The sequence below is a fragment of the Pseudomonas sp. MN1F genome, from assembly GCF_009391885.1.
Lineage (GTDB): Bacteria > Pseudomonadota > Gammaproteobacteria > Pseudomonadales > Pseudomonadaceae > Aquipseudomonas.
Genome location: NZ_VZII01000016.1, coordinates 110385 through 159137, shown reverse-complemented (window position 1 = coordinate 159137; position 48753 = coordinate 110385). Strand labels below are relative to the sequence as shown.

At 60.8% G+C, this 48753-nt stretch carries 57 protein-coding genes, 1 tRNA gene and 1 pseudogene (1 of these 59 cut by a window edge); 49 read left to right on the top strand and 10 right to left on the bottom strand.

Features of this window, described 5'->3' with window-relative positions:
• The 31 genes and pseudogenes from F6X59_RS11190 to bfr all read left to right on the top strand — a co-directional run.
• Positions 1 to 131: pseudogene (locus F6X59_RS11190) on the top strand (elongation factor Tu); the annotation flags it as partial.
• A 142-nt stretch (positions 132 to 273) separates the two neighbouring features.
• A complete protein-coding gene (gene rpsJ, locus F6X59_RS11185; RefSeq protein WP_003186070.1) occupies positions 274 to 585 on the top strand; it encodes a 30S ribosomal protein S10 in 312 nt (103 codons plus the stop codon).
• An 80-nt stretch (positions 586 to 665) separates the two neighbouring features.
• Entirely contained in the window at positions 666 to 1301 is a 636-nt protein-coding gene (gene rplC / locus F6X59_RS11180) for a 50S ribosomal protein L3 (protein ID WP_027917847.1), read from the top strand.
• A 12-nt stretch (positions 1302 to 1313) separates the two neighbouring features.
• Positions 1314 to 1916, top strand: a complete 603-nt coding sequence (rplD, locus tag F6X59_RS11175) for a 50S ribosomal protein L4 (RefSeq protein WP_027917846.1) — start codon at positions 1314 to 1316, stop codon at positions 1914 to 1916.
• Positions 1913 to 2212, top strand: a complete 300-nt coding sequence (gene rplW / locus F6X59_RS11170) for a 50S ribosomal protein L23 (protein WP_003255484.1) — start codon at positions 1913 to 1915, stop codon at positions 2210 to 2212. The genes rplD and rplW overlap by 4 nt, the downstream gene beginning before the upstream one ends.
• A 14-nt stretch (positions 2213 to 2226) precedes the next feature.
• Entirely contained in the window at positions 2227 to 3051 is an 825-nt protein-coding gene (gene rplB, locus F6X59_RS11165; protein ID WP_003255483.1) for a 50S ribosomal protein L2, read from the top strand.
• A gap of 16 nt (positions 3052 to 3067) precedes the next feature.
• On the top strand, positions 3068 to 3343 hold the full coding sequence (gene rpsS / locus F6X59_RS11160) for a 30S ribosomal protein S19 (RefSeq protein ID WP_003255482.1): 276 nt from the start codon (positions 3068 to 3070) through the stop codon (positions 3341 to 3343).
• Between the two features lie 11 nt (positions 3344 to 3354).
• A complete protein-coding gene (gene rplV, locus F6X59_RS11155; protein WP_003103908.1) occupies positions 3355 to 3687 on the top strand; it encodes a 50S ribosomal protein L22 in 333 nt (110 codons plus the stop codon).
• A gap of 13 nt (positions 3688 to 3700) precedes the next feature.
• Entirely contained in the window at positions 3701 to 4387 is a 687-nt protein-coding gene (gene rpsC / locus F6X59_RS11150; RefSeq protein WP_003255481.1) for a 30S ribosomal protein S3, read from the top strand.
• 12 nt (positions 4388 to 4399) lie between these two features.
• Positions 4400 to 4813, top strand: coding sequence for a 50S ribosomal protein L16 (gene rplP, locus F6X59_RS11145; protein WP_003255479.1), 414 nt, complete (start codon positions 4400 to 4402; stop codon positions 4811 to 4813).
• Positions 4813 to 5004, top strand: coding sequence for a 50S ribosomal protein L29 (gene rpmC, locus F6X59_RS11140; protein ID WP_002555481.1), 192 nt, complete (start codon positions 4813 to 4815; stop codon positions 5002 to 5004). The genes rplP and rpmC overlap by 1 nt, the downstream gene beginning before the upstream one ends.
• A 2-nt stretch (positions 5005 to 5006) precedes the next feature.
• Complete coding sequence (gene rpsQ / locus F6X59_RS11135; RefSeq protein ID WP_008089812.1) at positions 5007 to 5273, top strand: 30S ribosomal protein S17; 267 nt, start codon at positions 5007 to 5009, stop codon at positions 5271 to 5273.
• Positions 5274 to 5296: 23 nt separating this feature from the next.
• Positions 5297 to 5665 carry a 50S ribosomal protein L14 gene (gene rplN, locus F6X59_RS11130; RefSeq protein WP_008089810.1) on the top strand — a complete coding sequence of 123 codons (369 nt, stop codon included), beginning with the start codon at positions 5297 to 5299 and terminating at the stop codon, positions 5663 to 5665.
• An 11-nt stretch (positions 5666 to 5676) separates the two neighbouring features.
• Positions 5677 to 5991: a 50S ribosomal protein L24 gene (gene rplX / locus F6X59_RS11125; protein WP_003255476.1), complete on the top strand. Its 315-nt coding sequence runs from the start codon at positions 5677 to 5679 to the stop codon at positions 5989 to 5991.
• A 20-nt stretch (positions 5992 to 6011) separates the two neighbouring features.
• On the top strand, positions 6012 to 6551 hold the full coding sequence (gene rplE, locus F6X59_RS11120) for a 50S ribosomal protein L5 (RefSeq protein ID WP_003255474.1): 540 nt from the start codon (positions 6012 to 6014) through the stop codon (positions 6549 to 6551).
• Positions 6552 to 6564: 13 nt separating this feature from the next.
• A complete protein-coding gene (gene rpsN, locus F6X59_RS11115; RefSeq protein ID WP_012316516.1) occupies positions 6565 to 6870 on the top strand; it encodes a 30S ribosomal protein S14 in 306 nt (101 codons plus the stop codon).
• A 209-nt stretch (positions 6871 to 7079) separates the two neighbouring features.
• Entirely contained in the window at positions 7080 to 7472 is a 393-nt protein-coding gene (rpsH, locus tag F6X59_RS11110; RefSeq protein WP_019097628.1) for a 30S ribosomal protein S8, read from the top strand.
• Between the two features lie 12 nt (positions 7473 to 7484).
• Positions 7485 to 8018, top strand: a complete 534-nt coding sequence (gene rplF / locus F6X59_RS11105) for a 50S ribosomal protein L6 (RefSeq protein WP_054887033.1) — start codon at positions 7485 to 7487, stop codon at positions 8016 to 8018.
• A gap of 10 nt (positions 8019 to 8028) precedes the next feature.
• Complete coding sequence (rplR, locus tag F6X59_RS11100; protein WP_003255467.1) at positions 8029 to 8379, top strand: 50S ribosomal protein L18; 351 nt, start codon at positions 8029 to 8031, stop codon at positions 8377 to 8379.
• Between the two features lie 3 nt (positions 8380 to 8382).
• The gene (gene rpsE, locus F6X59_RS11095) at positions 8383 to 8883 is read left to right on the top strand and encodes a 30S ribosomal protein S5 (protein WP_003255465.1); all 501 of its coding nucleotides are present in this window, start codon (positions 8383 to 8385) and stop codon (positions 8881 to 8883) included.
• A gap of 2 nt (positions 8884 to 8885) precedes the next feature.
• A complete protein-coding gene (gene rpmD, locus F6X59_RS11090) occupies positions 8886 to 9062 on the top strand; it encodes a 50S ribosomal protein L30 (RefSeq protein WP_003255463.1) in 177 nt (58 codons plus the stop codon).
• A 3-nt stretch (positions 9063 to 9065) separates the two neighbouring features.
• Positions 9066 to 9500: a 50S ribosomal protein L15 gene (rplO, locus tag F6X59_RS11085; RefSeq protein WP_003255461.1), complete on the top strand. Its 435-nt coding sequence runs from the start codon at positions 9066 to 9068 to the stop codon at positions 9498 to 9500.
• Positions 9501 to 10832 (top strand): preprotein translocase subunit SecY, encoded by a 1332-nt coding sequence (gene secY, locus F6X59_RS11080; protein WP_016393394.1) that lies wholly within the window; start codon positions 9501 to 9503, stop codon positions 10830 to 10832. It begins immediately after the preceding gene.
• A 28-nt stretch (positions 10833 to 10860) separates the two neighbouring features.
• Positions 10861 to 10977, top strand: coding sequence for a 50S ribosomal protein L36 (gene rpmJ / locus F6X59_RS11075; RefSeq protein ID WP_002555468.1), 117 nt, complete (start codon positions 10861 to 10863; stop codon positions 10975 to 10977).
• A 131-nt stretch (positions 10978 to 11108) separates the two neighbouring features.
• Positions 11109 to 11465: a 30S ribosomal protein S13 gene (rpsM, locus tag F6X59_RS11070; protein WP_003255457.1), complete on the top strand. Its 357-nt coding sequence runs from the start codon at positions 11109 to 11111 to the stop codon at positions 11463 to 11465.
• 18 nt (positions 11466 to 11483) lie between these two features.
• The gene (gene rpsK / locus F6X59_RS11065; protein WP_003255454.1) at positions 11484 to 11873 is read left to right on the top strand and encodes a 30S ribosomal protein S11; all 390 of its coding nucleotides are present in this window, start codon (positions 11484 to 11486) and stop codon (positions 11871 to 11873) included.
• Positions 11874 to 11888: 15 nt separating this feature from the next.
• Complete coding sequence (rpsD, locus tag F6X59_RS11060; RefSeq protein WP_027917844.1) at positions 11889 to 12509, top strand: 30S ribosomal protein S4; 621 nt, start codon at positions 11889 to 11891, stop codon at positions 12507 to 12509.
• 22 nt (positions 12510 to 12531) lie between these two features.
• Positions 12532 to 13533, top strand: a complete 1002-nt coding sequence (gene rpoA / locus F6X59_RS11055; protein WP_003255452.1) for a DNA-directed RNA polymerase subunit alpha — start codon at positions 12532 to 12534, stop codon at positions 13531 to 13533.
• Positions 13534 to 13575: 42 nt separating this feature from the next.
• Positions 13576 to 13962 (top strand): 50S ribosomal protein L17, encoded by a 387-nt coding sequence (gene rplQ, locus F6X59_RS11050; RefSeq protein WP_003255451.1) that lies wholly within the window; start codon positions 13576 to 13578, stop codon positions 13960 to 13962.
• Between the two features lie 172 nt (positions 13963 to 14134).
• Positions 14135 to 15574 (top strand): catalase, encoded by a 1440-nt coding sequence (locus tag F6X59_RS11045; protein WP_152956291.1) that lies wholly within the window; start codon positions 14135 to 14137, stop codon positions 15572 to 15574.
• 163 nt (positions 15575 to 15737) lie between these two features.
• Positions 15738 to 16202, top strand: coding sequence for a bacterioferritin (bfr, locus tag F6X59_RS11040; protein ID WP_003257116.1), 465 nt, complete (start codon positions 15738 to 15740; stop codon positions 16200 to 16202).
• A gap of 72 nt (positions 16203 to 16274) precedes the next feature.
• Here bfr and uvrA read toward each other — a convergent pair whose 3' ends face one another.
• Positions 16275 to 19109 (bottom strand): excinuclease ABC subunit UvrA, encoded by a 2835-nt coding sequence (gene uvrA / locus F6X59_RS11035; protein WP_372240354.1) that lies wholly within the window; start codon positions 19107 to 19109, stop codon positions 16275 to 16277.
• Positions 19110 to 19238: 129 nt separating this feature from the next.
• Here uvrA and F6X59_RS11030 point away from each other — a divergent pair, with 129 nt between their 5' ends.
• Both F6X59_RS11030 and F6X59_RS11025 read left to right on the top strand, forming a co-directional pair.
• Complete coding sequence (locus F6X59_RS11030; RefSeq protein WP_152956289.1) at positions 19239 to 20633, top strand: MFS transporter; 1395 nt, start codon at positions 19239 to 19241, stop codon at positions 20631 to 20633.
• Positions 20634 to 20642: 9 nt separating this feature from the next.
• Complete coding sequence (locus F6X59_RS11025) at positions 20643 to 21191, top strand: single-stranded DNA-binding protein (RefSeq protein WP_103448767.1); 549 nt, start codon at positions 20643 to 20645, stop codon at positions 21189 to 21191.
• Between the two features lie 92 nt (positions 21192 to 21283).
• On the opposite strand, the gene F6X59_RS11020 is transcribed toward F6X59_RS11025, so the two are convergent.
• Complete coding sequence (locus tag F6X59_RS11020) at positions 21284 to 22684, bottom strand: PLP-dependent aminotransferase family protein (RefSeq protein WP_152956288.1); 1401 nt, start codon at positions 22682 to 22684, stop codon at positions 21284 to 21286.
• Between the two features lie 425 nt (positions 22685 to 23109).
• On the opposite strand from F6X59_RS11020, the gene F6X59_RS11015 reads away from it, so the two are divergent.
• The 12 genes from F6X59_RS11015 (at position 23110) to F6X59_RS10960 (ending at position 37338) form a co-directional block, all read left to right on the top strand.
• A complete protein-coding gene (locus F6X59_RS11015; protein WP_152956287.1) occupies positions 23110 to 24135 on the top strand; it encodes a TauD/TfdA family dioxygenase in 1026 nt (341 codons plus the stop codon).
• A gap of 29 nt (positions 24136 to 24164) precedes the next feature.
• Positions 24165 to 24950, top strand: coding sequence for a TSUP family transporter (locus F6X59_RS11010; protein WP_152956286.1), 786 nt, complete (start codon positions 24165 to 24167; stop codon positions 24948 to 24950).
• A 21-nt stretch (positions 24951 to 24971) separates the two neighbouring features.
• The gene (locus tag F6X59_RS11005) at positions 24972 to 25733 is read left to right on the top strand and encodes an SDR family NAD(P)-dependent oxidoreductase (RefSeq protein WP_152956285.1); all 762 of its coding nucleotides are present in this window, start codon (positions 24972 to 24974) and stop codon (positions 25731 to 25733) included.
• 577 nt (positions 25734 to 26310) lie between these two features.
• Positions 26311 to 27180, top strand: a complete 870-nt coding sequence (locus tag F6X59_RS11000; protein WP_372240353.1) for a DMT family transporter — start codon at positions 26311 to 26313, stop codon at positions 27178 to 27180.
• A 230-nt stretch (positions 27181 to 27410) separates the two neighbouring features.
• Positions 27411 to 27881 (top strand): hypothetical protein, encoded by a 471-nt coding sequence (locus tag F6X59_RS10995; RefSeq protein WP_152956284.1) that lies wholly within the window; start codon positions 27411 to 27413, stop codon positions 27879 to 27881.
• 250 nt (positions 27882 to 28131) lie between these two features.
• Positions 28132 to 31200, top strand: coding sequence for a formate dehydrogenase-N subunit alpha (fdnG, locus tag F6X59_RS10990; protein WP_152956283.1), 3069 nt, complete (start codon positions 28132 to 28134; stop codon positions 31198 to 31200).
• A complete protein-coding gene (gene fdxH, locus F6X59_RS10985; protein WP_152956282.1) occupies positions 31200 to 32150 on the top strand; it encodes a formate dehydrogenase subunit beta in 951 nt (316 codons plus the stop codon). The genes fdnG and fdxH overlap by 1 nt, the downstream gene beginning before the upstream one ends.
• Positions 32147 to 32803 carry a formate dehydrogenase subunit gamma gene (locus F6X59_RS10980; protein WP_152956281.1) on the top strand — a complete coding sequence of 219 codons (657 nt, stop codon included), beginning with the start codon at positions 32147 to 32149 and terminating at the stop codon, positions 32801 to 32803. The genes fdxH and F6X59_RS10980 overlap by 4 nt, the downstream gene beginning before the upstream one ends.
• A 4-nt stretch (positions 32804 to 32807) precedes the next feature.
• Positions 32808 to 33734, top strand: a complete 927-nt coding sequence (gene fdhE / locus F6X59_RS10975) for a formate dehydrogenase accessory protein FdhE (protein ID WP_152956280.1) — start codon at positions 32808 to 32810, stop codon at positions 33732 to 33734.
• A 155-nt stretch (positions 33735 to 33889) separates the two neighbouring features.
• Positions 33890 to 35317, top strand: a complete 1428-nt coding sequence (gene selA / locus F6X59_RS10970; protein ID WP_152956279.1) for an L-seryl-tRNA(Sec) selenium transferase — start codon at positions 33890 to 33892, stop codon at positions 35315 to 35317.
• Positions 35314 to 37236, top strand: a complete 1923-nt coding sequence (gene selB / locus F6X59_RS10965) for a selenocysteine-specific translation elongation factor (RefSeq protein WP_152956278.1) — start codon at positions 35314 to 35316, stop codon at positions 37234 to 37236. Before selA ends, selB begins: the two co-directional genes overlap by 4 nt.
• Positions 37237 to 37242: 6 nt before the next feature.
• A tRNA-Sec gene (locus F6X59_RS10960) sits at positions 37243 to 37338 on the top strand.
• A gap of 11 nt (positions 37339 to 37349) precedes the next feature.
• Here the strand turns inward: F6X59_RS10960 and F6X59_RS10955 are convergent.
• Entirely contained in the window at positions 37350 to 38336 is a 987-nt protein-coding gene (locus F6X59_RS10955; RefSeq protein ID WP_152956277.1) for an asparaginase, read from the bottom strand.
• A gap of 71 nt (positions 38337 to 38407) precedes the next feature.
• The gene (locus F6X59_RS10950) at positions 38408 to 39850 is read right to left on the bottom strand and encodes a sodium:alanine symporter family protein (RefSeq protein WP_152956276.1); all 1443 of its coding nucleotides are present in this window, start codon (positions 39848 to 39850) and stop codon (positions 38408 to 38410) included.
• 178 nt (positions 39851 to 40028) lie between these two features.
• Between F6X59_RS10950 and F6X59_RS10945 the strand changes: the two genes are divergently transcribed.
• Positions 40029 to 40838 carry a helix-turn-helix transcriptional regulator gene (locus F6X59_RS10945; RefSeq protein WP_152956275.1) on the top strand — a complete coding sequence of 270 codons (810 nt, stop codon included), beginning with the start codon at positions 40029 to 40031 and terminating at the stop codon, positions 40836 to 40838.
• An 8-nt stretch (positions 40839 to 40846) separates the two neighbouring features.
• On the opposite strand, the gene F6X59_RS10940 is transcribed toward F6X59_RS10945, so the two are convergent.
• The gene (locus tag F6X59_RS10940) at positions 40847 to 41641 is read right to left on the bottom strand and encodes a TSUP family transporter (protein WP_152956274.1); all 795 of its coding nucleotides are present in this window, start codon (positions 41639 to 41641) and stop codon (positions 40847 to 40849) included.
• A gap of 17 nt (positions 41642 to 41658) precedes the next feature.
• Positions 41659 to 42699 carry a hypothetical protein gene (locus tag F6X59_RS10935; protein ID WP_152956301.1) on the bottom strand — a complete coding sequence of 347 codons (1041 nt, stop codon included), beginning with the start codon at positions 42697 to 42699 and terminating at the stop codon, positions 41659 to 41661.
• Positions 42700 to 42977: 278 nt separating this feature from the next.
• Between F6X59_RS10935 and F6X59_RS10930 the strand changes: the two genes are divergently transcribed.
• On the top strand, positions 42978 to 43862 hold the full coding sequence (locus tag F6X59_RS10930; protein ID WP_152956273.1) for a sugar nucleotide-binding protein: 885 nt from the start codon (positions 42978 to 42980) through the stop codon (positions 43860 to 43862).
• Entirely contained in the window at positions 43855 to 44787 is a 933-nt protein-coding gene (locus F6X59_RS10925) for an NAD-dependent epimerase/dehydratase family protein (protein ID WP_152956272.1), read from the top strand. The genes F6X59_RS10930 and F6X59_RS10925 overlap by 8 nt, the downstream gene beginning before the upstream one ends.
• Before the next feature lie 131 nt (positions 44788 to 44918).
• Here the strand turns inward: F6X59_RS10925 and F6X59_RS10920 are convergent, their stop codons facing one another.
• Positions 44919 to 45362, bottom strand: coding sequence for a helix-turn-helix domain-containing protein (locus F6X59_RS10920; protein ID WP_152956271.1), 444 nt, complete (start codon positions 45360 to 45362; stop codon positions 44919 to 44921).
• Between the two features lie 103 nt (positions 45363 to 45465).
• On the opposite strand from F6X59_RS10920, the gene F6X59_RS10915 reads away from it, so the two are divergent.
• On the top strand, positions 45466 to 46659 hold the full coding sequence (locus F6X59_RS10915; protein ID WP_152956270.1) for an MFS transporter: 1194 nt from the start codon (positions 45466 to 45468) through the stop codon (positions 46657 to 46659).
• Here F6X59_RS10915 and F6X59_RS10910 read toward each other — a convergent pair.
• From F6X59_RS10910 to F6X59_RS10900, 3 genes are all read right to left on the bottom strand, one after another.
• Positions 46647 to 47330 carry an OmpW family protein gene (locus F6X59_RS10910; protein ID WP_060509644.1) on the bottom strand — a complete coding sequence of 228 codons (684 nt, stop codon included), beginning with the start codon at positions 47328 to 47330 and terminating at the stop codon, positions 46647 to 46649. The genes F6X59_RS10915 and F6X59_RS10910 overlap by 13 nt on opposite strands.
• A gap of 109 nt (positions 47331 to 47439) precedes the next feature.
• A complete protein-coding gene (locus tag F6X59_RS10905; RefSeq protein WP_152956269.1) occupies positions 47440 to 47955 on the bottom strand; it encodes a DUF3299 domain-containing protein in 516 nt (171 codons plus the stop codon).
• A gap of 8 nt (positions 47956 to 47963) precedes the next feature.
• Positions 47964 to 48753 carry the 3' portion of an ABC transporter permease gene (locus tag F6X59_RS10900; RefSeq protein WP_152956268.1) on the bottom strand. It continues 476 nt past the right edge of the window, so the window shows 790 of its 1266 coding nt (coding positions 477–1266); its start codon lies beyond the right edge, outside the window — the gene reads right to left on this strand; it ends in the stop codon at positions 47964 to 47966.

The window sequence follows — 48753 nt, the reverse complement described above, 5'->3', positions numbered from 1 at the left end:
TGCCAGGTGACAACATTCAGATGACTGTTACCCTGATCAAGACCATCGCAATGGAAGACGGTCTGCGCTTCGCTATCCGTGAAGGCGGTCGTACCGTCGGCGCCGGCGTCGTAGCCAAAATCATCGAGTAATCACTCGACCGATTGAAAAAAACCCCCGCTCAGCGGGGGTTTTTTTTATTGGGTTGACACTAAATTGGGGCGTCTATAGAATCACGCCTCCTTTTAGCGGGCGTAGTGCGTCCGTTGGGAACAGCCTGGAGTCTGAAATCCAATGCAAAATCAGCAAATCCGAATCAGGTTGAAGGCTTTCGACCATCGCCTGATCGACCAATCCACCCAGGAAATCGTGGAAACCGCGAAACGTACTGGTGCACAAGTGCGTGGTCCAATTCCACTGCCTACCCGCAAAGAGCGTTTCACCGTTCTGGTCTCCCCGCACGTCAACAAAGACGCGCGTGACCAGTACGAGATTCGCACTCATAAGCGCGTTCTGGACATCGTCCAGCCAACGGATAAAACCGTTGATGCGCTGATGAAGCTTGATCTGGCGGCAGGTGTGGAAGTACAGATCAGCCTCGGCTAAGACTTCGGTCTAGTCGTGTAACGCTCTGAAATGGGCGGCCATAGCGGGTGAAAGCCCCGTACACTCATGAGGTTTACAACATGACTATTGGTGTAATCGGTCGCAAGTGCGGTATGACCCGCATTTTCACCGAAGAAGGTGTCTCCATTCCGGTCACGGTCATTGAGATCGAGCCGAATCGTGTCACCCAGTTCAAAACTGAAGAAACCGATGGCTACCGTGCAGTGCAAGTCACTGTCGGCGAGCGTCGTGCTTCGCGTGTGACTGCCGCTCAGGCAGGCCACTTCGCCAAGGCCAACGTTGCCGCTGGTCGCGGTGTCTGGGAGTTCCGTCTTGAAGAAGGCGAGTTCCAGGCTGGCGACTCGATCAAAGCTGAACTCTTCACTGCAGGCCAGCTGGTTGACGTTACTGGTCAGTCCAAAGGTAAAGGCTTTGCCGGTACCATCAAGCGCTGGAACTTCCGTGGCCAGGACAACACCCACGGTAACTCCGTGTCGCACCGTGTCCCAGGTTCCATCGGCCAGTGCCAGACTCCTGGTCGTGTGTTCAAGGGCAAGAAAATGTCCGGTCACATGGGCGCCGAGCGCGTGACTGTTCAGTCCCTGGAAGTAGTTCGCGTAGACGCTGAGCGCAACCTGCTGCTCGTCAAGGGTGCCGTTCCTGGCGCTACTGGCGGCGACGTGGTTGTACGTCCAGCTGTCAAGGCTCGCGGTTAAGGGGATACTGACATGCAACTTAATGTAAATGACGCTCAGGCGATCGAAGTTTCCGAACTGGCTTTCGGTGGCGAATTCAACGAGACGCTGGTACACCAAGCAGTCGTGGCCTACATGGCCGGCGGCCGTCAGGGCACCAAGCAGCAGAAGACCCGTTCCGACGTGGCTGGTGGCGGTAAGCGCCCATGGCGTCAGAAGGGTACTGGCCGTGCTCGTGCTGGTACCACTCGTGGTCCGATCTGGCGTGGCGGTGGTGTAACCTTCGCAGCTCGTCCTCAAGATCACTCGCAGAAGCTCAACAAGAAGATGTACCGCGCAGCCCTGCGCTCCATCCTCGCTGAGCTGGTGCGTAGCGACCGTCTGGTCGTGGTTCAGGACTTCGCTGTTGAAGCGCCGAAAACCAAAGATCTGCTGAACAAGCTGAACGGCATGGGTCTGAACGACGTACTGATCGTTTCCGACGCTGTTGATCAGAACCTGTACCTGGCTGCTCGCAACCTGCCGCACGTCGACGTACGTGACGTTCAAGGTTCCGACCCGGTCAGTCTGATCGCATACGAGAAGGTGTTGATCACCGTCTCGGCCGTGAAGAAATTCGAGGAGCTGCTGGGATGAACCAGGAACGCGTATTCAAAGTCCTCCTTGGCCCGCACGTTTCCGAGAAGGCTACCGTTCTGGCTGAGAAAAAAGGCCAGTTCGTATTCAAGGTTGCTACCGATGCAACCAAGCTGGAAATCAAGAAAGCTGTCGAAGGCCTGTTCAACGTAAAAGTTGAAAACGTGTCGACTGTTAACGTTCTGGGTAAAACCAAGCGTACCGCACGTGGTCTGGGCAAGCGTAATGACTGGAAGAAGGCGATCGTCTCCCTTCAGCCAGGCCAAGATCTCGATTTCAGCAGCAGTGCTGAGTAAGGAAGGGGTGCATCATGGCAATCGTTAAATGCAAACCGACTTCCCCTGGCCGCCGTTTCGTGGTCAAGGTGGTCAACAAGGAGCTGCACAAAGGCGCTCCTCACGCACCGCTGATCGAGAAAAAATCGAAGTCTGGTGGTCGTAACAACAATGGCCGCATTACCACTCGTCACGTTGGTGGTGGTCACAAGCAGCATTACCGTCTGGTCGACTTCCGTCGCAACGACAAAGATGGCATCCCAGCCACTGTCGAGCGTATCGAATACGATCCAAACCGTACTGCTCACATCGCCCTGCTGTGCTACGCAGACGGTGAGCGTCGCTACATCATCGCCCCTAAAGGCGTAAGTGCTGGCGACCAGCTGATCGCAGGTGCCCTGGCCCCAATCAAGGCCGGTAACTCCCTGCAACTGCGCAACATTCCAGTGGGTAGCACCATTCACGGCATCGAACTGAAGCCGGGTAAAGGTGCTCAGATCGCACGTTCCGCTGGTGCTTCGGCTCAGCTGATCGCTCGCGAAGGTGTCTACGTGACCCTGCGTCTGCGCTCTGGTGAAATGCGTAAAGTCCTGGCTGAGTGCCGTGCGACCCTGGGCGAAGTCTCGAACTCCGAGCACAGCCTGCGTTCGCTGGGTAAAGCTGGTGCCAAACGCTGGCGCGGCGTTCGCCCAACCGTTCGTGGTGTTGCCATGAACCCGGTTGACCACCCACATGGTGGTGGTGAAGGTCGTACCTCCGGTGGTCGTCATCCGGTATCGCCATGGGGCTTCCCAACCAAGGGTGCGAAGACCCGCGGTAATAAGCGTACCGACAACATGATCGTCCGTCGTCGCAAGTAACTAGAGGGATACGACAGTGCCACGTTCTCTGAAAAAAGGTCCTTTTATCGATCTTCACCTGTTGAAGAAGGTCGAAGTGGCGGTGGAGAAGAACGATCGCAAGCCAGTTAAAACCTGGTCGCGTCGTTCGATGATCCTGCCACAAATGGTCGGTCTGACCATCGCGGTTCACAACGGTCGCCAGCATGTCCCAGTTCTCGTGAACGAAGACATGGTCGGCCACAAACTGGGCGAGTTCGCCGGTACCCGCACCTATCGCGGGCACGTGGCTGACAAGAAAGCCAAGCGTTAAGGGGTAAGGAAATGGAAGTAGCCGCTAAGTTGTCGGGCGCTCGCATCTCCGCCCAGAAAGCCCGCTTGGTCGCCGACCAGATCCGCGGGAAGAAGGTGGGCGAAGCGCTCAACCTGTTGGCCTTCAGCAGCAAAAAAGCCGCTGAAATCATGAAGAAAGTCCTCGAGTCGGCCGTAGCCAACGCCGAACACAACGAAGGCGCAGACGTTGATGACCTGAAGGTCTCCACCGTCTTCGTCAACGAAGGGCGTTCGCTGAAGCGCATCATGCCACGTGCCAAAGGCCGTGCTGATCGCATCGTCAAGCGGTCTTGCCATATCACTGTCAAGGTTGCGGACAAGTAACGGAGTCGATCAGATGGGTCAGAAAGTACATCCCACTGGCATTCGCCTGGGAATCGTCAAGGAGCACACCTCCGTCTGGTACGCAGACGGTGCTACTTACGCAGATTACCTGTTGAAGGATCTGAAAACGCGTGAGTACCTCCAAGACAAACTAAAAAGCGCGTCCGTAAGCCGTATCGATATTCATCGTCCGGCTCAAACTGCACGCATCACCATCCACACCGCTCGTCCAGGTATCGTTATCGGGAAGAAAGGTGAAGATGTCGAGAAGCTGCGTCAGGACCTGACCAAGCAGATGGGTGTGCCTGTGCACATCAACATCGAAGAGATCCGCAAGCCGGAACTCGACGCTATGCTGGTTGCGCAGAGCGTAGCTCAGCAGCTGGAACGCCGCGTAATGTTCCGTCGTGCCATGAAGCGCGCCGTACAGAACGCCATGCGTATTGGTGCCAAGGGCATCAAGATCCAGGTGAGCGGTCGTCTCGGCGGTGCTGAGATTGCTCGTACCGAGTGGTATCGCGAAGGTCGTGTGCCTCTGCACACCCTGCGTGCCGATATCGACTACAACACCTACGAAGCTCACACCACTTACGGTGTGATCGGTGTGAAGGTTTGGATCTTCAAAGGCGAAGTTATTGGTGGTCGCCAAGAAGAACTGAAACCACAAGCACCAGCGCCTCGTAAAAAAGCTGCTAAGTAAGGGGTACGCCAAATGTTGCAACCAAAGCGTACAAAATTCCGCAAGCAGATGACTGGCCACAACCGTGGTCTGGCACTGCGCGGTAGCAAAGTCAGCTTCGGCGAATTCGCCCTGAAAGCTGTTGCTCGCGGTCGCCTCACCGCTCGCCAGATCGAGTCCGCACGTCGTGCGCTGACCCGTCACGTTAAGCGTGGCGGTAAGATCTGGATCCGTGTGTTCCCGGACAAGCCGATCTCCAAGAAGCCTCTCGAGGTTCGTATGGGTAAAGGTAAGGGCTCCGTGGAATACTGGGTTGCCCAGATCCAGCCAGGCAAAGTCCTGTACGAGATCGAGGGTGTTTCTGAAGAGCTGGCGCGCGAAGCTTTCGCCCTGGCTGCTGCAAAGCTGCCTCTCGCCACCTCCTTTGTTAAGCGGACGGTGATGTGATGAAAGCGAATGAACTTCGTGAAAAATCTGCACAGCAACTGAATGAGCAACTGCTCGGCTTGCTGCGCGACCAGTTCAATCTGCGTATGCAGAAAGCAACTGGCCAGTTGGGGCAGTCGCACCTGCTCTCGCAAGTTAAGCGTGACATCGCTCGCGTGAAAACTGTGCTTAACCAGCAGGCAGGTAAGTGATCATGGCTGAAGCTGAAAAAACCGTCCGTACGCTGACTGGCCGTGTCGTCAGCGACAAAATGGACAAGACCATCACCGTTCTGATCGAGCGTCGCGTAAAGCACCCGATCTACGGTAAATACGTTAAGCGTTCGACTAAGCTGCACGCGCACGACGAATCCAACCAGTGCAAAATCGGCGACAAGGTTTCCATCCGTGAAACCCGTCCGCTGGCCAAGACCAAGTCCTGGGCACTGGTTGAAGTCCTCGAACGCGCTGTTGAAGTCTAAGGGCTAGGGGTCGGAGAAATTTTATGATTCAGACTCAATCCATGCTCGATGTGGCCGATAACAGCGGCGCTCGTCGCGTCATGTGCATCAAGGTGCTCGGCGGTTCGCACCGCCGTTACGCCGGCATCGGTGACATCATCAAAGTAACCGTCAAGGAAGCAATTCCGCGCGGTAAGGTCAAAAAAGGCCAGGTGATGACCGCTGTTGTCGTCCGTACCCGTCACGGTGTACGTCGCGCTGACGGTTCCATCATTCGTTTCGACGGCAACGCTGCTGTTCTGCTGAACACCAAGCAAGAGCCGATCGGCACTCGCATCTTCGGGCCAGTGACCCGTGAACTTCGTACTGAGAAGTTCATGAAGATCGTCTCGCTCGCCCCTGAAGTGCTGTAAGGAGATCCGACATGCAAAAGATTCGTCGTGACGACGAGATCATCGTGATCGCCGGCAAAGACAAAGGTAAGCGCGGTAAGGTGCTGAAGGTTCTGGCTGATGACCGTCTGGTTATCGGTGGCGTGAACCTGGTCAAGCGTCATACCAAGCCTAACCCGATGGCGGGCGTTCAGGGCGGTATCGTCGAAAAAGAAGCGCCTCTGCACGCTTCCAACGTTGCCATCTTCAACGGCGAAACCAACAAGGCTGACCGCGTTGGTTTCAAAGTAGAAGACGGTAAGAAAATTCGTGTCTTCAAGTCGACCCAAAAAGCGGTTGATGCTTGAACACTGCTAGGTAGAAGACCATGGCACGACTGAAAGAGATTTACCGGAACGAAATCGCTCCTAAGCTTAAGGAAGAACTTAAGCTGTCGAACGTGATGGAAGTTCCGCGCGTTACCAAGATCACCCTGAACATGGGTCTGGGCGAAGCGATCGGCGACAAGAAAGTCATCGAGCACGCTGTTGCTGACCTGGAAAAGATCACCGGTCAAAAGCCGGTCGTGACTTTCGCTCGTAAATCCATCGCGGGCTTCAAAGTCCGTGAAGGGTGGCCGATCGGCGTCAAGGTGACCCTGCGTAGCGACAAGATGTACGAATTCCTGGACCGCCTGCTGGCGATCTCCCTGCCTCGGGTTCGCGACTTCCGCGGCCTGAATGCCAAGTCCTTCGACGGTCGTGGCAACTACAGCATGGGCGTGAAAGAGCAGATCATCTTCCCGGAAATCGATTACGACAAGATCGATGCTCTGCGCGGTTTGGACATCACCCTGACCACCACTGCTCGTTCGGATGACGAAGGCCGCGCTCTGCTGCGTGCATTCAAATTCCCGTTCCGCAACTGATTGGAGTAGGAAAATGGCCAAGAAGAGCATGAAAAACCGCGAGCTGAAGCGTCAGCTCACGGTAGCCAAGTTCGCCAAAAAGCGTGCTGAGCTGAAAGCGACCATCGTCAACCTTAACGCCTCTCCAGAAGAGCGTTTCGCTGCCGTTGTCGCTCTGCAGAAGCAGCCACGTGATGCCAGCGCTGCGCGTCTGCGCAACCGTTGCCGCCTGACCGGTCGTCCTCACGGTGTATACCGTAAGTTCGGCCTGGGCCGTAACATGCTGCGTCAAGCTGCAATGCGCGGTGACGTACCAGGCCTGGTCAAAGCCTCCTGGTAATTGCTGCAGGTGTGATCCCGGTGGGAGGGGAGCAATCTTCCGACCGCCGGTGACCTCGCCAACAAACAAGCCCCCTCGTGGGGCTTGTTTCGTTTCTGCCTTATGTCTAGAATGACCGGCTCACCCGAGCCTGGGTTTTTTACCCTGCCCGTTCGGGTGGTTGTGATAGCCGCAAGGCTAATATTTCTTGTATCAGGAGCATCTAGCCCATGAGTATGCAGGACCCGTTAGCGGACATGCTAACTCGCATCCGTAATGCCCAGATGGCTGAAAAGTCCGTCGTAAGCATGCCTTCCTCCACTCTGAAGGTTGCGGTTGCCAAAGTTCTGAAGGACGAAGGTTACATCGCTGGCTACCAGGTTACTGGTGAAGCCAAGCCTTCCCTGTCGATCGAACTGAAGTACTTCGAAGGTCGTCCGGTCATCGAGGAACTGAAGCGCTCCAGCCGTCCAGGCCTGCGCCAGTACAAGTCCGTCACTGAGCTGCCGAAAGTACGTGGCGGCCTGGGCGTGTCTATTGTCTCCACCAACAAAGGTGTGATGACTGATCGCGCTGCGCGCGCTGCCGGTGTCGGCGGCGAAGTTCTCTGCACAGTGTTCTAAGGGGGGATAGACATGTCTCGCGTCGCTAAGAACCCCGTTAAGCTGCCATCTGGTGTCGAAGTCAAATTCGCTGGCCAGCAGCTTTCGGTGAAGGGTGCCAAAGGCACTCTCGAACTGAACGTTCACTCGTCTGTTGAAGTTACCGAAGAGTCTGGTGAGCTGCGTTTCGTCGCTCGCAATGGTGACCAGCAAGCTCGTGCCATGGCCGGTACTACCCGCGCTCTGGTCAACAACATGGTCCAAGGCGTAAGCCAAGGCTTCGAGCGTAAGCTCCAGCTGGTCGGTGTTGGTTACAAGGCACAGGCCAAAGGCACCGTCCTGAACCTGGCCCTGGGCTTCTCTCACCCAGTGGACTACGAACTGCCAGCCGGCATCACCGCTGAAACGCCTAGCCAGACCGACATCCTGATCAAGGGTATCGACAAGCAGCTGGTAGGTCAGGTGGCCGCTGAAATCCGCGGGTTCCGTCCGCCAGAGCCTTACAAAGGCAAGGGTGTGCGTTACGCGGACGAAGCAGTCCGTCGTAAAGAAGCCAAGAAGAAGTAGGGCCTAGCAAATGACCGACAAAAAAGTTATTCGACTGCGTCGCGCTCGCAAAGCACGTCTCAAGATGCACGAACTCGAAGTCGTGCGCCTGTGCGTGTTCCGCTCCTCGCAGCACATCTACGCCCAGGTCATTTCGGCCGACGGCAGCAAGGTTCTGGCAAGCGCCTCGACCTTGGACAAAGACCTGCGTGATGGCGCCACTGGCAACATCGACGCGGCCACTAAGGTTGGCAAGCTGGTAGCTGAGCGTGCGAAAGCCGCCGGTGTATCTCAAGTTGCCTTTGACCGTTCCGGCTTCAAGTACCATGGCCGCGTCAAAGCGCTGGCTGATGCTGCTCGTGAAGGCGGGCTGGAGTTCTAAGTTATGGCAAATAACGATCAAAAGCGCGACGAAGGCTACATCGAGAAGCTGGTTCAAGTTAACCGCGTAGCCAAAACCGTTAAAGGCGGCCGTATCTTCACCTTCACCGCGCTGACCGTGGTTGGTGATGGCAAGGGTCGCGTTGGTTTCGGCCGTGGCAAATCGCGCGAAGTACCTGCTGCGATCCAGAAAGCCATGGAAGCTGCTCGTCGCAACATGATCCAGGTTGACCTGAAGGGCACCACCCTGCAGTACGCCACCAAGGCTGCCCACGGCGCCTCGAAGGTTTACATGCAGCCTGCCTCGGAAGGTACCGGTATCATCGCCGGCGGCGCCATGCGTGCCGTCCTGGAAGTTGCTGGTGTTCAGAACGTCCTGGCCAAGTGCTACGGTTCGACCAACCCAGTGAACGTGGTTTACGCCACCTTCAAGGGTCTGAAAGCCATGCAATCTCCTGAGTCCATTGCTGCCAAGCGCGGCAAGAGCGTTGAGGAGATCTTCTAATCATGGCAACCGTAAAAGTAACGCTGATCAAGAGCGTCTCGGGCCGCCTGCCTAACCACAAACTGTGCGTTAAAGGTCTGGGTCTGCGTCGCATCGGTCACACTGTAGAAGTCCAGGATACTCCCGAGAACCGCGGGATGATCAACAAGGCTTACTACATGCTGAAGGTCGAGGGCTAATCGATGAAACTCAATGATCTGAGTCCAGCGCCGGGTTCCCGTCGCGAGAAGCATCGTCCAGGTCGTGGTATCGGTAGCGGTCTGGGTAAGACCGGCGGCCGTGGCCACAAGGGTCAGACCTCCCGTTCCGGTGGTTCGATCGCTCCTGGCTTCGAAGGCGGTCAACAGCCGCTGCACCGTCGTCTGCCGAAGTTCGGCTTCGTTTCCCTGAAAGCCATGGACCGCGCTGAAGTGCGTCTGTCCGAGCTGGCCAAAGTGGAAGGCGACGTGATCTCCGTGCAGTCCCTGAAGGATGCCAACGTGATCAACCAGCACATTCAGCGTGTGAAAATCATGCTGTCTGGCGAAGTTACTCGCGCAGTCACCATCAAGGGCATCGCAGCCACCAAGGGTGCGCGTGCGGCTATCGAAGCAGCTGGCGGCAAATTCGAGGAATAAATGGCTAAGCAAGGTGCTCTCTCTTCGCTCGGTAAGGGCGGGATGTCGGAACTCTGGGCTCGTCTGCGCTTTCTGTTCATGGCGATCATCGTCTATCGGATAGGTGCGCATATCCCGGTTCCTGGCATCAATCCAGACCGTCTGGCGGATCTGTTTCGGCAGAATGAGGGGACCATTCTTAGCTTGTTCAACATGTTTTCCGGTGGCGCGCTTGAGCGCATGAGCATCTTTGCACTGGGGATCATGCCGTACATCTCGGCATCGATCATCATGCAGCTGATGACGGCGGTCAGCCCGCAACTGGAGCAGTTGAAGAAGGAAGGTGAAGCTGGCCGTCGCAAGATCAGCCAGTACACCCGCTACGGCACCGTTATCCTGGCACTGGTTCAAGCCATTGGCATGTCCATTGGCCTGGCCAACCAGGGCGTGGCGTTTTCTGTAGGTCTCGGCTTCTATGTCGTTGCCGTCTCCACCTTCGTGGCAGGCGCGATGTTCATGATGTGGCTGGGCGAGCAGATCACCGAGCGCGGTGTGGGTAACGGTATCTCGATGTTGATCTTCGCAGGTATCGTTGCCGGTCTTCCGAGAGCAATCGGGCAGTCTTTCGAGTCTGCACGCACAGGCGATATCAACATTTTCGCCCTGGTCGCAATCGGTTTGCTTGCAGTAGCGATCATCGGTTTCGTGGTGTTCATTGAGCGTGGTCAGCGTCGTATCGCCGTTCACTACGCCAAGCGTCAGCAGGGCCGCAAGGTCTTTGCCGCGCAGACCAGCCACTTGCCGCTGAAGGTGAACATGGCGGGGGTTATCCCGGCCATTTTCGCGAGCAGCATTCTGCTGTTCCCGGCTTCGCTGGGTGCCTGGTTCGGTCAGTCCGAAGGTATGGGCTGGCTGCAGGACATCTCGCAGTCGATCGCTCCTGGTCAGCCGTTGAACATTCTGCTGTTTAGTGCAGGGATCATTTTCTTCTGCTTCTTCTACACAGCGTTGATGTTTAACCCGAAAGACGTAGCGGAAAACCTGAAGAAGTCCGGTGCCTTTATTCCGGGTATCCGTCCTGGTGAGCAGTCTGCGCGCTACATTGATGGCGTTCTGACTCGTTTGACCATGTTCGGTGCTCTTTACATGATGGCCGTCTGCCTTCTGCCCCAGTTCCTGGTGGTGGCAGCAAATGTGCCGTTCTACCTTGGCGGGACCTCGTTGCTGATTGTGGTAGTGGTTGTGATGGACTTCATGTCCCAAGTACAATCGCACCTCGTTTCGCACCAGTACGAATCCCTGATGAAGAAAGCCAACCTGAAAGGCTACGGCGGCAGCGGTCTGCTGCGCTGATACGCCCCTAAGGTTCGAGGAGTCGGTAATGAAAGTTCGTGCATCGGTGAAAAAGCTGTGCCGTAACTGCAAGATCATCCGTCGCGAAGGCGTCGTACGAGTGATCTGCAGCGCGGAACCGCGTCACAAACAGCGCCAAGGCTGAGTGTGATCTGCGCTTCAAACCCAGCAGCTAGTGTGCTGCTGGGTTGATTATTCGTTTCTACAGCGATATTATCTCGCGCCCTATTTCTTGGCTTCCGGGGCGTAGGTAGCTGTCAATTGGAGTCCCACTGAATGGCCCGTATTGCAGGCGTCAACATTCCAGATAACAAGCATACTGTTATCTCGCTGACCTACATCTATGGTGTCGGTCGCACAACTGCGCAGAAGATCTGTGCAGACGCTGGTGTCAACCCAGCCGCAAAGATCAAGGATCTGAGCGACGAGCAAATCGAAACCCTGCGTGGCGAAGTCGCGAAGTTCACCACCGAAGGTGACCTGCGTCGTGACATCAACATGAAGATCAAACGCTTGATGGACCTGGGCTGCTACCGTGGCCTGCGTCATCGTAAAGGTCTGCCGGTTCGCGGTCAGCGCACCAAGACCAACGCACGCACCCGTAAGGGCCCGCGTAAGCCGATCCGCAAGTAACCGCCCGGGAATATAGACATGGCAAAACCTGCTGCTCGTCCTCGTAAGAAAGTCAAAAAGACAGTGGTTGATGGCATCGCCCACATCCATGCGTCTTTCAACAACACCATCGTGACCATCACCGACCGTCAGGGCAATGCTCTGTCGTGGGCTACCTCCGGTGGTTCGGGTTTCCGTGGTTCGCGCAAATCCACCCCGTTCGCAGCCCAGATTGCTGCTGAGCGTGCTGGTCAAGCTGCGCTGGAATATGGTCTGAAGAACCTCGACGTCAACGTCAAGGGTCCAGGTCCAGGTCGTGAATCCGCCGTTCGTGCATTGAACAGCTGCGGCTACAAGATCGCCAGCATCACCGACGTGACGCCAATCCCGCATAACGGGTGCCGTCCGCCGAAGAAGCGTCGCGTGTAATCAGGAGACAGAAGAATGGCACGTTACATTGGTCCAAAATGCAAACTGTCTCGTCGTGAAGGCACCGACCTGTTCCTGAAGAGCGGCGTTCGCGCTCTGGAATCGAAGTGCAACATCGAAGCAGCCCCAGGTATCCACGGCCAGCGCCGTGGCCGTCAGTCCGACTACGGTACCCAGCTGCGCGAGAAACAAAAAGTCCGTCGTATCTACGGTGTTCTGGAGCGTCAGTTCCGCGGTTACTACCAAGCTGCTGCCTCGAAAAAAGGCGCAACCGGTGAGAACCTGCTGCAACTGCTCGAGTGCCGTCTGGATAACGTCGTTTACCGTATGGGCTTCGGCTCGACTCGTTCCGAGTCCCGTCAGCTGGTTTCGCACAAAGCGATCAGCGTCAACGGTAAGACTGTAAACATTCCATCCTACCAAGTTCGTCCGGGTGACGTGGTCGCGGTTCGCGAGAAGTCGCTGAACCAGCTGCGCATTGTTCAAGCCCTTGAACTGTGCGCCCAGCGTGGCCGCGTTGAGTGGGTAGACGTAGATTCCGCTAAGAAGTCGGGCGTTTTCAAGAACGTTCCAGCTCGTGGCGATCTGTCTGCCGACATCAACGAAAACCTGATTGTCGAGCTCTACTCCAAGTAAGGGCTAGAAAATAGGTGCATCCATGCAGATTTCGGTAAATGAGTTCCTGACTCCCCGCCATATTGATGTGCAGGTAGTCAGTCCGACCCGCGCCAAGATTACGCTCGAGCCTCTCGAGCGTGGTTTCGGCCATACCCTGGGCAACGCGCTGCGCCGCATCCTGTTGTCCTCCATGCCTGGCTGTGCAGTAGTCGAGGCCGAGATCGATGGCGTACTCCATGAGTACTCCGCGATCGAAGGTGTTCAGGAAGACGTAATTGAAATCCTGTTGAACCTGAAAGGCCTGGCTATCAAACTGCACGGTCGTGACGAAGTTACGCTGACCTTGTCGAAAAAGGGTTCGGGGGTGGTTACCGCTGCCGATATTCAGCTGGATCACGATGTCGAGATCGTCAACCCCGATCACGTAATCGCGAACCTGGCGTCCAACGGCGCCCTGAACATGAAGCTCACCGTAGCTCGTGGTCGCGGTTACGAGCCGGCTGACTCCCGTCAAACCGACGAAGACGAAAGCCGGAGCATTGGCCGTCTGCAGCTGGACGCTTCGTTTAGCCCGGTGCGTCGTATCGCCTATGTGGTCGAAAACGCCCGTGTTGAACAGCGTACCAACCTGGACAAGCTGGTCATTGATCTGGAAACCAACGGCACCCTGGATCCTGAAGAGGCTATCCGCCGCGCTGCGACCATCCTGCAACAGCAGCTGGCCGCGTTCGTCGACCTCAAAGGTGACAGCGAGCCTGTCGTAGTCGAGCAGGAAGACGAGATCGATCCGATCCTGCTGCGCCCGGTTGACGACCTGGAACTGACTGTACGTTCGGCCAACTGCCTCAAGGCGGAGAACATCTACTACATCGGCGACCTGATTCAGCGTACCGAAGTAGAGCTGTTGAAGACTCCTAACCTGGGCAAGAAGTCCCTGACCGAAATCAAGGACGTCCTGGCCTCTCGTGGTCTGTCTCTCGGCATGCGCCTCGACAACTGGCCGCCTGCAAGTCTTAAGAAAGACGACAAGGCGACCGCCTGATCGTCGTAATCACCGAACGTAGTGTTTGGTAAGGAATGAATCATGCGTCATCGTAAAAGTGGACGTCACCTGAGCCGTACCAGCTCTCACCGCAAGGCTATGTTCCAGAACATGGCAGTGTCGCTGATCGAGCACGAGCTGATCAAAACCACCCTGCCGAAAGCCAAGGAACTGCGCCGCGTTGCCGAGCCGCTGATCACCCTGGCCAAGGAAGACAGCGTTGCTAACCGTCGTCTGGCCTTCGACCGTACCCGTTCGAAGTCCGCTGTTGGCAAACTGTTCAACGACCTGGGCAAGCGTTACGCCACCCGTCAGGGCGGCTACCTGCGCATCCTGAAGTGCGGTTTCCGCGCTGGCGACAACGCGCCTATGGCGTACGTCGAGCTGGTTGATCGTCCGGTCGGCGGTGCTGTAGAAGCTGCTGAGTAAGACGTTCTGTCTGCTACAAAGAACCGGGCCTAGTGCCCGGTTTTTTGTGTCTGCTTGTATTGTTTATTTCTATTGATACAAGTTATGTAATGAATTTGTTCTGAAACTACCGCTCGTCGATACTCCTTCTCAAGCCGTTTAGTCGGCACTCGAAGACCGATAAGGAGAGCCCATGAGCAAGATTCTCACCACCGCCAGCGGTGCACCTGTAGCCGACAACCAGAATTCCCGTTCCGCTGGCCCGCGCGGCCCGCTGCTGCTCGACGACTTCCACCTGATCGAGAAGCTCGCCCACTTCAACCGCGAGAACATCCCCGAGCGCCGTGTACACGCCAAAGGCTCCGGAGCCTACGGCACCTTTACCGTCACCCGCGATATCACCTCGTACACCAGCGCCAAGCTGTTCGAACAGATCGGCAAGCAGACCGAGACTTTCCTGCGCTTCTCGACGGTCGGTGGCGAGCGCGGCTCGGCGGATACCGAGCGCGACCCTCGTGGCTTTGCGGTGAAGTTCTACACCGAGGAAGGCAACTGGGACATCGTTGGCAACAACACGCCGGTGTTCTTCATCCGCGACCCGCTCAAGTTCCCGGACTTTATCCACACCCAGAAGCGCCACCCGCAAACCAACCTGAAGAACGCTCAGATGATGTGGGACTTCTGGTCGCACTCGCCTGAAGCACTGCACCAGGTCACCATCCTGTTCTCCGACCGTGGTATCCCGGACGGCTACCGGCACATGCACGGCTTCGGTAGCCACACCTACAGCCTGATCAATGCCCAAGGCGGGCGCACCTGGGTCAAATGGCACTTCAAGACCCAACAAGGCATCAAGAACCTGGCCCCGGCTGACGCAGCCCGCCTGGCCGGTACCGACCCGGACTACGCCCAGCGGGACCTGTTCGAGGCCATCGAGCGTGGCGACTTCCCGCGCTGGACCGTATGCATCCAGGTAATGAGTGAGGCCGAGGCGGCCAACCGCGATGAGAACCCGTTCGATGTGACCAAAACCTGGTCGCAGAAGGACTACCCGCTGATCGAAGTCGGTGTGCTGGAGCTCAACCGCAACCCGCTCAACTACTTCGCTGAAGTGGAGCAGGCTGCGTTCGGCCCGAGCAACATGGTTCCGGGTGTCGGCCTGTCGCCTGACCGCATGTTGCAGGGGCGCGTATTCGCTTACGCCGATGCACATCGCTACCGTGTGGGCACCAACCACCAGCAGCTGCCGGTAAACGCCCCGCGCAGCCCGGTAAACAGCTACCAGCGTGACGGTTCGATGGCCATGGGCAGCTACGGCAGTGCGCCGAACTATGAGCCCAACAGCTACGCCGATGCGCCAAAGCAGTCGCCACGCCATGCTGAACCCGCATTGGCTCTCAGCGGCGCGGCGGACCGCCACGACCACCGCGATGACAACGACTACTACAGCCACGCCGGGGCGTTGTTCCGCCTGATGAGTGATGAACAGAAGACTCTGCTGATCAGCAACATTGCCGGCACCATGGCGGGCGTGAGCGACGATGTGATCCAGCGTCAGTTGCAGTACTTCTTCAAGGCCGACCCAGCCTACGGCGAAGGTATCGCCAAGGCATTGGGCGTGAATCTCGCTTAAGTCGAAGTGATAAGTAGAACCGCCCTCATTTGGGCGGTTTTTCAATGAATATCACTACTGTTTAACCGATTTTTTGCTTCTAATTGCGCGGTTTTCAGTGACCTCGTGCAAAAGCTGGTTCACACTATGTGCATTAGTCGTTTTCACAGGGAGAATCAGGGCGATGCAAGGTCACCCGGACGTAATCAACTACCTCGTCACGTTGCTGAAGGGCGAACTGGCCGCACGCGACCAGTACTTCATCCACTCGCGTATGTACGAAGACTGGGGCTTGTCCAAGCTCTACGAGCGTATCAACCACGAGATGGAAGAAGAGACCCAGCACGCTGATGCCCTGATGCGCCGTATCCTGATGCTCGAAGGCACTCCCGACATGCGCGCGGACGACCTCGAAGTGGGCAGCACCGTGCCGGAAATGATCGAGGCCGATCTCAAGCTGGAGTACAAGGTGCGTGGCGCGCTGTGCAAAGGCATTGAGCTGTGCGAGTTGCACAAGGACTACATCAGCCGCGACATCCTGCGCGCGCAGCTGGCTGACACCGAAGAAGATCACACCTACTGGCTGGAGAAGCAGCAGGGCCTGATCAAGGCCATCGGCCTGGAGAACTACCTGCAGTCGCAGATGTAAGTTATCCACAGCTTCACGAAAAAGCCCCTGGCACCAACGGTACCAGGGGTTTTTTCATGTCACCGGCAACTGTCAGGCCCGGTCACGCTCCAGCAGTGGCTTGAGGTAATGCCCGGTATACGACTGCTTCATCTTGGTCAGTTCTTCCGGCGTACCACAGGCGATGATCTGCCCACCCTTGGATCCGCCTTCCGGCCCCAGGTCCACCAGCCAGTCGGCGGTCTTGATTACATCCAGGTTGTGCTCGATCACCACCACGGTGTTGCCGTGGTCACGCAGGCGATGCAGCACGTCCAGCAGTTGCTGGATGTCGGCGAAGTGCAGGCCGGTGGTCGGCTCGTCGAGGATGTACAAGGTCTTGCCGGTGTCGCGTTTGGACAGCTCACGGGACAGCTTCACCCGTTGCGCCTCACCACCAGATAGCGTGGTCGCCGACTGCCCCAGCTTGATGTACGAAAGCCCCACGTCCATCAGCGTCTGCAGCTTGCGCGCCAGCGCCGGTACCGCATCGAAGAACTCGCGGGCATCCTCGATGGTCATTTCCAGCACCTCGTGGATGTTCTTGCCCTTGTACTTGATCTCCAGGGTTTCGCGGTTGTAGCGCTTGCTCTTGCACACGTCGCACGGCACGTAGATGTCCGGCAGGAAGTGCATCTCGACCTTGATCAGGCCGTCGCCCTGGCAAGCCTCGCACCGGCCGCCCTTGACGTTGAACGAGAAGCGCCCCGGGCCGTAGCCGCGCGAGCGCGATTCCGGCACGCCGGAGAACAGCTCGCGAATCGGCGTGAAGATGCCGGTGTAGGTCGCCGGGTTCGAGCGCGGCGTGCGGCCGATCGGGCTCTGGTCGATGTCCACCACCTTGTCCAGATGCTGCAGGCCGTCCATGCTGCTGTGCGGCGCGGCCTCCAGGCTGCTCGCGCCGTTGAGGGCAGTGGCGGCGAGCGGGAACAGGGTGTTGTTGATCAGCGTCGACTTGCCCGAGCCGGACACGCCGGTCACGCAGGTCAGCAGGCCGATCGGGATTTCCAGGTCGACGTTCTGCAGGTTGTTGCCGCGCGCGCCTTTGAGCTTGAGCTGCAGCTTCTTGTCGCGCGGGGTGCGCTGGGCCGGCACGACGATCTTCTTGCGCCCGGACAAGTACTTGCCGGTCAGCGAATCAGGGTGGTCCATGACCTCCTGCGGCGAACCCTCGGCGACAATCTGGCCACCGTGCACACCGGCACCCGGGCCGATGTCCACCACGTAGTCGGCCAGGCGGATGGCGTCCTCGTCGTGTTCTACCACGATCACGGTGTTACCCAGGTCGCGCAGGTGGTTGAGGGTGGCTAGCAGGCGGTCGTTGTCCCGTTGATGAAGACCGATGGACGGCTCATCAAGGATGTACATCACCCCGACCAGGCCGGCACCGATCTGGCTGGCCAGGCGGATACGCTGGGCTTCACCGCCAGACAGCGTATCGGCACTGCGGTCGAGGGTCAGGTAGTCGAGGCCGACGTTGACCAGGAACTGCAGGCGCTCGCAGATCTCCTTGAGGATCTTCGCCGCGATCTCGCCGCGGCGGCCGCTCAGGGTCAGGTCACCGAAGTAGTTGCTGGCTTCACCAATCGGCAGGTTGGTCACCGCCGGCAGGGTCTTCTCGCCAACCCACACATGGCGGGCTTCGCGGCGCAGGCGGGTGCCACGGCAGTCCGGGCAGGGCTGGGTGCCGAGGAATTTGGCCAGCTCTTCACGCACGGTGGCCGACTCGGTTTCGCGGTAGCGGCGCTCCAGGTTCGGCACGATGCCTTCGAACGGATGCGAGCGCTTGACGATATCGCCACGGTCGTTGAGGTACTTGAAGTCGACGCTCTGCTTGCCGCTGCCCTGCAGGATCACCTTCTGGTGCTCGGCTGACAGTTGGCCGAACGGCTCCTCCAGGCTGAAGCCATAATGCGCGGCCAGCGAGCCAAGCATCTGGAAGTAGTAAACGTTGCGCCGGTCCCAGCCGCGAATCGCACCTTCGGCCAGGGTCAGCTCGCTGTTGACCAGGCGCTTGGTGTCGAAGAACTGCTTCACGCCCAGGCCGTCGCAGGTCGGGCAGGCGCCGGCCGGGTTGTTGAAGGAGAACAGCTTCGGTTCCAGTTCGCTGATCGCGTGGCCGCACAGCGGGCAGGCGAAGCGTGCCGAGAAGATCATCTCTTCACCTGGCTCGTCGTCCATGGGCGCCACCAGGGCGATGCCGTCGGCCAGCTTCAGCGCGGTCTCGAACGACTCGGCCAGGCGCTGCTGCAGGTCGGCGCGGACCTTGAAACGGTCCACCACTACGTCGATGCTGTGCTTTTTCTGCTTGTCCAGCTTGGGCAGTTCGTCCAGCTCATACAGCTTGCCGTTGACCCGTGCACGGACGAAGCCCTGTGCGCGCAGCTCGTCGAACACCGCCAGGTGTTCGCCCTTGCGCTCGCGCACCACCGGGGCCAGCAGCATCAGCTTGCTGCCTTCCGGGCGTTCCAGCACCAGGTCGACCATCTGGCTGATCGTTTGCGCTTCCAGCGGAATGTCGTGGTCCGGGCAGCGTGGCGTACCCACGCGGGCATACAGCAGGCGCAGGTAATCGTAGATTTCGGTGATGGTGCCCACCGTGGAGCGGGGGTTGTGCGACGTCGACTTCTGCTCGATGGAAATGGCCGGCGACAGGCCTTCGATGGTGTCGACGTCGGGCTTTTCCATCATCGACAGGAATTGCCGGGCATAGGCCGAGAGCGATTCCACGTAGCGGCGCTGGCCCTCGGCGTAGAGGGTGTCGAACGCCAGGGACGACTTGCCGGATCCGGACAGGCCGGTGATCACGATCAGCTTGTCCCGCGGCAGGGTCAGGTCGATGTTCTTCAGGTTGTGGGTACGCGCCCCACGAATCAGGATCTTGTCCACTGCGGCCTCGCTTGGCGGGCATAAACAAGGAAGTATACGGCGCGCTGCCAGTACGCGGCAAAGCGTCGCGTAGATGCCGTCAAGCTGTCGGACTGATAGAATCGCCGCCGGTTCACACGAGGTTTATCCATGCACGACACCCACAACGAGCGCATGAGCAGCGGCGAAACCCGCGCTGCTAGCGGCCTGGCCCTGGTCTTTGCCTTTCGTATGCTGGGCATGTTCATGGTCTTGCCGGTGCTGGCCACCTACGGCATGGACCTGGCCGGCGCCACGCCCGCGCTGATCGGCCTGGCCATTGGCGCCTATGGCCTGACCCAGGCAGTGTTGCAGATCCCGTTCGGGATGATTTCCGACCGCATTGGCCGCCGCCCGGTCATCTACCTGGGGCTGGTGGTCTTCGCCCTGGGCAGCCTGTTGGCGGCCCAGGCAGACTCCATCTGGGGGGTAATCGCCGGGCGTATCCTGCAGGGTGCAGGGGCGATTTCCGCGGCAGTCATGGCTTTGCTCTCGGACCTGACCCGCGAGCAGCACCGGACCAAAGCGATGGCAATGATCGGCATGAGCATCGGCTTGTCGTTCGCCGTGGCCATGGTTATCGGCCCATTGCTCACGAGCCACTTCGGCTTGTCAGGATTGTTCCTGGCCACCGCAGGACTTGCCCTGGTCGGCATCCTGCTGATTGCCTTCGTCGTCCCCAATACACACAGCACCTTGCAGCACCGCGAGTCGGGTGTGGCGCGCCAGGCGCTCGGCCCGACCCTGCGTCATCCGGACCTTCTGCGCCTGGATGCGGGCATTTTCATCCTCCACGCCATCCTCATGGCCAGCTTCGTCGCGCTGCCTCTGGCATTCGTCGAACGCGGCGGCCTGCCCAAGGAACAGCACTGGTGGGTGTACCTGACCGCGCTGCTGATCTCATTTTTTGCAATGATCCCGTTCATCATCTACGGCGAAAAAAAGCGCAAGATGAAACGTGTGTTGGCCGGTGCGGTCAGTGTGCTGCTGCTGACGGAAGTGTTCTTCTGGCAGTGGGCTGACGGTTTGCGCGGACTGGTGATTGGCACCGTGGTATTCTTTACCGCATTCAACCTGCTGGAGGCTTCGTTGCCTTCGCTGGTGAGCAAGGTGTCGCCTGCTGGTGGCAAGGGGACGGCGATGGGGGTGTACTCCACCAGCCAGTTCCTCGGCGCCGCCCTGGGAGGAATCCTCGGTGGCTGGCTGTTCCAGCACGGTGGGCTGAACATGGTGTTCCTTGGTTGCGCAATCCTGTGTGCCATCTGGTTGGTCGTCGCCTTGCGCATGAACGAGCCGCCGTATGTGACCAGTTTGCGCATGCCGCTGACGCCAGAGGCAGTTCGGGAAGCCGGCTTGACCGAGCGCCTGATGGCCGTGCCGGGTGTGACCGACGCCGTGGTGGTGGCAGATGAAGCCGCCATCTATATCAAACTGGATACGAAAATTTTGGACCGTGCGACCCTCGAGCGACTGGTGAATCCAGCCTCTTCGGCGTGCGAAGCCTAGGAGAACGTTATGGCCCGTGGGGTTAACAAAGTCATTCTGGTCGGCACCTGTGGCCAGGATCCCGAAGTCCGCTACCTGCCCAACGGTAACGCCGTGACCAACCTGAGCCTGGCTACCAGCGAGCAGTGGACCGACAAGCAGTCGGGCCAGAAGGTCGAGCGTACCGAGTGGCACCGTGTGTCGCTGTTCGGCAAGGTCGCCGAAATTGCCGGCGAATACCTGCGCAAAGGCTCGCAGTGCTACATCGAAGGCAAGCTGCAGACCCGCGAGTGGGAAAAGGACGGCATCAAGCGTTACACCACCGAGATCATCGTCGACATCAACGGCACCATGCAGCTGCTCGGCGGTCGTCCGCAGGGCCAGCAGCAGGGCGGTGACCCGTACAATCAGGGTGGCGGCAACTACAACCAGGGTGGCGGTCAGCAGCAACAGTACAACCAGGCTCCGCCACGCCAGCAGGCTCAGCGCCCGCAGCAGCAACAGCGCCCGGCGCCGCAGCAGCCAGCACCGCAGCCAGCGGCTGACTTTGACAGCTTCGATGATGATATTCCGTTCTGATTGAACGGTCTGGCGTCTGGCTGGAACAAAAAACCCAGGGCATTTGCCCTGGGTTTTTTTATGCCTGCCGTCTCAACGCTCGTAGGGTCAATTCAATAAAACAGCCGTGGCTCTGGCGAATCCAGCAGGCTCGCCAGTTTGGTCAGGGCAAAGCCCAGCTCCTGGCGGCTGGGGGCCATCAAGGCAATGCGCACCCCACATGTGGCGTGGCTGCGCTCGGGCAGGAACTGGCTGCCACTGACCACCGTGACGCCATTGTTGCGCGCCAGATTGGCGAACTCGTCGCTGGTCCAGGGCTCGGGCAGCTCCAGCCAGATGTGGAAGCTGTTGGGTTGGCTGCGGATCTTGTACTTGCCGAGGATCTCGCACGCCATATGCTGGCGGGCAGCGGCCTCCTCGCGCTGCACCTGCACCAACTGGTCGGCCATGCCACTGTTGATCAGGTTGCTGGCCAGCTGGGCCATCAGCGGCGATGGCATCCAGACGCTGCTGCGGACCATCGACGACAGCCGCGAGAGGGTTTGCGGCGGGGCGTACAGGTAGCCGATGCGCAGCGCCGGCAGCACGCTTTTGGACAGGCTGGTGAGGTAAACCGAGCGCTCAGGGGCATAGGCGGCAAGCGGCTGGTAATCCGGGGCGGGTTCGAGAAAGCCGTAGATGTCGTCATCGACGATGAACAGGTCGAACTCGCGAGCGATTTGCGCAATGGCCTCGCGCCGCGCGTGGGGCATGATCGAGTTGGTCGGGTTCTGGTGCGTCGTGACGCAAACCAGCAGCGAAGGGCGATGTTGCAGGCATGCCGCACGCAGGGCCTCGGGAATCAGGCCGAACTCGTCCACGGCCACGCCACGCAAGCGACGGCCCATGCTGTGGGCCAGGGAGATGATGCCTGGGTAGCAGAACGACTCGCACAGCACCACATCATCGCTCTTCGACAGGCTGCTGATGGCCACCAGCAAACCATGCTGGGCGCCGGACGTCAGCACCACCTGCTGCCAGCGGGCTTCGGGTAGCCAACGCCTGATCCAGGCCGCGCCGGCCTGCTTGTGCGTCGCATGGCCGCCCTCGGTGACATAGTCCAGCACCTGGGCCAGGTCGGGCGCCTCGGCCAGCTCGTTGATGGCGCCGCGCAGCCAGTCGGTCATGTGGGCGTCATTGGGCTTGATGATCGACAGGTCGATCTGCCCGCTGTCGCGCTCGGCGCTGACGGCCAAGGGCCGCACAGGCGCAGGCGGGGCAGGGGGCTGCGCCTGACGCTGCGGCAGCACGAAAGTCCCGCGCCCGACTTCGCCCACCACCAGGCCGCGCTTGGCGGCTTCGTCATAGGCTCGGCCGATGGTGCCGGGCGTCACGTCCAGTGACTCGGCCAGGTCCTTGAGGGTTGGCAAGCGTTCGCCAGCCACCAGCCGGCCGCTGCCGATGTCCTGTTCCAGGGCGTCGGCGATCATCAGGTAGACCGGCTGCGCCAGGTCGCTGTAGTGAGGAACCCACATAGAAATGGCACCAGAATCTGCGAGAACGCGGAAGCCTAGCACGAATGGTCTGATGGAAGTAATTGTGTTTTCTTACACGTAAATTACCTCGATTGAATCGCATCGATCTTCTGGTCGCAGGCTTCGAGATGCGACGCTTACCGGAGCTCAAGCTGCTTGGGCTCCGACAGTCGCACGTTGAAAAATCAGAAACCTTTTGAAATCAATGGCTTGATCTGATCAATGCAATCGTCTCTCTGTACGCAAGATAAAAGACATTGAGTCGATGTTATTTTTGTAATTACAATGATTGCGTCGATTCAATGCGCTGGCCTTTCCCCGGCTTCTGTCGCTCAATCGTCCCGCTGTGACCGGCTTCATAAAACATAAACATCTGCCGCCGACACCGACTGGCCTCAGGCCAGCAACATGGAATATCACTGCAAATGGAAAGTGCACACCTGCATCAAGGCGCCGAGCTTCAAGCCTCACTGGAGATCCGTCTGCCCTGGGTCATCTCCAGCGCCTGGCAAACCCTGCTGAACAACACACCGCTTGACTTCGAGACAAGCAAGGAACTCTATCCACAGCTCAAGGACCAGGCACAGGACGTCCTGGGCAAGGCGCTGTGCCAACAGATCCGTGGCTTTGTCGCGGATCCGTACCTGACCAGCATGATCGTGCGCAATTGCCCGCGTGACCGTGATGTCCCGCCCACGCCTTACTCCGGCGTGCTCAGCCCGCGCAGCACGCCAATTGCGTGCCTGGTCAGCCTGACCATGCAGAGCCTGATGGGGATCAACCCGGTGGTTTACGAGGGCGAAAACGATGGCCGGCTGTTCCGCCATGTCATTCCGTCGCGCCATTCATCCAGCCACAAGAGCTCCCATGGCTCGCGGCTGCGCTTCTCCTATCACGTCGACAACCCGGACCTGCCGCTGTCCTCCGAGCCCCTTGGCGTCGCTTCGTGCTGCCCGGAGTACCTGTCGTTCTTCGGCATGCGCTGCGACCCGCGCATCAGTACCACACTGGTCAGCCTCGATGCCGTGGTCGCGGCACTGCCCGCGACCACCGTGCGCGAACTGTGTCTGCCACAGTTCGAGATCCGCCGGCCGGACTCCTTTAGCGGTAACCGCCGTTGCACCGCCGAACTCCCGGTCCTGGTGCGTGGCCATGCTGGTGAGTGGTTGTGCCGTTTCGACAGCGAGAACACCCACGGTCTCAACCTGCGGGCCGAGCAGGCGCTGGCCAGCCTGCGCAGCGTGCTGGAAACCCGTCGCTTCGATGAGCCGCACCTGCTGCTGCCGGGCGACTTCATGGTCTTCAAGAACCAGCGTGTGCTGCATGCCCGCGATGGTTTCGAGCCACAGAACGATGGCGCCGACCGCTGGCTGCTGCGCCTGTTCGCGGTCAATGACCTGAACCGCGTGCATTTCGCCCGGGCCGACAACCTTTACGAAGTGCTCTCCTGATTTCTTACTGACTCGACGGACGTACCGATATGGAACTGTTAGGCGCCTTCTGGGCGGAACACTGGTTACTGGCGATCCTGATGCTGGGCGCTATCGCATTCGTTGCAGGCTTTGTCGACAGCATCGCCGGTGGGGGCGGGCTGTTCCTGGTGCCGGGCTTTCTGTTGGTGGGCATGCCACCGCAGGTTGCCTTGGGGCAGGAGAAGCTGGTCAGCACCCTGGGTACCCTTGCGGCCATCCGCAACTTCCTGGCCAACAGCAAGATGGTCTGGCAGGTGGCGCTGGTCGGGGTGCCGTTTTCATTGCTCGGGGCTTACCTGGGCGCGCACCTGATCGTGTCGATCCCCCAGGAAACCGTAGGCAAGATCATCCTGGCGCTGATCCCGTTCGGCATCCTCATCTTCCTCACCCCCAAGGACCGCCCGGTGGAGGAGCGCGAGCTGTCGCCGCGCATGCTGTATACCGTGGTTCCGCTGACCTGCCTGGCCATTGGCTTCTACGACGGCTTCTTCGGCCCCGGCACCGGCAGCATGTTCATCATCGCGTTCCACTACCTGCTGCGCATGGACCTGGTCTCCAGCTCCGCCAACTCCAAGACGTTCAACTTCGCCTCGAACATCGGCGCCCTGGTGGCGTTCGTCATGGCGGGCAAGGTCGTTTACCTGCTGGCGCTACCGCTGGTGGCCTGCAACATCCTCGGCAACCACCTGGGCAGCGCCCTGGCCCTGCGCAAAGGCAATGAAGTGGTGCGCAAGGCGTTGGTGTTCTCGATGCTCTGCCTGTTTACCAGCCTGGGTGTGAAGTACCTGGCCTGACACCTCCAAAGGAGATAACTGATGAAAACTGCATTCGTGACCGGCGCTTCTTCGGGCTTTGGCCGGGCCATTTGCCGCACCCTGATCGGCAAGGGTTACCGTGTGATCGGCGCTGCCCGGCGCATGGACAAGCTGCAAACGCTGGAGGCCGAGCTGGGCGTCAATTTCATTGCGCTGGCGCTGGACGTCACCGACCCGCTGTCGATCGAGGCGGCGTTCGAACAAGTCCGTGACGCCTCGCTGCAGATTGACCTGCTGGTGAACAATGCCGGGCTGGCGCTGGGTGTCGACCGTGCCCAGGCCAGCAGTAGCGAGAACTGGCAGCAGATGATCGACACCAACATCACTGGCCTGGCCATGGTGACTCACAAGGTGCTGCCACAGATGGTGGAGGCAGACAGCGGCATGATCATCAACATGGGCTCGATCGCCGGCACTTATCCGTACCCGGGCGGCAATGTTTACGGCGCCAGCAAGGCCTTCGTCCGCCAGTTCAGCCTCAACCTGCGCGCCGACCTGGCAGGCACCCGTGTGCGGGTGAGCAACATCGAACCAGGCTTGTGCTCGGGCACCGACTTCTCGGTGGTGCGCCTGAACGGTGATCTGGACGCTGTGCAAGCGCTCTACCGCGACGTGGAGGCCCTCCTGCCGGAAGACATCGCCGCCATGGTGGCCTGGATTGCCGAGCAGCCGGGGCATGTGAATATCAATACCGTCGAGATCATGCCGGTGGCCCAGAGCAGTGCAGCACTGAATGTGGCGCGTAACCTGCCGCGGTGTTGACCCGCCGTACGCAACGACTTATGTCATCGCGCTTTCTCGATGAATGATGGCCATCATGGGCGCCACCGTGGATAGGGCCTACTCAACTTTATCCACAGCCCAAGACGCCTCAAGCCGCCAGGAATGCGCAACCCGCCGCCTCCAGTGAGGCGGCTACCTAAACTACAATAAGTCCGCCAATGAAGCAGCATGCTTTCAAGTGGGAGTAGTTCTTGTTCCTGAGGGAAGGGACTTTCGGAAAGTTACCGAGCCCTATGTAGGCGCCTGGCATTGATATTGAAACCAACTGTTTCCATTGGGGTTGGTTTGCTGATCAATACGAAAGTTCTTTTGAGATTGATGGCGCTCGCTGTAGGGTTCTGAGAATGGTCGTGTAGGAATGTTCCTATATTGCTATTTTTATGCTTGTTATTGTTTTGGCTGTATTGACTAATCCTATTAATAGGATTGCCGAGCGGCGGTCACGCAAGAGTGTGCCGGAATATGAAGTCCGAGCCTATCCATGTGTTTGATTTTTGGAATGATCCCGATTACTGTCTGGAGGGAAACAGGGAAAGTCATAATAAGGAACGTTGCAGTGGACGTGTTCATGGGGTTGTTAGCGGCGGCGTTCTGGGGGGCGACGGACTTTTTGGTCGGCGTGAACGCACGAGCGGTTGGGGTCAAGCGGGCGGTATTTTTCGGGCAGTTACTGGGGCTTTTGTTAATGACGATCATTGTTGTCATTTCTGCCAGCCAGTGGGAAAAATTCATTTCTGCGCCATGGCGTGCAGTAGGGTTGGGCGTAGTAGCTTCTCTGTGTACCCTAGTGGGGGCGCTGGCGCTATCGAAGGCTTTTTCTGTTGGCAAAACTGCAGTTGTGGCCCCCCTGGTCACCTCGTATGGTGTTTTTACCACCCTGCTGGCGTGGCTGGGCGGTGATGCGCTGTCAGCCTGGCAGGTGAGCGGAATTCTCGTTTGCTTTTTCGGCGTTTTACTGGCTAGTCGCAGTGATCATGGAGGTGATTTGGAGCGCAAGACCACCAGCACGATATCTGTAGCGTTCGCCTTGTTGGCGGCCATGCTTTACGGCATCAGCTTCTGGATTCAGGGCAAGTTCGCCTTGCCAGCGCTAGGGCCGGTGAACATGTTGGCGCTGGGCTATGCAGTGGGGGTCATATTTCTCATCCCTGAAGCCTTCAGGTTGCTGCGGGACCACGCGACGATCAGGTTGAAAACCTTTGCCTCACTGTGTAGCGCGAGCCTTTTCAACTTGGGCGGCTTCTCCGCGTTCTCCTGGGGTGCGCTCAATGGCTCGGTTTCCGTCGTCACTGTCATCAGCACCTTATCAGGCGGCATTGCCGCGATTCTGGGGTTCTTCTTTTATCGCGAGCGTCTGTCAGTCATTCAGATTGGTGGGGTCAGTCTGGTGTTGATAGGGGCTGTACTTCTGCATCTTTACGGGTGACATTTTTCGTGGCGCACGTCAGCAAAATGAGAGAGGAGCCCTTGGTATTCGCCAAACCATGTTCAGCGCCTATGAGATCGAGCGCCACGCATCTTGAAGCATGCGTCTGGATGCGGGATCGACGTATTCGAGTTGCGTGTCTCGGTGTTGTAGGACATTTCTGAAATTGGTCTTATGCCAACTATCTGTTGCCGCGATTGCTTAATATCTACTTTTCAAAGGAGTAGATCATGCAAGCATCGGATAGCAATCTTGTGCAGGAAGTAAAGCTTCAACTAGGCAAGCAGAATTATCAGGTCTCCGGCTTTTCCAATGCCTATGAAGTCCACTCCGAGGAGTGCGCTGACAGGCGACACGGTGCAGGTGTACTTATGGTTATAGGTCTTGCGATAGCTGCATTGGGCCTTGGTATCTGGGTGTTTGGACCGTCGACCATTTACTACAACCGTCTTTCTGGACCGAGCCTCATACAGCACATGCAGATTGCCCCTCATCTTGTCGTGTCGGTGGGGGTTCTTTTCTTGGCCTTGGCCAAAAAAATACGTGGTGAAGATCAGCTAAGCCAAGAGCTGTTTCTACTTGCTCATTGCAAGATAATTGGCATGGATGGGAGTGACGCCAGAGAGCATGTCGATATACGTTATATAGCCGAGGATGACTTCAATATTTCATTGAGTACATCAGAACCGACGCCGACGTGAGCGGATTTATCTGCGATGCGCCGCGCGGGCGGCGCTCGATCTCATAGGCGCTACAGAACTCAAGGCATACACCCGGCCCCCCCAACGCAACCCCCAGACACAATCAATCCCCACACCCCTGACCCACGTCATCGCACCTTCCCGATTCTTGACTAGTCTTACCTATTGGCGGCCATCAAAAAGCCGCCACCGTGACTACCAAGAGGCGCCGGCCATGTTCCGTGCGTCCAAATCTGATCAGGAGTGCACGATGGATCTCAACCGTCGGCAGTTCTTCAAGGTCGCCGCCGTCGGCCTTGGAGGCTCGAGCCTGGCGGCGTTGGGCATGGCCCCGACGCCGGCCTTCGCCGAGCAGGTGCGTCACTTCAAGCTGGCGCACACCAAAGAAACCCGCAACACCTGCCCCTACTGCTCGGTCGGCTGCGGCCTGATCATGTACAGCCAGGGTGATGCGGGCAAGAACGTCAAACAGAACATCATCCACATCGAAGGCGACGCCGATCACCCGGTCAACCGCGGCACCCTGTGCCCGAAAGGCGCCGGGCTGCTCGACTTTATCCACAGCCCGAGCCGCCTCAAGTACCCCGAAATGCGCAAGCCGGGCAGCAACGAGTGGGTGCGGGTCAGCTGGGACGAGGCGCTCGACCGCGTTGCCGACCTGATGAAAAAGGACCGCGACGCCAACTTCATCGAGAAGAACGCCCAGGGACAAACGGTAAACCGCTGGCTCACCACCGGTTTCCTAGCTGCTTCCGCCGCCTCCAGCGAGGCTGGCTACCTGACCCACAAGGTCGTCCGCGCTACAGGCATGCTGGGGTTCGATAACCAGGCACGTGTCTGACATGGCCCGACGGTGGCAAGTCTTGCCCCGACGTACGGCCGTGGCGCCATGACCAACCACTGGTCCGATATCGCCAACGCGAATCTGGTCCTGGTGATGGGTGGCAACGCAGCAGAAGCGCATCCGTGCGGCTTCAAATGGGTGACCGAGGCCAAGGCGCACAACCAGGCGCGGCTGATCGTGGTCGACCCACGGTTTACCCGTACCGCTTCGGTGGCGGACTACTACGCGCCGATCCGTACCGGTACCGACATCGCCTTCATGGGCGGGCTGATCAATTACCTGCTGAGCAACGACAAGATCCAGCACGAGTACGTGCGCAACTACACCGACGTATCGTTCATCGTCAAAGAAGGCTATGGCTTCGAGGACGGGCTGTTCAGCGGCTACGACGAGGCCAAGCGCGTGTATGCGGATAAATCCGGCTGGGGCTACGAGCTGGGCGAGGACGGCTTCGCCAAGGTCGACCCGACCCTGCAGCATCCACGCTGCGTTTACCAGCTGATGAAGCAGCACTACAGCCGCTACACCCCGGAACTGGCCAGCATGACCTGCGGCATGCCGCAGGACGCCATGATGAAGGTCTGGGAGGAGATCGCCACCTGCTCGGTACCGGGCAAGACCATGACGATCCTCTACGCACTCGGCTGGACGCAGCACTCCATTGGCGCTCAGATCATCCGCAGTGCGGCCATGGTCCAGCTGCTGCTGGGCAACGTCGGCATGCCTGGCGGCGGGGTCAACGCCCTGCGCGGGCACTCCAACATCCAGGGCCTGACCGACCTCGGCCTGCTGTCCAACTCGTTGCCGGGTTACCTGACCCTGGCTGGCGACGCCGAGCAGGACTACGCCACCTACATCGACAAGCGCGCTTCCAAGCCGCTGCGCCCGGGGCAGCTGTCGTACTGGCAGAACTACGGCAAGTTCCACGTGAGCCTGATGAAGGCCTGGTACGGGCCCAACGCCACGGCGGAAAACAACTGGGGCTATGACTGGCTGCCCAAGCTCGATGTGCCGGCGTACGACGTGCTGCGCATGTTCGAAATGATGAGCCAGGGCAAGGTCAACGGCTACATGTGCCAGGGCTTCAACCCGATCGCCGCGCTGCCGGACAAGAACCGCGTTACCGCGGCGCTCGGCAAGCTCAAGTGGCTGGTGATCATGGATCCGCTGGCCACCGAGACTTCGGAGTTCTGGCGTAATGCCGGGCCGTTCAACGATGTCGACACGGCCAATATCCAGACCGAGGTGATCCGCCTGCCCACCACCTGCTTCGCCGAGGAAGATGGCTCGCTGGTCAACAGCAGCCGCTGGCTGCAGTGGCACTGGAAAGGCGCCGATGGCCCGGGCGAGACCCGCACCGACGTGCAGATCATGAGCGAGCTGTTCATGCGCCTGCGTCATCGTTACCAGGCCGAAGGTGGTGCCTACCCTGATGCGATAATGAACATCAGCTGGCCGTACAAGATCCCTGAAGAGCCGTCGCCGGAGGAGCTGGCCAAGGAGATGAACGGCTGGGCGGTCACCGACTTCACCGACGCCAGCGGTGCCACGCTCAAGGCCGGCCAGCAGCTGGCAGGCTTCGGCCAGCTCAAGGACGACGGCAGCACCGCGTCCGGCTGCTGGATCTTCGCCGGCTGCTGGACCGAGCAGGGCAACCAGATGGCCCGCCGCGACAACAGCGACCCGTATGGCATGCACCAGGTGCAGAACTGGGCCTGGGCCTGGCCGGCCAACCGCCGCATCCTCTATAACCGCGCCTCCAGCGACCCGCAAGGCAAGCCGTGGGACCCGGAGAAGAAGCGCCTGGTGTGGTGGAACGGCAAGGCCTGGACCGGCACCGACGTGCCCGACTTCAAGGTCGACTCGCCGCCAGAAGCGGGGATGAACCCGTTCATCATGAACCCCGAAGGCGTGGCGCGCTTCTTCGCCATCGACAAGATGGCCGAAGGCCCGTTCCCCGAGCACTACGAGCCGTTCGAGACGCCGATTGGCATCAACCCGCTGCACCCGCAGAACAAGAAGGCCACCAGCAACCCGGCCGGGCGGATCTTCGATTCGGTGTGGGACACCCTCGGCACGCACGACGAGTTCCCGTACGCGGCGACCACCTACCGGCTGACCGAGCACTTCCACTTCTGGAGCAAGCACTGCCGCCTCAACGCCATCGCCCAGCCCGAGCAGTTCGTCGAGATCGGCGAGGTGCTGGCCAACGAGAAAGGCATCAAGGCCGGTGACCGGGTGCGGGTGTCGAGCAAGCGTGGGCACATCGATGCGGTGGCGGTGGTGACCAAGCGGATTCGCCCGCTGCAGGTCAACAACCAGACCGTGCACCAGATCGGCATCCCGCTGCACTGGGGCTTCACCGGGACCACGCGGCATGGCTACCTGACCAACACCCTGGTGCCGTTCCTCGGTGACGGCAACACCCAGACGCCGGAGTCCAAGTCGTTCCTCGTCAAAGTGGAGAAACTCTGATGGCCAGCCAAGACATCATCGCCCGCTCGGCCACCACCACCGTTCCGCCTTCGGTACGCCAGCTGGAAGAGGTCGCCAAGCTGATCGACACCACCAAGTGCATCGGTTGCAAGGCCTGCCAGGTGGCGTGTTCGGAGTGGAACGAGTTGCGTGACGAGGTCGGCCACAACCACGGCACCTACGACAATCCCCAGGACCTCACCGCCGAGACCTGGACCCTGATGCGTTTCACCGAGCATGAGCGCGACGACGGCAACCTGGAGTGGCTGATCCGCAAGGACGGCTGCATGCACTGCGCCGACCCAGGCTGCCTGAAGGCCTGCCCGAGCCCGGGCGCGATCATCAAGCACGCCAACGGCATCGTCGACTTCAACCAGGACCACTGCATCGGCTGTGGCTACTGCATCACCGGCTGCCCGTTCAACATCCCGCGCATCTCGCAGAAGGACCACAAGGCGTACAAGTGCACCCTGTGTTCCGACCGGGTGAGCGTGGGCCTGGAGCCGGCCTGCGTGAAGACCTGCCCGACCGGGGCGATCGTGTTCGGCAGCAAGGACGAGATGAAGGTGCATGCCGCCGAGCGCATCGTCGACCTCAAGTCGCGCGGTTACGACCAGGCCGGGCTGTACGATCCGGACGGCGTCGGCGGCACCCACGTGATGTATGTACTGCACCATGCCGACACGCCGAAACTGTATGCCGGCCTGCCGGACCAGCCGGTAATCAGCCCGCTGGTGGGGTTGTGGAAGGGCTTCACCAAGCCCCTGGCGCTGCTGGCCATGGGCGCTGCGGTGCTGGCCGGGTTCTTCCACTACGTGCGGGTTGGCCCGCAGCGGGTGGAAGAGGACGAACACCCCACACCGCCGGACGAAAGCGTGCATCAGGTGGACCCTGCGGTGCATGTCTATGACCCGACCAAGCCCGGTGGGCAAGGGGAGCAGCGGCCATGAACGACAACAAACCCATCCTGCGCTACAACGCCAACGAGCGGACCAACCACTGGATCGTCGCCATCCTGTTCATGACGGCGGGGCTCTCCGGGCTGGCGCTGTTCCACCCGGCACTGTTCTGGCTCAGCCATCTGTTCGGCGGCGGGCCATGGACGCGCATCCTGCACCCGTTCCTGGGCGTGGCGATGTTCGTGTTCTTCCTCGGCTTGGTGCTGCGCTTCTGGCGCGCCAACTTCATCACCGCCAACGACCGCCTGTGGCTGCGCCGCGTGGACCGGGTGATGCTGAACAAGGAGGAGGGCGTGCCGCCGATCGGCAAGTACAACGCCGGGCAGAAGCTGTTGTTCTGGACCCTGCTGGCGTGCATGTTGGTGTTGCTGCTCAGCGGCGTGGTGATCTGGCGCGCGTATTTCAGCCAGCTGTTCGGTATCGAGGTCATTCGCCTGTCGGCGCTGGCCCATGCCCTGGCGGCGTTCGTGCTGATCCTCAGCATCATCGTGCACATCTACGCCGGTATCTGGATCAAGGGCTCGATCGGCGCCATGCTGCATGGCTGGGTCAGCCGCGCCTGGGCACGCAAGCACCATGAGTTGTGGTACCGCGAAGTGACCGGCGACAAGACGCCGGGCAATCACGGACGAAAAGAAGGATGAGCGCTTGAGCACGATTCTCGAACCCGGGCAGATCGAAGCGTCGGCAGTGATGCCGCCGTTTCTGCATCTGCCGCCTGCCAATCTGTTTGCACTGCGCGCAGCGCGCCTGGAACACCTGGCTGAGGGCAATGCGCTTGGCGACTACCTGCTGCTGATCGCTCAGCTGTGCAGCGTCCAGCAGCAGCTTGTGGATAACCCTCCCGGCGGTTTGCCGGTGGCTGAGGAGCGTCAGCGCCTGTGCATAAGTCATGGTCTGCCGCCGTTGGCAGCCGACAGCCTGGTGCGTGAGGGGCCGTGGCTGGTCTGGTTGCAGGCCTTGCTCACGCACTTCGACAGCGAGGCCAGTGGCGCGCTGGGTGAGGCGCTGCAAGCCCTGCGCGACAGTGACGATAGCCAGCGCAAGGGCTGGGGCATCGCCTTGCTCGGCGGGCAATACGATGCGGTGCCGGCGGCACTGGTACCGTTCATTGGCGCCGCTTTGCAGGCCGCCTGGTCGAGCTGGTTGCTGGCGCTGCCAGCCCCTGAACTCAAGCCAGCCGGTAGTCTGGCGCAGTGCCCGGCCTGTGGTTCGCCGGCCATGGCCGGGGTAGTGCGCAACCGCGGCAAGCACAACGGCCTGCGTTACCTGGCCTGTTCCCTGTGTGCCTGTGAGTGGCATGTGGTGCGGGTCAAATGCGTGTATTGCGAGTCGAGCAAGGATTTGCGTTACACCAGCCTCGAAGACGACCGGCACGCGCCGGGCAAGGCGCCGCTACGGGCCGAGTGCTGCCCGGAATGCGAAAGCTACCTGAAGCAGAATTATCTGGAAAACGATGCGGCGGCAGAGCCACTGGCCGACGACCTGGCCAGCCTGGCGCTGGATATTCGCCTGGACGAGGAGGGCTTCCATCGCCTGGCACCCAACCTGATGCTCGCGCCGGGTAGTGGGTGAGTGTCTACACTGTAATACCGAGTCGCCTGCTTCGCGGGTAAACCCGTTCCTACAGGTACAGCGCAAATTTGAATGCTGGCGCTGTATCGGTAGGAGCGGGTTTACCCGCGAAGAGGCCAGTACAGACAACGGAACCGTCCAAGGTAGTACTCTGCATGCCCTCCAGCCTAGCCAGCGACACCCCACGCCTGCCCTCCATCGACACCCTCCTGCGCCACCCGGCCTGCCTTCCGCTGATCGACCGCCACGGTCGCGACGCCGTGCTGGCCACCCTGCGCCAGTTGCTCGACGACCTGCGTGAGCCCGCCCGCAGCGGCCAGCTCAACGCCGCCGAACTGGCCGCTGAAATCCTCCTCGGCCGTGCCGGCGAACGCCTGTCGATCCAGCAACGCAGCCAGGTCCGCCGCGTGTTCAACCTAACCGGCACCGTGCTGCACACCAACCTTGGCCGCGCGCTTTTGCCCGAGGAGGCAGTCGAGGCCATGCAGACTGCCGCCCGCTACCCGCTCAACCTGGAGTTCGACCTGGCCACCGGCAAGCGCGGCGACCGTGATGACCTGATCGAGGGCCTGATCCGCGAGCTGACCGGCGCCGAGGCCGTCACCGTGGTCAACAACAACGCAGCCGCCGTGTTGCTGGCGCTCAACAGCCTGGGCGCGCGCCAGGAGGGCATCATCAGCCGTGGCGAACTGATCGAGATCGGCGGTGCCTTCCGCATCCCCGACATCATGGCCAGGGCCGGGGTGAAGCTGCACGAGGTCGGCACCACCAACCGCACCCACGCCCGTGACTATGAAGCTGCCATCGGCCCGCGCACCGGCCTGCTGATGCGCGTGCACTGCAGCAACTACAGCATCCAGGGTTTCACCCATCAGGTCCCGACGGCCGAGCTGGCGCGAATCGCCCACCAGCATGAACTGCCGCTGCTCGAAGACCTCGGCAGCGGCAGCCTGCTCGACCTCACGCGCTGGGGGCTGCCCGCCGAGCCGACGGTGCGTCAGGCCCTGGCCGATGGCGCCGATATCGTTACCTTCAGCGGCGACAAATTGCTGGGGGGGCCCCAGGCCGGGATCATCGTCGGTCGCAAGGATTTGATCGCCAGGATCAAGAAAAACCCGCTCAAGCGCGCACTGCGTGTCGACAAGATCACCCTCGCCGCACTCGAGGCGGTGCTGGCGCTGTACCGCAACCCCGACCGCCTGGCCGAACGCCTGCCGAGCCTGCGCCTGCTGACCCGCAGTCAGGCCGAGATCCAGGCCCAGGCCGAGCGCCTGGCCCCCGAACTCAAGGCGCACCTCGGTGAACAATGGCTGGTCAGCGTCGAGCCGGCGCTGGGCATGATCGGCAGCGGCAGCCAGCCAGTGGCGCGCCTGCCCAGCGCGGCGCTGTGCCTGCGCCCGCACGTGTCGAAGAAGCTGCGCGGGCGCAGCCTGCATGTGCTGGAACGGGCCCTGCGCGACCTGCCGGTGCCGGTGCTTGGGCGCATCGCTGACGACGCCTTGTGGCTCGACCTGCGCCAGCTCGACGATGAAGCCCAGTGGCTGGCGCAGCTGCCGGCGTTGCAACTGGGGCCCGTGCAATGATCGTCGGCACCGCCGGCCACATTGACCACGGCAAGACCGCGCTGCTTCAGGCCCTGACCGGCCAGGCCGGTGACCAGCGCCAGGAAGAGCGCGCCCGTGGCATGACCATCGACCTTGGCTACCGCTACGCAGCGCTGGCCGAAGGCGCGGCGTTGACCGGCTTCATCGATGTGCCGGGCCATGAGCGGTTCATCCACAACATGCTGGCCGGCGCCCATGGCATCGACCTGGTGCTGCTGGTGGTGGCCGCCGACGACGGGGTAATGCCGCAGACCCGCGAGCACCTGGCGATCATCGAGCTGCTGGGTATTCCCCAGGCGCTGGTGGTGATCAGCAAATGCGACCGAGTCGAGCCCACGCGTGTGGCCGAGGTGCAGGCGCAGGTCAGGGAGTTGCTAGCAGAGGGGCCTTATGCCAAGGCCCGGCAATTCCCCGTGTCGAGCATCACCGGGCAGGGTATCGAGGTGTTGCGCCGGGCTTTGCTGGAGGCCGAAGTGCGGGTGAGTCAGCGCAGCGTGCGCGGTGGTTTTCGCCTGGCGGTCGATCGCGCCTTCGCCGTGACCGGAGCCGGGGTGGTAGTGACCGGCACGGCACTGGCCGGGCGCGTCAGTGCCGGTGACACATTGCTGCTGGGCAAGGCCGGCAAGCCGGTGCGGGTGCGTGGCCTGCACGCGCAGAGCCAGGTGGCATTGGTGGCTGAGGCCGGCCAACGGGTGGCGCTGAACATCGCCGCTGAGCGCCTGACGCTAGAGCAGGTGCACCGCGGCGACTGGCTGGTGCCCGAATGGCTGCATGCGCCCAGCGTGCGAGTGGATATCGAGCTGTGCCTGCTACCCGGTGAAACGCGGATTTTTGAGCATTTCAGTGCCGTTCACGTGCACTTGGGTACTCAGGATGTGACGGCCCGGGTGGCTTTGCTCGAAGGGGAAACCCTGGCCGCTGGCCAGCGCATGTTCGCCCAACTGCTGCTCAACGCACCGTTGCAGGCGGTACACGGGGACCGTCTGGTGCTACGGGACCAGCGTGCCCAGCGTACTCTGGGCGGCGGCAAGGTGCTCGACCCGTTCGCGCCAAGTCGGCAACGCCGCAGTGAGCAACGCCTGCGCCAGCTGCAGGTGCTGCGCGATGCAGAGGGCCTGGAGGAGGCACTGCCTGCCTTGCTCGCCAGTGCGCTCGGTGGCCTCGACCCGCAGCGCCTGGAGCGCCAGTTCAATCGCCAGCGCGAAACCTGGCTATTGCCCAACGATGTGCAGGTGGTTGCCACGCGCCAGGGCCCGCTGCTGTTTGCCAAAAGCCAATGGCAGGCACTGCGGCATCAGGTGCTGGAGCAGCTGGCGCGCTTTCATGAGCAGGAGCCTGACCAGCTCGGCCCGGACCGGGACCGCCTGCGCCGCTTCGTCGCCTTGCCGCTTGAGCGTCCGGCGTTTGTCAGCCTGCTTGATGAGCTGCTCAATGACCAGCTGATCGCCAGCAGTGGGCCATGGCTGCATTTGCCTGAGCACAAGGTACAGTTGAGCGCCGCCGACAGCGCGCTGTGGGAGCGGCTGCAGCCGAAGTTGCTGGCAGGGCAATACGACCCGCCCTGGGTCAGGACGTTGGCCGCTGAAGAAAATTGCCCGGAGGCGGATGTGCGCCTGTTGTTGCGCAAGCTGGCCCGGCTGGGCCTGGTACATCAGGTGGTGCGCGACCTGTTCTACCCTGAGGTGACGCTAGGGCGCATGGCAGAGCTGCTGCTCAGGCAGGCCAACGAGACGCCGATAGTGCAGGTTGCTGCGTTTCGCGATATGTTGGGCATCGGTCGCAAGCGCAGTGTGCAGATTCTCGAATACTTCGACCGCATTGGCCTTACCCGTCGGGTGGCCGATCAGCGTTACATCCGCGCCGACAGCGCCCTGGCCCAGCAGCAGGCCAGGCACTGAGTTCAAGGAAGGCAATCGCGCCCGGTGGCGCGGCCGGGCTTCAAACCCGGTTGGGGACGGCAGCCGTTCCCGGGCAGGTTCGACTCCCGCTGCCTTCCGCCATTTTCCCGGGTTTAGGCGCGCTCCCCGCAAAGATCCAGCGCGAACCATTGCTCCGCCGCATCCACATCCAGCCCCGCACCCAGCAGCGCAAACATCTTGCCCAACGCCGCCTCACGGGTCATGCCGCCTGCACTGACCAGCCCGGCCGTACGCAGGCGATTGCCCGCCGCATAGGTATCGAACACTACCGAACCTTCCGGGCACTGGCTGATGGCCGTCAGCAGCACACCGCGCTGGCGCGCTGCACGCAGCACCTCCAGCAACGCCAGGTCATCCGACGGCCCGGTGCCACTGCCATAGCACTCCAGCAGCAAGCCTTGCACGCCGCTGTCGAGCAGCCCCTTCAGATGCCCGGCTTGCAAGCCCGGGAACACCGGCATCACTGCCAGGTTGACCGGCTGGCGCTGCTGGCGATAGCTCAGGGCGGCAGGCAGATCGGCGGCACGCTCGCCTTCACGATGGCGCGGCAGCGCGGCGAAGGCGTCGAAGGCCTCGCTGCGCAGCTTCGAGGCCCGGCAGCCATGCAGCAGCTGGCCATGGAAGTACAGCTGCACGCCATCCTCCAGGCCCTGTTCGACCAGGCGCAAGGCCCCGCACAGGTTGTCCCAGGCATCGCTGCCTGGCGCCCCGGCCGGCAGCATCGAGCCGGTCAGCAGCACCGGTACCGGCAGGCCCAGCAGCAGGAACGACAGCGCCGCAGCACTGTAGGCGAGGCTATCGGTGCCATGCAGCACCAGCACGCCGTCATGGCCCGCGTCCACTGCCGCGACGATGGAATCGCGCATTGCCAGCCAGTTGTGCTGCTGCATGTTGGCGCTATCGAGCAGCGGGCTCATTTCCTGCAGTGTCCAATGCACTTGGGGCGCATCGCTCAGCTGGGCCAGGTGTTCGCGCATCCGCGCGTCGAAACCACCGGCTGGCGCCAGGCCTTCGGCGGTTTCGAGCATGCCGATGGTGCCCCCGGTGTAGAGGACGAGGAGATTCTTGACTGCACGCATGGAAAGCATCCGTAGCGGTGAGCGGAGGTAGAGCGGCCGCCCACGGACGGGGCGGCCAGGCAGGAAGGATATCAGCGCTGCGTCTGAACTTGGCCGGCTGCCGTGTCAGTGGCGGTTTCCGCCTGTGGATTGGCAGGCCAGGCGTTGCGGTCCAGGTCCAGGTCGGCGAATTTCGACGAATCGAACACTGGCTGCTGGATGCCGGCCTTGCGCTGGTCATCGTAGTCGCGCATCACCCGCAGGCCGACCTTGAACAGCAGGGCCAGGGCCACCAGGTTGACGAAGGCCAGGCAGGTCATGGTGATGTCAGCGAAGGCGAACACGGTTGACAGGTCCTGCATCGAACCCCATACCACCAGCGCCAGTACCAGGGCGCGGAACGCCAGCAGCACCATGCGGTTGCGGCTGAGGAACTGCAGGCTGTTCTCGCCCAGGTAGTAGTTGTAGAGGATGCAGGTGAACACGAACAGCGACAGCGCCACGCTGACGAACAGGCGGCCCCAGTCACCGACCACGGCGGCCAGCGAGTTCTGGGTCAGGACGATGCCGTCACCTTCGAAGCCCGGGGTGTAGAAGCCCGACAGCAGGATCAGCAGCGCGGTGCAGGTGCAGATCACGAAGGTGTCGAGGAACACGCTGAACGCCTGGACCACGCCTTGGGCGCCCGGGTGCTTGACGGCGGCTACGGCAGCCACGTTTGGCGCACTGCCCAGGCCCGCTTCGTTGGCGAACACGCCACGCTTCACGCCCATGACGATGGCACTGCCGAGCAGGCCACCGAATGCCGGGTCGAGGCCGAAGGCGCTCTTGAAGATGGTTTCCAGCATGGCCGGCACGTGTTCGATCTGGGTGCCGATCACGTACAGGGTCACGCCGATGTAGGCCAGGGTCTTGACCGGTACCAGCAGGTCCGACACGGCGGCGATGCGCTTGATGCCACCGATGAAGGTGATGGCCAGCAGCACGGCCAGGACGATGCCGGTGTGGCGCGGGTCGAAGGCGAAGGCGTTTTGCAGCGAGTGGGTCACGGTGTACGACTGCAAGCCGATGAAGGCGAAGCCGTAGGTGACCAGCAGCAGGATCGAGAAGACGATGGCCATGCTCTTGCGCTTCAGGCCATGCTGGATGTAGTAGGCCGGGCCGCCGCGGTACAGGCCGTCGCCGTCGGCGCGCTTGTACACCTGGGCCAACGTACATTCGAAGAAGCTGCTGGACATGCCCACCAATGCGGTGACCCACATCCAGAACACCGCGCCTGGGCCACCCAGGGTCACGGCAATGCCGACACCGGCGATGTTACCGGCGCCCACGCGGCCTGCCAGGCTCAGCATCAGGGCCTGGAAGGAGCTCAGCTGGCCTGCCTGGCCACGCAGCGATTCCTTGAATACAGCGAACATGTGGCCGAAGTGGCGGAACTGAACGAACCGGGAACGGATGGTGAAGTAGCTACCCAGCCCCACGATCAGCACGATGAGAAGTTTCCCCGAGAGGAAATCGTTGATTACTTCGAGCATTGGAAAATGACCTCGATTCTTATTGTTCGCGTGGAAAGACAGCGGACGGCAGGCGAACCGCTATTCGTTGGGGCGCATGGTTGGCCATGACAAGAGTGGTTACAATTTCGCGGCTTGCTCTGAATTGGTGCAACTTGATGCTAGAATGGCGCCAATCGCGTCACCTGAGTCCCCTGTCATGAGCGATCATTTCGCTACCAACCTCAAACTGGCCTGCAGCCACTACCGCTCTATTTCGGAAGTTTGCCGCCAGCTCTCGATCAACCGCGCGCAATTCAACAAGTATCTGAGCGGGCAGAGCCGTCCGACGGCTTACAACCTCAAGCGCATCGGCGATTTCTTCGGCGTTGAAGATTACGAACTGAATTTGCCCCCCGAGCAGTTCAGCCGCCTGATCGGTGCCCGCGTGTCGACCCCGGCCGAGCAGCCCGGCGACCCGATCAGCGAACTGTTCCGCCCGTTGCACGATCACGCCGGGAACCTGTCGCGTTATTGCGGCTACTACCTGGAGTACTCCAACTGCATGTCGGTCCCGGGCACCATCCTGGTGTCGTTGGTGCATCTGTGGGAGGAGCGTGGCCGCTATCTGTTCGAGCGTCAGGAACGCCAGGAACGCTCCAGTGCCACCGACCCACATGCCGAGGTGCGGTGCCGCTACCTCGGGGCGGCGTTCCAGTTGCAGGACCGCATGTTCCTGGTCGACTACGAGTCGCTGACCTTCAACGAGATGAGCCAGACCATCCTCATCCCCAGCTTCAAAAGCCGCATCACCCGCCTGAACGGTCTGAAGGCAGGCGTATCCAGCGGCGACCGGCGCAACCCTGCCTGTACCCGCGTGGTGTGGGAGTACCTCGGGGAGGAGATCAACCGCATCAATGCCTATCGGCAGGTCAGGCTGTACCAGCCGGATGATCCACGGATCGATGACGATGTGCGTGAGCGGTTGAGTGTGGGGCCGTTGCGTAACAGCCTGTTCGAGATTGAGTGATCGCTCGTTCAGAGCGTCAATCGGTGTAGCCACTCGCCAATCGGGTTGCCTGAGTCGAGCAACAACTTGGTTGCCATGATGCAGCAAACGCAGACCAGCAACGGTTTGATCAGCCGGGGGCCGAAGTACACGGCGCAGCGAGCGCCCAGTTGAGCGCCGACAAACGCCGCGCTTGCCATTGCCAGCGCCAGAGGCCAGATGATTGCTCCGCTCAGTGAAAACACTGACAGTGCGCCCAGGTTGCACGCGGCGTTCAGCAGCTTGCTGTTGCAGACGGCCTGTAGCAGATGCTGGCCCAGTAGGATGACGCAAGCGAGCATGAAGAACGAGCCGACGCCTGGGCCAAAGATCCCGTCATAGAAACCAATGACGGGCGCCACGGCAACGCAGAATACGCTGGTTGATAGCTTCGCCTTGCGCGACTGCTCATTGGGTTTCGGGCTGAACGCGAAATACGCGGCTACCAGAATGAGCAGTATCGGAACGCATGCCTGCAGCAGCGTTTTGGGTACCAGGCTGACTGACAAGGCGCCGAGCGCGCCACCGATGAAAGCCATCAGTGCCATTGGGCTGCCACGTTTCCAGTCGATCATGCCTTTTCGGGCAAAGGCGTATGTCGCTGAAACCGTTGCCGAAGCGGCCTGGAACTTGTTGGTGGCAATCGCCGCCAGTGGTTCGATGCCGGCTACAAACAACACCGGCAGTGTGATCAGGCCGCCGCCGCCGGCGATGGCATCGAAAAAGCCGGCCGTGAAGGCGACCAGGGCGAGTATCAGTATCAGTGACAAGTCGAGTTCGATCATCGGGTAACTTCCTGTCCTCAGCCGCGAACCAGTAACGGGTCTTCAGCGATCACAATGGGGGCAGCGAAACGGGAGTATCCGAACTGGCGCACCAGCAGGCGCCGGTTGTCCCGAATGATGCTGCGACCGTGCAAGGCGCGGCTGTTGTTGATCAGCAGCGCGGTGTCAGCCTGCAGATCGAACATCTCGGGTCGCGTGCTGTTTACGGCTTCCTGAAATGCAGCAAAAGCCCGAGCAACTGCGCTGTCTGCATTGTCATTGAGTGAAAAGCGGTAGCTGTTATACCGAAGCGAGAAGCCGCCATTTGCGTTGTACTGCAGCATCGACACGGCTTTGCCTGCATTGCCGTGCCCGCGAGCGAAGCAGTCACTGCGGGTGAAATCGAAAGAGGGCGAAGTGAGAGCAAGAACATCAAGGCTGGCCATGCGTTCGATGATGCCTCGAAGTGGAATTACATGGGTCGGTTCGTGCGCAGGGTTCCAGCGTGCAGTGAGAATCAGTGCGCAAGGGGCGGGTGAGTGGCCGTTACTGGCGGTTGTTGAACAGTTGTAGGGCGCTTCGGTGTGCGGCCCCAACTGCAAACCCGCATGTGAGCTGATTTCGATTTCTGCATCGGGCTTCTCGTCAGGCCTGGGAATGCTGCCACCCCCTTTGAAGTTGCCGACCAGGCGCACTTGCTGGCCTTCATTGTCGATGTCGAATGCGAAACTTCGATGTTGCGCCAGCGCCAATAGCACTTGATTGCGTGAAGCCAGGTATTGGCAGCGGCTGCTGCGCGCCATTACTGAAATATCCGTCAACCGCTCTGGGGGCGAGTCGGTGGGGCAGGGCATTCCCCTGAACATCAGCGCGGATAACAAGCCGTCCCTAAAGCGCTGTAGTGTCGACTTTTGCTCAGTACTCAATGTTGATTCGAGTTGCTTGGCGAACAGGCGTGCCTGAGCTGCTACTTTTCCAGCCTGTGGTCCCCCCAGATCAGTAAGGGAATCGCTTGCGAGGGCTATGGCCTGGCCTTGCTCCCGGTCGAAGTCCAGGTACGCGACTTCTGAATGCGGCATGGAACGTTCCTTGTAAGTATTGTTGAAGTGCCCCTGCCGGCGCTCGAAAAATGCTTCAGCAACCGGCAAGTGGGCAGGTCAACAATTCAATGCCGTTATGGTGTTGAACTAAAGTCAGCTCGCTCTGCGTGGGCTGTAGGAAAATTCATCTTGTTATCGGGCTGAACGATGAAGAACCTGCTCGCTCGTGCCGTCGAGACCCCGTGTTGGACTTCCCCGCCCGGAAACCGCAAAATGACTCCTTTCCCTCAATCAACCTGTTCGGATCTGCTGACTCTATGCGTATGCGCCTGATGCTGTTGGGTGGTGGCAATGCCCTCGGGCAAGCGCTGATTCGTCTCGGGGCCGAGGAGGACATCGCATTCCTGGCACCGCGCCCGCCGGAGAACGGCTGGGCCCCGGCCAGCCTCACTCAGTTGCTTGACGATCATCGCCCCGATGCCTTGGTCAACCTGGCCTATTACTTCGACTGGTTCCAGGCCGAATCGGTCAGCGACCAGCGCCTGGCCCAGCAGGAGCGGGCGGTAGAGCGGCTGGCGGAGTTGTGCCAGCACCACCAGATCATCCTGGTGCAGCCTTCCAGCTACCGGGTGTTCGACGGTTCGCGGGCCACGGCCTACAGCGAAAAGGACGAACCGGTGCCGTTGGGTCAGCGTGGTCAGGCCTTGTGGCGTATCGAGCAGAGCGTGCGTGCGGCGTGCCCGCAGCATGTGCTGCTGCGCTTCGGCTGGTTGCTGGACGAAAGCATCGACGGTGCCTTGGGCCGCTTCCTGACCCGCGCCGAGCAACCGCAGGAGCTGCTGCTGGCCGATGACCGCCGCGGCAACCCGACGCCGGTCGACGACGCTGCGCGGGTGATCCTGTCGGTGCTCAAGCAGCTCGATTGCAGTGCGCCGCTGTGGGGCACCTACCACTACGCCGGCAACGAGGCGACCACGCCGCTGGCGCTGGGCCAGGCGATTCTCAGCGAGGCCGGGCAGTACCGTCAGCTGGCCGTGCAAGCACCAACCGCGCAGGCCCACGCCGCTCGGCCGGATGCCAGCGAGGAGCCGCAGCACGCGGTGTTGGCCTGCAAGAAAATTCTTCACACCTTCGGCATCAAGCCGCGTGCCTGGCGCGCGGGCTTGCCGCCACTACTGGATCGATTCTACCGCCATGGCTGATGCCCCCATCCTGATCACCGGCGGCGCCGGCTTCATTGGCTCCCACCTGTGCGATGCGTTGCTGGCCAAGGGCTACGCCGTACGTATTCTCGACGACCTTTCCACTGGCAAGCGCGACAACCTGCAACTGGATAACCCGCGTCTCGAGCTGATCGAAGGCGATGTGGCCGACGCCGCGCTGGTTCAGCGTGCCGCCGCCGGTTGCCGTGCCGTGGTCCATCTGGCTGCGGTGGCATCGGTGCAGGCGTCGGTCGAAGACCCGGTAAAGACTCACCAGAGCAACTTCATCGGCACCCTCAACGTGGCCGAGGCCATGCGTGTGCATGGCGTGCGCCGCGTGCTGTTTGCATCGAGCGCGGCGGTGTACGGCAACAATGGCGAAGGCGAGTCGATTGCCGAGGACACGCCCAAGGCGCCGCTGACGCCCTATGCGGTAGACAAGCTGGCCAGCGAGCAATACCTGGACTTCTACCGCCGCCAGCATGGCCTGGAGCCAGTGGTATTTCGCTTCTTCAACATCTTCGGCCCGCGCCAGGACCCTTCCTCGCCGTACTCCGGGGTGATCAGCATCTTCAGCGAGCGGGCAGTTCAAGGCTTGCCCATCACCGTGTTCGGTGATGGCGAGCAGACCCGTGACTTCCTCTACGTCGGCGATCTGGTGCAGGTGATGGTGCAGGCACTGGAGCAGCCGCAGGTGGAAGAGGGCGCGGTGAACGTCGGCCTGAACCAGGCGACTTCGCTGAACCAGATGCTCAAGGCGTTGGAGCAGGTGGTGGGCAGCTTGCCGGCGATCAGCTACGGCCAGGCGCGTTCGGGCGATATCCGCCATTCGCGGGCGGACAACCAGCGTCTGCTGGCGCGCTTCGATTTTCCGCAGGCGACGCCGATGGTCGAGGGGTTGGCCAAGCTGCTCGGCAAAGCTTGAGATAGCTGTACTTGTGGGAGCCGCGCTTGCCGGCGATGGGCCGCGAAGCGGCCCCACGATTTCAGGGTTGTTGCATAAATTGCTGGGGCCGCTTCGCGGCCCATCGCCGGCAAGCGCGGCTCCCACAGGGTTCAGGTATGCCGAACAACCCTGCGTAGGCAATCTTCCGCCGCGAGAAGCCTGCCATCCTCGGATCGCACCTGCAGAGCCCCGACTGGCCGCCCCTTGGCACTGTCCACCAGTTCCGACCGCGCTTCCCCCGCCTCGAACAGAAAGCGCTCCCCCCACTGGCGCAACCCCACCACGATCGGAAACACCGAGCGCCCTTTCTCGGTCAGCACATATTCCTTGTAGGCACTGCCATCCGAAGCGGGCTGCAACGCCAACAGCCCACTCTCCACCAGCAGCTTCAGCCGCGACGCCAGGATGTTCTTCGCCAGCCCCAGGTTTTTCTGGAACTCGCTGAAACGGCGCAGGCCATCGAAGGCATCGCGCAGGATCATCAGCGCCCAACGGTCACCCAGCACTTCCAGTGCCCGGGCCACGGGGCATTGAGCGTTCACGTCATCGAGCATTGGCGGCACCTGCGTTGTTCATCTGGTTGCAGATTAAAACCACATTTGCTAAATATCCATCAAGTGGTTTCAATTTGAAACCAGGTTCGAAGGAGTCAGCCCGATGAATCGCTGGATAACCCTGTTGCTTGCCACCACCTGCGCCATGGCCGTGGCCACGGTCTATTTCGCTCAACCTTTGCTCGAATCGATAGCCAGTGACCTGGGCGTGGCGCAGCAGCAGATCGGTTGGGTGGTCGGCGCGACCCAGGCGGGTTATGCCCTTGGGCTGATCCTGATCGTGCCACTTGGCGACCTGATCGAGCGCAAGAGCCTGCTGCTGGGGCAGTTGCTGATTGCCGCCCTGGCCTTGATCGGCGTTGGCCTGGCGCAGCAATGGCTGATGCTGCTGGCCGCGCTGGCCCTGGTCGGGCTGATGGCGGTCATGGTGCAAGTGATGGTCGCCCATGCCGCCACCCTTGCCAGCCCGGCCAGTCAGGGCCAGGCGGTGGGCACGGTGACCAGTGGGGTGGTGCTGGGCATTCTGCTGGCGCGTCTGGTTTCCGGAGCGCTCGCGGACCTGGCCGGATGGCGCAATGTGTACTTCGTGGCGGCAGCTGTGCTCATGCTGATGGCCGTGGTGCTCTGGCGCTGGCTGCCAGCAAGCCGGTTACCTGTGCAATGGCCCGGCTACCGGCAACTGATCGGTTCGTTGTTCACCTTGTATCGACACGACAGCCTGTTGCGCCGGCGCGGGCTGTTCGGCCTGCTGATCTTCGCTGCGTTCAGCGTGCTGTGGAGCGCCATGGTGCTGCCCCTGAGTGCGCCACCGCTGGCGCTCAGCCATACCGAGATTGGCCTGTTCGGCCTGGCGGGTATCGCCGGCACCCTGGCGGCGTCGCGGGCCGGGCGGCTGGCTGATCGAGGGCTGGGCGAGCGCACCACCGGCCTGGCGCTGGGCCTGTTGACGCTGTCATGGCTGCCGACCGCCTTCGTCGGGCACTCGCTGACCGCCTTCGTGCTGGGCGTACTGATGCTGGATTTCGCCGTGCAGGCGGTGCATGTCACCAACCAGAGCCTGTTGCTGGCGGGGCGTGGTGCGATGGCCAGCCGGTTGATCGGCGCCTACATGTGCTGCTACTCGATCGGCAGCGGTTTGGGGGCGGTGCTGGCAAGCTGGGCGTATGCGCGCTGGGGCTGGACTGCGGTATGTGCGCTGGGGATGGTGCTCAGTGCGCTGGCACTGGTGTACTGGTCGTGGGGGCAACGGGAAAGGGCGACCGAAGCCGCCCTGCCGTGTTCAGGTCAGAACTTGTAGCCCAGGCCGACCATGTATACCCAAGGGTCGACATCGACGTCGACCTTGGTCTTGCTGTAGCCCAGAGCGGTCGGGCCGTTGACGCTGGCCTTGGTGTCGATGTCGACGTACCAGACCGAGGCGTTCACCAGCAGGTTGTCGGTGATCATGTAGTCCATGCCCAACTGGCCGGCGATACCCACCGAATCCTGCAGCTTGAGGTTGCTGAAGCCCTGTTGCTTGCGCTCGCTGGTCAGGTCTTCATCGAAGAACAGGGTGTAGTTGATGCCCACGCCCGCATAGGGCTGGAACTTGGAGTTAGGCTCCATCGGGTAGTACTGCACGGACAGGGTCGGTGGCAGCTGTTTGATGTCGGCCAGTTTGCCGTCCAGCCCGCCGCCCAGGCCTTTGACGCCTACGCTGTGCTTGAACGGGGTCGCGGCCAGCAGCTCCAGGCCGATGTGGTCGGTGAGCATGTAGGCGAAGGTCAGGCCCAGCTGGGTGTCGCTGTCCAGGGTCGCCTTGGTGCCCGACACCTTGTTGCCGTCGAATTTCAGGTCGCCGCTGTTTTCGTTCGGTGCCGTGGTGATGGCACCGGCGCGGACGATGACATCACCCGCCTGGTGGGCGTGGGCAACAGGGGCGGCGAGCGCAAGGGCCACAAGCGAGGCGCCGAGCAAGGACTTGTTCATGGAAGCTCCCAAAGGACGTGAGTAATCGAGTAGTCCAATGGTACGGATGCGTCCAAGACGAAAGTTTGACCCAGCTCAACGAAGCATCGTCACAAATTCGAAACAGTTCTCACTTGAGCACATAAGCGTATATTTTCTCCGCCTCCATCTGGTATCCGGCGTCGGCCAATTCGCTGCTGGAGGCTCTAACCTGCATCTTTCCCTCGATCCAGTAGGGCTGGTAGAGGTCCTCCACGCGCACACCCATTTCGCTGAAGATATGCACGATCTGGTTCGACGGAGGGGGGGGCACATGGATGCAGGCGCCGTAGTAAGGCACCAGCAAGAATTCCGTCGTGCGCCCTTCTTCGCTCACCTCCAGCGGCACGATGTAGCCTGGGATCTTGACTTGCTCGCCATCGAGGCTTTTCACCACCGGGGCGTCGGGCCCTTGTTGGCGTGCTGGAGGGGCCGATTCAGCCGACAGCGCATCGCTCAGCTGCGACATGTCGTGCAGCGGTGTAAGTTGTGGCGGGATGACCGGCGCACCTTCAGGGATCAGCGCAGGCCAGTCCAGCTCGCGCACCTCGTCCGCCCACACAGGGGCGGCGAGGAACAGGATCGATATCAACAGTACGCGGAGCATGATGCCTCTCAGAGATGAATGGACAGGCCGTCGGCCAGCGACTGCCGATAGGCGCGCCAGGCCGGTACGCTGCCCATCAGCAGCGCTGCGCCAAGGATGATAGCCAGCAGCGTCCATTCATGTGCGCTGGGCAAGGCCAGGGGCAGGTACAGCCCGTAGTTGGCCTGAACGTAGCCCTGGGCCAGGGCGATGCCCGCGTACAGCAAGCCAAGCCCGGCCGCGATGCCCGTCACCGCCAGTGCCAATGCTTCAAGTACCAGCAAGCCGGCGATATGCCATGGCCGTGCGCCCACCGAACGCAGGATCGCCATCTCCCGGCGGCGCTCGTTGAGGCTGGTGAGAATCGCCGTGAGCATGCCGATCAGGCCGGTCAGCACCACGAACAACGACACCACGAACAACGCCTGTTCGGCGGTGCCCATCAAGCTCCACAGCTCCTGCAAGGCCACCCCTGGCAGGATCGCCAGCAGCGGCTCGTTGCGGTACTCGTTGATCTCACGCTGCAGGCTGAAGGTGGCGATCTTGTTGTTCAGGCCGAGCATGAACGCGGTGATGGCTGCCGGTTGCAGATCCATGGTCCGTGCTTGTTCGGCGCTGATGCGCCCGGCACCACGGGCGGGCACGCCGTTGTGCCAGTCGATGTGGATGGCCTCCATGCCGCCGAGGCTGATGTGCAGGGTGCGGTCGACCGGAGTGCCGGTGCGTTTGAGCACGCCGACCACGGTGAACGGTTTGTCGTCGTGCTTGACCAGGCTGATCGCGGCGACACCGTGCGCCAGTACCAGCTTGTCGCCGAGT

Bases quoted from the DNA above. Each gene is read 5' to 3' on its own strand.
- rpsJ (WP_003186070.1), top strand. From the start codon at position 274: ATGCAAAATCAGCAAATCCGAATCAGGTTGAAGGCTTTCGACCATCGC.
- rplC (WP_027917847.1), top strand. From the start codon at position 666: ATGACTATTGGTGTAATCGGTCGCAAGTGCGGTATGACCCGCATTTTC.
- rplD (WP_027917846.1), top strand. From the start codon at position 1,314: ATGCAACTTAATGTAAATGACGCTCAGGCGATCGAAGTTTCCGAACTG.
- rplW (WP_003255484.1), top strand. From the start codon at position 1,913: ATGAACCAGGAACGCGTATTCAAAGTCCTCCTTGGCCCGCACGTTTCC.
- rplB (WP_003255483.1), top strand. From the start codon at position 2,227: ATGGCAATCGTTAAATGCAAACCGACTTCCCCTGGCCGCCGTTTCGTG.
- rplV (WP_003103908.1), top strand. From the start codon at position 3,355: ATGGAAGTAGCCGCTAAGTTGTCGGGCGCTCGCATCTCCGCCCAGAAA.
- rpsC (WP_003255481.1), top strand. From the start codon at position 3,701: ATGGGTCAGAAAGTACATCCCACTGGCATTCGCCTGGGAATCGTCAAG.
- rplP (WP_003255479.1), top strand. From the start codon at position 4,400: ATGTTGCAACCAAAGCGTACAAAATTCCGCAAGCAGATGACTGGCCAC.
- rpmC (WP_002555481.1), top strand. From the start codon at position 4,813: ATGAAAGCGAATGAACTTCGTGAAAAATCTGCACAGCAACTGAATGAG.
- rpsQ (WP_008089812.1), top strand. From the start codon at position 5,007: ATGGCTGAAGCTGAAAAAACCGTCCGTACGCTGACTGGCCGTGTCGTC.
- rplN (WP_008089810.1), top strand. From the start codon at position 5,297: ATGATTCAGACTCAATCCATGCTCGATGTGGCCGATAACAGCGGCGCT.
- rplX (WP_003255476.1), top strand. From the start codon at position 5,677: ATGCAAAAGATTCGTCGTGACGACGAGATCATCGTGATCGCCGGCAAA.
- rplE (WP_003255474.1), top strand. From the start codon at position 6,012: ATGGCACGACTGAAAGAGATTTACCGGAACGAAATCGCTCCTAAGCTT.
- rpsN (WP_012316516.1), top strand. From the start codon at position 6,565: ATGGCCAAGAAGAGCATGAAAAACCGCGAGCTGAAGCGTCAGCTCACG.
- rpsH (WP_019097628.1), top strand. From the start codon at position 7,080: ATGAGTATGCAGGACCCGTTAGCGGACATGCTAACTCGCATCCGTAAT.
- rplF (WP_054887033.1), top strand. From the start codon at position 7,485: ATGTCTCGCGTCGCTAAGAACCCCGTTAAGCTGCCATCTGGTGTCGAA.
- rplR (WP_003255467.1), top strand. From the start codon at position 8,029: ATGACCGACAAAAAAGTTATTCGACTGCGTCGCGCTCGCAAAGCACGT.
- rpsE (WP_003255465.1), top strand. From the start codon at position 8,383: ATGGCAAATAACGATCAAAAGCGCGACGAAGGCTACATCGAGAAGCTG.
- rpmD (WP_003255463.1), top strand. From the start codon at position 8,886: ATGGCAACCGTAAAAGTAACGCTGATCAAGAGCGTCTCGGGCCGCCTG.
- rplO (WP_003255461.1), top strand. From the start codon at position 9,066: ATGAAACTCAATGATCTGAGTCCAGCGCCGGGTTCCCGTCGCGAGAAG.
- secY (WP_016393394.1), top strand. From the start codon at position 9,501: ATGGCTAAGCAAGGTGCTCTCTCTTCGCTCGGTAAGGGCGGGATGTCG.
- rpmJ (WP_002555468.1), top strand. From the start codon at position 10,861: ATGAAAGTTCGTGCATCGGTGAAAAAGCTGTGCCGTAACTGCAAGATC.
- rpsM (WP_003255457.1), top strand. From the start codon at position 11,109: ATGGCCCGTATTGCAGGCGTCAACATTCCAGATAACAAGCATACTGTT.
- rpsK (WP_003255454.1), top strand. From the start codon at position 11,484: ATGGCAAAACCTGCTGCTCGTCCTCGTAAGAAAGTCAAAAAGACAGTG.
- rpsD (WP_027917844.1), top strand. From the start codon at position 11,889: ATGGCACGTTACATTGGTCCAAAATGCAAACTGTCTCGTCGTGAAGGC.
- rpoA (WP_003255452.1), top strand. From the start codon at position 12,532: ATGCAGATTTCGGTAAATGAGTTCCTGACTCCCCGCCATATTGATGTG.
- rplQ (WP_003255451.1), top strand. From the start codon at position 13,576: ATGCGTCATCGTAAAAGTGGACGTCACCTGAGCCGTACCAGCTCTCAC.
- F6X59_RS11045 (WP_152956291.1), top strand. From the start codon at position 14,135: ATGAGCAAGATTCTCACCACCGCCAGCGGTGCACCTGTAGCCGACAAC.
- bfr (WP_003257116.1), top strand. From the start codon at position 15,738: ATGCAAGGTCACCCGGACGTAATCAACTACCTCGTCACGTTGCTGAAG.
- F6X59_RS11030 (WP_152956289.1), top strand. From the start codon at position 19,239: ATGCACGACACCCACAACGAGCGCATGAGCAGCGGCGAAACCCGCGCT.
- F6X59_RS11025 (WP_103448767.1), top strand. From the start codon at position 20,643: ATGGCCCGTGGGGTTAACAAAGTCATTCTGGTCGGCACCTGTGGCCAG.
- F6X59_RS11020 (WP_152956288.1), bottom strand. From the start codon at position 22,684: ATGTGGGTTCCTCACTACAGCGACCTGGCGCAGCCGGTCTACCTGATG.
- F6X59_RS11015 (WP_152956287.1), top strand. From the start codon at position 23,110: ATGGAAAGTGCACACCTGCATCAAGGCGCCGAGCTTCAAGCCTCACTG.
- F6X59_RS11010 (WP_152956286.1), top strand. From the start codon at position 24,165: ATGGAACTGTTAGGCGCCTTCTGGGCGGAACACTGGTTACTGGCGATC.
- F6X59_RS11005 (WP_152956285.1), top strand. From the start codon at position 24,972: ATGAAAACTGCATTCGTGACCGGCGCTTCTTCGGGCTTTGGCCGGGCC.
- F6X59_RS10995 (WP_152956284.1), top strand. From the start codon at position 27,411: ATGCAAGCATCGGATAGCAATCTTGTGCAGGAAGTAAAGCTTCAACTA.
- fdxH (WP_152956282.1), top strand. From the start codon at position 31,200: ATGGCCAGCCAAGACATCATCGCCCGCTCGGCCACCACCACCGTTCCG.
- F6X59_RS10980 (WP_152956281.1), top strand. From the start codon at position 32,147: ATGAACGACAACAAACCCATCCTGCGCTACAACGCCAACGAGCGGACC.
- selA (WP_152956279.1), top strand. From the start codon at position 33,890: ATGCCCTCCAGCCTAGCCAGCGACACCCCACGCCTGCCCTCCATCGAC.
- selB (WP_152956278.1), top strand. From the start codon at position 35,314: ATGATCGTCGGCACCGCCGGCCACATTGACCACGGCAAGACCGCGCTG.
- F6X59_RS10955 (WP_152956277.1), bottom strand. From the start codon at position 38,336: ATGCGTGCAGTCAAGAATCTCCTCGTCCTCTACACCGGGGGCACCATC.
- F6X59_RS10950 (WP_152956276.1), bottom strand. From the start codon at position 39,850: ATGCTCGAAGTAATCAACGATTTCCTCTCGGGGAAACTTCTCATCGTG.
- F6X59_RS10945 (WP_152956275.1), top strand. From the start codon at position 40,029: ATGAGCGATCATTTCGCTACCAACCTCAAACTGGCCTGCAGCCACTAC.
- F6X59_RS10940 (WP_152956274.1), bottom strand. From the start codon at position 41,641: ATGATCGAACTCGACTTGTCACTGATACTGATACTCGCCCTGGTCGCC.
- F6X59_RS10935 (WP_152956301.1), bottom strand. From the start codon at position 42,699: ATGCCGCATTCAGAAGTCGCGTACCTGGACTTCGACCGGGAGCAAGGC.
- F6X59_RS10930 (WP_152956273.1), top strand. From the start codon at position 42,978: ATGCGTATGCGCCTGATGCTGTTGGGTGGTGGCAATGCCCTCGGGCAA.
- F6X59_RS10925 (WP_152956272.1), top strand. From the start codon at position 43,855: ATGGCTGATGCCCCCATCCTGATCACCGGCGGCGCCGGCTTCATTGGC.
- F6X59_RS10920 (WP_152956271.1), bottom strand. From the start codon at position 45,362: ATGCTCGATGACGTGAACGCTCAATGCCCCGTGGCCCGGGCACTGGAA.
- F6X59_RS10915 (WP_152956270.1), top strand. From the start codon at position 45,466: ATGAATCGCTGGATAACCCTGTTGCTTGCCACCACCTGCGCCATGGCC.
- F6X59_RS10910 (WP_060509644.1), bottom strand. From the start codon at position 47,330: ATGAACAAGTCCTTGCTCGGCGCCTCGCTTGTGGCCCTTGCGCTCGCC.
- F6X59_RS10905 (WP_152956269.1), bottom strand. From the start codon at position 47,955: ATGCTCCGCGTACTGTTGATATCGATCCTGTTCCTCGCCGCCCCTGTG.